Raw genomic sequence first — 57,671 nt, 5'->3', positions numbered from 1 at the left:
ATCTGGAGGAGTAGATTCTTCGGTAGCAGCCATGTTATTGCATAAAGCCATTGGCGAAAATCTATATTGTATCTTCGTAAACAACGGTTTATTACGTAAAAACGAATTTACAGACGTATTAGAGCAATACAAAGGTATGGGCTTAAACGTTAAAGGTGTAGATGCTTCGGCACGCTTTTTGGATGCACTAGCAGGAAAGAGCGATCCAGAAGAAAAACGTAAAGCAATAGGAAATGCTTTTATTGAGGTTTTCGATCAAGAAGCAAATTTAATTGAAGACGTAACCTATCTTGCACAAGGCACAATCTATCCAGATATTATAGAAAGTGTAAGTGCAACAGGAGGACCAAGCGCAACAATTAAAAGTCATCATAATGTAGGAGGATTACCAGATTTTATGAAACTTAAAATTGTAGAGCCACTTAAAGCCTTATTTAAAGATGAGGTACGTAGAGTAGGGGCTTCAATGGATATGGATCCAACGCTTTTAGGGCGTCATCCTTTTCCTGGACCAGGTTTGGCAATTAGAATTTTAGGAGATGTTACTCCAGAAAAAGTGCGTATTTTACAAGAAGTTGATGCTGTTTTTATTAACGGATTAAGAGACGCTGGTTTATACGATAAAGTATGGCAAGCAGGCGCAATTTTATTGCCAGTAAACAGTGTTGGTGTAATGGGAGATGAGCGTACATACGAAAAATGTGTAGCACTTAGAGCCGTAGAAAGTACCGATGGTATGACGGCAGACTGGGTAAATTTACCATACGAGTTTTTACAAAAAACAAGTAACGATATAATAAATAAGGTAAAAGGCGTTAATAGAGTAGTTTACGACATTAGTAGTAAGCCGCCAGCAACTATTGAGTGGGAATAAAACACCTTGTAAAAAGGAGCCACTTTAAATAGTAAGAAATAAAGTATATTAAAATGCTGTAGTTAATAATTACAGCATTTTTTAAGACATAAAATTAGTATTAAGAAGTTGGGCGTTACCACAAGGGTCGCGTTTTCCATTGTATCTTTTTTTTTAGCTGAACTTATTTTAGTGTCTTTTAAACTAATATTTTTTTCATTTTAAGAAAGAATATTAATTTAAGAGAAAAAAAAGGATGCCATTACAACCGCTAACGCAGCTTTGAACGTATAATAAACATATGAAGAAAATAATTTACATACTTAGTCTATTAGTAATATTTAGTTGTGCTACAGCAAATGCACAAAAATATAATACGCATAGAGTTAAATCGGGAGAAACAGTAGAATCAATAGCAAAAGAATATAAGGTGTCTACATCAGATATTTATAAACTTAATCCAGATTCGAGAGAGAAACTAAGTCTAAATTCAATTTTAATCATTCCTAAAACTGGCACAGTTTCAACATCTACTGCAACAACTACAACAATACCAGAAAAGGAGAAAGTAGTTGAGAAGACTTTCGATAAATATACTAAGCACAAAACAAGACGAAAAGAAACCTTATTTAGTATCTCTCAAAAGTATGATATAGAAATTGAGGATCTAAAAAAGCATAACAATTTTTTGTATGCTAATAACCTTAAAAAAGGAGATAGATTACAGATTCCAGTATATAAAAAGGTTATTAATTATGTAGATGTTAGTTCAAATTTAAATACAAAATACACAGTACAACCAAAGGATGGTAAATGGCGAATAGCTTACAAATATGGTATTACTGTAGAAGAGTTAGAGGCATTAAACCCTAATATGTCTGGGATGTTAAAGTCTGGACAAATTATAAATGTACCTAACTTAGAAACTGAAGCGGTTAAAGTTGTAGACGAAAAATATAGCTATTATAAGGTTTTACCAAAAGAAGGGTTTTACAGATTAAAAGTGAAATTAGGTCTAGAGCAGGCAGAATTAGAAGGCTTAAATCCAGAATTAGCGACTACAGGTCTAAAAGAAGGAATGATATTAAAAGTCCCATTCGATAAGTCTGTAGATAAAATAGAAAGTAGTTTTGCAAAAGGCGGTGTTATAGATAATACCGATGAAATAATAAAACTATCTAACAACGTATCAGATTTAAATGTAAAAAACATAGCAGTTATGTTACCATTTACACTTAATAAAATAAATGCAGATTCTATTTACGATACAAAACGTAAAATTAAAAACGATAGAACTTTAGGAATCACTTTAGATTTTTACACCGGTGTTTTAGTAGCATTCGATTCTCTTAAAAAATTAGGTGTTAACCTTAAAATAGATGTTTACGATACACAAAACAGATTAAGCGAAGTTAATGCTATTATAAGTCGTAACGATTTTTCTGAAACTCATGCAGTTATTGGCCCGTTATTGGCTAATAATTTTAATGCAGCAGCAAACGGTTTAGAACGCCATAGTGTACCAGTAGTTTCTCCTATTATGAGTAATGTAAATGTTGGACGTAACGTGTTTCAATCAAGGCCAGATACTAACGATCTAAAAACAAAAATTGTAGATTATTTTAAAAGAGATTCGTTAGCTAAAATTGTAGTGATTTCAGATAGAAAAAGCCAAGCGACAAGCAACATGCTAAAAGGAAAATTTGCTAATGCAAAATTAGTAAGTTCTCGTTTAGATAAGAAAACTAAAAAAGATGCTTATTTTATTATAGAGCAAGATTTAATAAATGTTATTAAACCAGGAAATAACGTTGTGTTCTTAGAAACAAATAATGCAGGTTTTGTATCTAATGTAGCAAGTATTCTTAATGGCTTACAAGTTAAAGGAACTACAATTACTTTAACAACAACAAATCAAAATAAAGCTTTCGAAGACGAAGAAGTTTCAAACTACCATTTGTCTAATCTTCATTTTACATATCCTTCAATTTCAAAAATATTAAATTCGGAATCTAGTAATTCGTTTGTGAAAAAATACGAGAAAGAATATAATATTTCACCAAATAAATATGCTATTCGTGGTTTCGATTTAACAATGGATGTAGCGTTACGTTTAGTAACGTCTCCAGATTTATATCAATCTGTAGAAGATACTCCAATGACGTCTTACATCGAAAATAAATTCGCCTATAAAAAGAAGTTGTTTGGAGGTCATTATAACGAAAGTGTTTATATCGTAAATTATAACGATTTGGTTATTGAAGAAGTAAAGCAATAAGCTAAGCTGTTCTTTCGTTTTAGTAGATTATAATTATATTTATGACAAAGCTTTTTATAATCGTTACTTTTTTATTGTGCGTTAAAAGTAATGCACAAGAATTTATATGGGATGAAAACCGTCAACTTAAATGGGAAGACTTTAAAGGAGAACCAGACGGAAATTCTAATGCAGCAGCAGTAACAGCATCTGGGATTACCTTTAGCTACTCTATAGAGAAAAGTAGTGTTCATGGTGTAATAGGATTTAAAACTAAAGCTTTAACACATTTTTATCCCGAACATTCTTGGCGTAAAAAAGATGTAGTCAATAATCACATTTTAAAGCACGAGCAGTTTCACTTTAATATAACTGAGCTAAATGTTAGATGTTTTAGAGAGCAAATTTCTAAATTAAAAGCGTCTTCTAAAATTGCTAAGCAACTGGATGCTTTATTAAAGCAAGCGAATATTGATTTAGAAAAAATGCAAAGACTTTACGATGCAGAAAGTAACTACTCCATTAATAAAGCAGAACAGCAAAAATGGGTAGATTTTGTAAATAAAGAATTAAAACGATTAGAAAAATATAAATCTAAATAATGCAACTTCAACCAGATAAACAGTTTCTAATTAAATTAGCACACACTAAAATGCCTTTTGGAAAATATGAAGGCAGATACTTAATAGATTTACCAGAACACTATGTGGTTTGGTATCACAACAAAGGTTTTCCAAAAGGAAAATTGGGCGAAATGCTAGAAACTGTTTATATGTTGAAGTTAAACGGTTTGGAAGGACTTATTAAGAATATACAAAAGAACTTTGATAAGATTTAGTAGGTATTTAAACGTAAAGATTTTTAATTCCTATTGATAGAGGAATTTTGCAACGTGTTTAGCTTTTTTTATTCTTTAAAAAATACCTTCATCTTCATAATGACTTATTTTTTACTGATGATATCAATACTAAACCACTCAAATGTTCTATGCTTGATGTCTTACGAAGTTAAAACATTTCAATAAAAATTCAAGTGTAAAAACACTCATAAAACAAGTTAGTTATACACGAATAAATTCATCTAAAAATAAAACTTTAAAGACTAATAACTTTCCATAAAATATCGTAAATTTGCTCGCGTTTAACAACGCACTATGGCAACAACAACTAAATACATATTTGTAACAGGAGGAGTGACTTCTTCACTTGGAAAAGGTATCATCGCAGCATCTTTAGCGAAGCTTCTTCAAGCACAAGGTTACAGAACTACAATTCAAAAATTAGATCCTTATATAAATGTGGATCCTGGAACTCTAAATCCGTACGAGCATGGTGAATGCTACGTTACAGACGATGGAGCAGAAACAGATTTAGATCTTGGTCACTACGAACGTTTTTTAAACGTACCTACAAGCCAGGCTAATAATGTAACTACAGGTCGTATCTATCAAAGTGTTATTCAAAAAGAACGACGTGGCGAATTTTTGGGTAAAACAGTACAGGTAATTCCGCATATTACAGACGAGATAAAACGAAGAATTCAAATTCTTGGACGTTCTGGAGATTACGATATTGTAATTACAGAAATAGGAGGAACTGTTGGTGATATCGAGTCGTTACCATACATAGAGAGTGTAAGACAATTAAAATGGGAATTAGGTGAGAATAATGCATTAGCAATACACCTAACTTTAATTCCATATTTAGCTGCAGCTGGAGAATTAAAAACAAAGCCAACACAACATAGTGTAAAAACACTAATGGAAAGTGGTGTGCAAGCAGATATTTTAGTGTGTAGAACAGAACACGAATTATCGCAAGATATTCGTCATAAGCTAGCACGTTTCTGTAATGTAACACCAGATTCTGTAATACAATCTATAGATGCATCTACTATTTACGATGTACCTAATTTAATGTTAGAAGAAGGTTTAAATACCGTAGTTCTAAGAAAATTAGGTTTAGAAAGTAATACGCCAGATTTAACAGATTGGAACGCTTTTATAGAGCGTCATAAAAACCCAAAATCTGAAGTTACTATTGGTTTAATTGGTAAATACGTAGAACTTCAAGATTGTTATAAATCTATATTAGAAGCCTTTATTCATGCAGGAGCAGAGAATGAGGTGAAAGTAAATGTAGAATCTATACATTCCGAATATTTAAACGGAGACAATGCAAAGGCAATGTTGTCTCATTTAGATGGTGTTTTAGTAGCGCCAGGATTTGGAGAACGTGGTATAGAGGGTAAAATTGATGCTGTAAAGTATGTGCGAGAGCATAATATTCCGTTTTTAGGAATTTGTTTAGGTATGCAAATGGCAGTTATCGAGTTTGCTCGTAATGTTCTAGGTTTAAAGGATGCGAACTCTACAGAAATGGACGAGAATACAGCTAATCCTGTTATTAATTTAATGGAAGAGCAAAAGACCATTATAGATAAAGGTGGTACTATGCGTTTAGGTGCTTGGGATTGTAAATTAACAGACGATAGTATTGTTAGAAAAGTTTATAATGCAGAAACAATAAAGGAACGTCACAGACACCGTTATGAGTTTAATAGCGATTACAAAGCGCAAATTGAAGCAAAAGGTATGATTGCTACAGGTTTAAATCCTGATACAAGTCTTGTAGAGATAGTGGAGATACCTACGCATCCTTGGTTTGTTGGTGTACAATACCACCCAGAATATAAGAGTACAGTGTCTAACCCACATCCACTTTTTGTAGCATTTGTAGCAGCAGCTTTAAAGCATAAGAAAAGTAAATAAGATGTCAGTTTGGCATAAATAAAATAACGGATTACTTTTTGAAGAGTAATTTTATGAAAACATAAAACCTGTTTGTTTTTTAACATTCAGGTTTTTATATGAGAATACTAACTAGATTACCACTCGAAACTTCGAGATAGCAGAAATAATATGGAAGAAAAAAAATTAGACGTAAAATCGATAATAGGTTTCGTACTTATATTTGGGATTTTATTATTTATGATGTGGCAAAATCAGCCAACACCAGAAGAAATCGCTGCAGATAAAGCCAAGCAAGAGCAAATTGATGCAGATAAAAAAGCAAAAGAAGCTGTTATTACTCAAGACGATACATTAGTAACAACGGCAGACGATTTTACTAATATTAACCCAAACGATTCTTTACAACAAGTTGCGCTTAATAATAAATTAGGAGTATTTGCTTATGCTGCAAGTTTACCTTCGCAAGATGCAAAAGTAGATAATGGTGTACTTGAATTAACATTTTCTAAAAGAGGTGGTCACTTATCAGAAGTAAAGCTTAGTAAATTTGTAGATTTCGATTCTATTCCAATTTATTTAGTAAAAGATAATAACGCAAGTTTCAATATTAATTTAGGAACTTCAGATAGTCGTATTTTTAATACTAGAGATTTACCATTCCAATCTAAAGTAACTAAAAACGGAGAAAATACTTTGGTTTCTATGAAGCTTAAAGTTTCTGAAACTAAGTTTTTAGAATATTTATATGTAATCAAACCAAACGATTACATGATAGATTTTACTATTAAATCTCAAGGTTTAAATAATGTAATTAATGGTTCTCAAGAGGTAAAACTAGATTGGACTCAAACAAGTAAACGTCACGATCAAAGTATAAGTTACGAAAACCGTTACACACGTTTAACTTACCAACATGATGGTGGGAATATAGATAAGCTTTCTCAAGCTGGTGAGGATGACGAAACTGTTGAAGATGTAGATTGGTTCTCTTTTAGACAGCATTTCTTTAGTTCTATATTAGTGGCTAATGATAAACCTATAAAATCGGTAGCACTAACATCTAAAGATTTAGTAGAAGATGAAAAAATAGATACTTTATTCACTAAAAAGTACGGTGCTAAAACTGTTTTAGCTTTAAGTGGAAATGAGTTGAATGAAAACTACGGATTGTTTTACGGTCCTACAGAGAGTACAATTTTAAGTAGTTATGATAAGAATTTAGAAGAGAGTATTCCTCTTGGTTGGGGACTTTTTGGTTGGATAAACGAATTTTTATTTATACCGTTATTTGGTTTCTTAAGTTCATATTTACCATTTGGTATTGCAATTATAGTAATGACAGTGCTTATTAAATTAGCGATGTCTTTTGTACAATACAAGCAGTATTTGTCTCAAATGAAAATGAAGATTCTGAAACCAGAATTGGAAGCCATTAAAGAGAAGCACAAAGACAATAAAATGAAAGCTCAGCAGGAAACTATGGCCTTGCAGAATAAAGCAGGCGCGAGTCCCTTAGCTGGTTGTTTACCAGCACTAATTCAAATGCCTGTATTCTATGCTTTATTTATGTTTTTTCCAACAGCTTTCGCTTTAAGACAGAAAAAATTTCTTTGGGCAGACGATTTATCGTCTTACGACATTATAGCAAAATTACCAATAGATATTCCTATCTATGGAGATCATATTAGTTTGTTTCCAATTTTAGCAGCAATTGCAATTTTCTTTTATATGAAGATGACAACTGGACAACAACAAATGTCAGCACCACAACAAGAAGGTATGCCTGATATGGCTAAAATGATGAAATACATGATTTATTTTGCACCAATTATGATGATGGTGTTCTTTAATAAATATGCTTCTGGATTGAGTTTATATTACTTTATTTCTAACTTAATTAGTATTGGTATTTTATTAGTAATCAAAAATTATATTTTAGATGAAGATAAAATTCATGCTAAAATACAAGTACAGAAAGCGAAGCCTAAAAAGGAAAGTAAATTTCAGAAGAAAATGAAAGATATGATGGAGCAGGCAGAGCAACAAAAGCAAACGCAAAAGCGTAATAAAAAATAAAAAAGATTAATTTTTTATAAAGCTGCCATTCATTAATAAAGTTTGGCAGCTTTTTTGTTTAATACAATTCGGTAATAGTTTTACCGTTAATAATACATTGATTTTGTCATTCCTGCGCAGGTAGAAATTCACAATAAAATTAAAAAAAATATGAACAAACTAATAATTGTAATTCTAGTCTTAGTCTCGAGTATCTCTTTTGCTCAAGACATCAATAAAAAGGATGCCGATGGTAACCGTCATGGTAAATGGAGTAAAAACTTTGAAGGTACAAAAGTGTTGCGTTACGAAGGTGAGTTTAACCACGGACAAGAAGTTGGTACTTTTAAGTTTTATAAAAACATAAACGGACAATCTGTGCTAACAGCAACAAGAGCCTTTAATGAAAATAGTGATTTAGCTGATGTAAAGTTTTTCTCTTCAACTAAAAACTTAATTAGCGAAGGTAAAATGCGTGGTAAAACCTATGTTGGTAAATGGCTTTATTACCATAACAAATCTAAAGTTGTAATGACGGAGGAGTTGTACGATAATAAAGGTAAGCTTGAAGGTTTAAAGAAAACCTTTTATTTAAGTGGACAATTAGCACAGCAAGAAAATTTTGTATCGGGAATTGTAGAAGGAGAATCGCGTTGGTTTTCAGAATCTGGAAAAATATTAAAAATCTTTAATTATCAAAACGGAGAATTACACGGCCCTGCTAAGATATATAATTCTAAAGGTCTTATAGAAATGGAAGGTGTTTATCAAAAAGACAGACGACACGGTATTTGGAAGTTTTACAAAGATGGTAAACTTGATAAAGAAAAAGATTTTACAAGACGTAGTAAGAACCCTTACAAGAAGAAAAGTTAGTTTTCGATAGGCAATCTTAAGTAAGTACTTTTGTTGCTATCAAAATTTCCGCTGAGAATCTCTGCGAACCTTAGAGAATGTCTGTAGAATAATTTAAAAACATTTATCTTTATCATCTGTAAAAATGATATTGTAATACATTAATAAGATTACCGCTGAAGTTTATCTTGAGCGCAGTCGAAAGGCGAAATTAAAGATGAAAAAAAGAGTAATCGTAGGACTTTCTGGAGGAGTAGACTCTAGCGTTGCAGCTTATTTATTAAAAGAACAAGGCTATGAAGTTATTGGTCTTTTTATGAAAAACTGGCATGACGATTCTGTAACCATTTCAGATGAATGTCCATGGTTAGACGATAGTAACGACGCTATGTTGGTTGCCGAAAAATTAGGAATCCCTTTTCAAACAGTAGATTTAAGCGAGCAATACAAAGAACGTATTGTTGATTATATGTTTAATGAATATGAAAAAGGACGTACACCAAATCCAGATGTACTTTGTAATAGGGAAATAAAGTTTGATGTCTTCATGAAAATTGCTTTAGATCTCGGAGCAGATTATGTAGCAACAGGACATTATTGCAGAAAAGGTGTTGTAGAGAAGGATGGAGAAGAAATCTTCCAGTTATTAGCAGGACAAGATAATAATAAGGATCAGTCTTATTTCTTATGTCAGTTATCTCAAGAGCAATTAGCAAAAGCATTATTTCCTATTGGAGAGCTTCAAAAACCTGAAGTACGTGAAATTGCTGCAAAAGCAGATTTAATTACAGCAGATAAAAAAGATTCTCAAGGTTTATGTTTTATTGGTAAAGTACGTTTGCCAGATTTCCTTCAGCAGCAGCTAAAACCTAAAGAAGGTGTTATAGTAGAAATCCCTAAGAATAACGAGCATTATAATGAGGCTCCAAAGTCTTTCAGTTCTAAAATAGAAGAACTAGAATACCTGTCTAGAAAAGCAAAGTATACTGTTGCAGATGGAGAAATAGTCGGTAAGCATCAAGGTGCTCATTATTTTACTAAAGGTCAGCGAAAAGGCTTATCTGTTGGTGGTAAAGTAGAACCTTTGTTTGTAATCGATACCGATGTAAAAGAGAATGTAATTTACACAGGACAAGGTAAAGGACATCCGGGATTATACAAAAAAGCATTATTTGTTTCTAATGACGAGTTACATTGGGTGAGACCAGATTTAACTTTAAAAACAGGAGAAACTTTAAGTGTTTTAGCAAGAATTAGATACAGACAACCTTTAGATAATGCAACATTACATAAAGTGGAATCTGGTTTATATGTAGAGTTCGAAAACTTTCAATCTGCAATTACCGAAGGTCAATTTGTAGCTTGGTATTTAAAAGATGAATTGGTTGGTTCTGGAGTAATTTCTTAATATAAAATCATGCAAAATAAAATAACAAAACTCTTCAATATAAAACACCCAATTATTCAAGCAGGAATGATTTGGAATAGTGGTTGGAAACTAGCATCTGCAGCAAGTAATTCTGGAATTCTTGGTCTTATTGGCGCAGGAAGTATGTATCCAGATGTGTTAAGAGAACACATTCAGAAATGTAAAAAAGCAACCAATAAACCTTTTGGTGTTAATGTACCAATGCTATATCCTAATGTTCCTGAGATTATGGACATTATTGTAGAAGAAGGTGTGAAGGTGGTATTTACTTCCGCAGGAAACCCTAAAACATGGACCAAGTGGTTACAAGATAGAGGTATTACTGTTGTACATGTTGTAAGTAGTGTAAAGTTTGCTTTAAAAGCACAAGACGCAGGAGTAGATGCTATTGTTGCCGAAGGTTTTGAAGCCGGTGGACACAATGGTCGAGACGAAACAACAACGCTTACCTTAATACCAATGGTAAAAGAGCAATTGCAAATTCCGTTAATTGCAGCAGGTGGTATTGCTACAGGAAAAGCAATGTTAGCTTGTATGGTTTTAGGAGCAGATGGCGTACAGGTTGGAAGCCGTTTTGTTGCTAGCGAAGAGTCAAGCGCTCACCAAGCCTTTAAGCAAGTTGTTGTAGATGCTAAAGAAGGTGATACACAATTAACATTAAAAGAATTAGCACCTGTACGTTTAGTTAAAAATAAGTTTTTTAACGAGTTGCAAGAACTTTATAAAACAGCGCCAACACCAGAGCAACTAAAAGAGTTGTTAGGTAGAGCGAGAGCAAAGCGTGGTATGTTTGAAGGTGATTTGGAAGATGGCGAATTAGAAATCGGACAAATTGCAGGATTAATACATACTATTAAACCGGTAGCAGAAATAGTAGAAGAAATGATTTTAGAGTTTGAAGAAGCAAAGGTTAATGCTGTTAATTTGTAAGCTCTTAATTTTGTAGAGACTATTTTACTGAGTAATCACATTACTATAAAACTTCCTAATTAAAGGACGAAAATTATGAAAGAGAATAAAATGCTAAGTTATATTGAAAATGTATTAACGAATATGCCAACCGATTGGTTGCGCTTAACAACACACAGATTAGATATCTACGATGAGTCTTTGGCAAAAACTGAGTTTTTAGAGCAGTTCGAAGGTTTGTTTAACGATAATAATGCTGAAACATCAGCTTTAAGTAATTTACCAACAGCTTACGATTATATTAGATTAGGGCATCCATTATCTTGTGTATTAGAATGGGCTATTGCTAATTTAAACGGTTTAGAGTCTAATAGTGTAATCAGTTTTTCATCTCAAACAGTTCCTGTTTTATCTATTTTAAGAAAAAACCTTTTAGAGCATAAAAACACGCAAATTATTTACACTGGAGATTTGCCAACGTATTTTAATGCTGAAATTTTAAAGTCTGTTTACGGTTATAAATTCGAACTTAAAAAAGTTGAAAGCATAGATGAAGTTACCAAGTTTAATGGTAGCACAATTTATATTTCTGAAGAAAACCAAATTGGTACTATTACTCTTAATCCAAATGTTGATTTTTTCATCAGCCTTTATCCAAAACTTGGAAGTGTATTAGTAGTCAATGGAGCACAGAACGAAAATTACATTTCGGATATTCAACATGTAAGAAGAAGAGAAACTATTGCAATAACGCCTGCTAATGCACTTATAGCTTTAAAAGCATTAGTTGCGAAATCTTCTGTCGAGAATAAAAATAATGATAAAGTGGCAAACAAAACGTTAGTTTTAGATGCTATAAAACAAGTTACAGGTACGGTTACAAAACCACTTGTAGCATCAAGCGGATTGTCTATACAGTATGCTATTTTAATGGGTTTAATACACGATGCATTAGAAAACCATAAAGGGAAAGCTATAAAAATTGTAGTGCCACCTAACTGTTATGGTGGTACAAATGACCAAGCAAGACGTGTTGCTGCTTGTGTTGATAATGTTGAGATAGTAGATTTATTAGTGGATGGAGATAACGATATGGTACAAAGTATCGATACTGTTTTAGCTAAAATAGCTCAAGAAGATGCGATACCTTATATTATTGCAGAGATACCAACAAACCCAAGAGTTGAGGTTCCAGATCTTATAAAACTAAAAGCAGTTTTAAGTGAAGAGCGTAAAACACCTTCTGGTGAGATTGCTATTGATCCTGTGTTTATTTTAGATCAAACATTTTGTCCAAATGTTCACTTTTTAGGTGAAGACGATATCCTTTCTTCAGTAAGAACCATTTCATTTGCAAGTGGCTCTAAGTTTCCAAGTGGTGGGAAATGTACTGCTGGTTACTGTGTTGGTAACAAAAGGACGATTGCATTAATGGAAAAAATAGAATTACATTTAGAACTTTGCGATAATGAAGCTACAGATTTGCAATATGAAATATTAGCAAAGCAATTGCCTTCAATGAATCAAAGAATTGTAGATGCTTATAAGAATACACGTGAGTTTGTAAACTTTATTCATGATGCTTTGCCAGGTGCAAAAATTAATTTTGTATCTGAAACATTAGCCGAGCAAGGCTTTACACCTTCAGTTTTTTCATTAGATCTTCCTACAAAAGGAAATACAGATGAAGAAAGAGAAACTTATAAAAGAGCATTGAATTTAAAGTTAATCAATTTAATGATTACAGAAATCCCTAACGAAAGTAAGTTTTGTGTAAGTTATGGTCAACTAAAAGGATGCTATTGGACTATCCCAGCAACTTCTACTCAAGGTACAACTAAGGAAGGTGATAAGGATTATATTGTTCGTGCATCTTTGTCTTCAAATTTAGATTTAGAGCTTCATAAAAAAGTCTTCTTAAAATTTGTAGAAAGCATTTAATCTTATAAATATTTAGATACATTTAGTGGTGGTATTTTACTGAAAGGTAGCTTATCACCATTATTGTTCTATAACCTTTTAAAGTACTGTCTTTAGGTCTAATTTGGTTGTTTCTTTAAATATAAATATTCTTTTGTGTTGCTATAATTTTTAGATATAAAATTCTAAAAAATAAAATATGCAAACCAAAACTAAGCATTACTTTTGCCAAATGATATTGAGTAATTACACTAAAGAGTTTAAATACAACTGGCAACTAGCAGCACCTGTAATGTTAGGTATGCTTGGGCACACTTTTGTTAGTTTTATAGACAACATTATGGTTGGGCAATTGGGTACAGCAGAATTGGCCGCAGTATCATTAGGTAATAGTTTTATGTTTATTGCCATGTCCATAGGTATCGGTTTTAGTACGGCAATTACACCAATAGTAGCAGAATCTGATACCGCTAAAGATTTCGCAAGCGGAAAATCGGCATTAAAGCACGGTATTTTTTTATGTTCGGTTTTAGGTGTTTTATTATTCTTATTAGTACTTCTAGCAAAACCATTAATGTATTTAATGAAACAACCTATTGAGGTTGTAGAATTGGCTATTCCATATTTAAATTTAGTAGCATTCTCTTTAATTCCGCTTATTATATTTCAAGCATTTAAACAATTTAGTGATGGTTTGTCTATGACAAAGTATCCAATGTATGCTACCATTATAGGTAACTTAATAAACGTATTATTAAACTATTTATTAATTTTCGGGAAATTTGGTTTTCCAGAAATGGGAATGGTTGGTGCAGCTTACGGAACTTTAGTATCACGTTTTGTTATGCTTTGGTATTTATGGTATTTACTTAAGAAAAAAGAAAAGTCGAAAGCATTTGTTACCAACATAAAACTATTTGTTTTAGATAAGTTGATGCTTCGTAAAATTATAAGTTTAGGGACGCCAAGTGCTATGCAAATGTTTTTTGAAGTTGCTATTTTTACTGCCGCTATTTGGCTAAGTGGGTTATTAGGTAAAAATCCTCAAGCGGCAAATCAAATTGCCTTAAACCTAAGTTCTATGACGTTTATGGTGGCTATGGGATTAAGTGTCGCGTCTATGATTAGAGTGGGTAACCAAAAAGGATTAAAACAGTACTTCGAGTTACGTCGTATTGCTTTTTCATTATTTCTTTTAGGAGCTATTTTCGCGACTGGTTTTGCAATATTATTTGCATTATTTCATGATTACTTACCACGAATTTATGTCGATTTTGATGATGTTGTAAATTTCGACGATAACATGGAAGTAGTTTCAATAGCATCTCAATTATTATTGGCAGCAGCAATTTTTCAAATTAGTGATAGTATTCAAGTCGTCGTTTTAGGCGCTTTACGTGGTTTACAAGATGTAAAAATTCCAACTATAATGACATTTGTCGCCTATTGGTTAATAGGTTTTCCAATAAGTTGGTTTCTTGGTAAAGAGGACGCTTATGGTAGTTATGGTATTTGGTTAGGTTTATTAGCTGGTTTAACTAGTGCTTCAATTTTATTATACATAAGGTTTAACTATCTTACAAAAAAGTTGATAGCAACTGAAAATAAAAAGAGTTAAAAGTATTAATTGTCATTCCTGCGTAGGCAGGAATCCACAGTAAAAGAATAGTAATAAAATTAGATTCCTGCCTTCGCAGGAATGACAGAATAAATATAAAATACATTCCTGTTTACATAGGAATAACAAAAAAAGTTAATTTTGTCTAACTTGGCAAAAACAAACAATTAAAGAGACATTACAAATGACACTTCCAAAATTTATATTAGGTGATAATACCGATTTACCAAATGCTATTTTTGTAATCCATACAGAATTTCCAATGTTTATTATAAACCTTGAAGACGATGAGGTGGAATGGCTAGAAGACTTCGATCAGCATGACCAAAAAGAGCTTGAAATGGAAACTGAAAACATGATTGCAGAAGCCACTGCTTTTTACGATAGAGAAGTAGCGCGTTACGACGAATAAGCTTATTGTAATTTAAAGTTACATTTTTTTAGACGCAGTAGTTTTTTTACAAAACAAAAATTAAAGTAAATGTTAGAGCAATTAATAGAATTTGATCACGAACTATTTTTATACTTAAACGGATTAGGAACCGAAACATGGGATAGTTTATGGCTTGTAATTACCAATAAATTTACTTTTGCTCCATTTTATGCGGTCTTATTATTTTTAATTTTTAAAAAATTCGGACTAAAAGGCATGTTAATAATGATCTTAGTTATTGTGTTAATGGTGACTTTTACAGATCAAATTACCAACCAATTTAAGTCTGGGTTTAAACGATTTCGACCTTGCGGACAAGAAGGTGTTATGGAGTACATGCGTTTTATAGCAGTGCGTTGTGGTAAGTACGGTTATTTTTCTGGACACGCTTCTAATACCATGGCAGCAGCTATATTTACAGGTTTATTACTAAGACCATTCTATAAAAATCTAATATTTATTTTAGTTACTTGGAGTCTTATTGTAGCCTATAGTAGAATTTACGTTGGTGTACATTATCCTTTAGATATTGCTTCAGGATTATTATTCGGTACGTTTTCAGGATTTATTTTCTATAAGTTAGCTAAGTATGTTTTAAAGAGAGCTTCTATTTCTTAGTTAGAATATAAAACACACTTTTTAAGCGCGGATTGTTTTGGTTAGAGTTGCTGCCAAAACGATTTAAATCGTAAGTAGCCATTTCTTTTACCTCATAATTAGCTCGTATTTCGGCTTCATTTTCAGCACTCATTTCATACACAAGTATTCCAAATTTATTTTCCTTCGGAAACGTATAACGGTCATTTTTATACTCAATTTCAGGAATACTGTTTCCATAATCCCAAATGGTTTCTGGAGCGATATAATTAACGGCATATAAGTTAATATTACGCTGTTGGTTTTCTTCATTTAGATTAGAAACACTGCTATAATCTTCATTTTCAAAAGCATTAGAAAGTGGTAATGCTAAAACAAAAACGGATGCAAAAAAGAGTACTGTAAGTAGAAATACGTTTTTTATGTTTTTTGCTTTCAGCTGAAGTAAAATAAATATTCCAATAGCAAACAATACAATTGAAGGGATTATAAATCGTAATAAATGGCTTTGTAATTCAGTATTAAAAAGCATGAACATTACAATAGGAAAAGCAATACCAATAACACCAATTAGCCCAAAATTAAAATAAACAGGAAACGTCTCGCGCTTGTCTTTTAGTACTTTAAATTTTCGGATTAAATACTCTATATAAAAACCAATATTAAAAGCCAACGGAATTAAAACAGGTACTAAATAACGCGATTTTTTCATTGGTACTAAAGACAATAAAACCACTGCTGTAAGCGTCCAAATTAAACTAAATTGATAAGCTTTATAATGGCTTACACGTTTTTTTAAATAAGGATATAATAACGAAATAAAAGCGGGTATAGTCCAAATTCCTGTCTGTACAAAGAAACTCCAGTAATAATAAAACGGTCTAACGTTATAGTTTTTCCAAGTACCGGTTTCTTTGGCAACAGTACTGTTTAAAACGTTGGGATCTTTTAATTTAACATACAAATACCAAGAACCGCCAATAATTAATCCTAATACAATGGCACTTAAAAGCTGTGGTAGTTTTTGTTTAATTGCCTTGTATTTAAAACTAAAACCATAGGCAATTAAAAACGGAAGTAATAAAGCATATATAGAAATAGGTCCTTTTGCTAATATAGAAAGGCCTAAACAAATTCCTGCAAAAAGCACATGTTTCCAACGGCTAACATCTTGTTTAAAAATTTTATAGAAATAGTAAATAGACACAAGCATAAAAGCGTGTGTGAAAATATCTGAAGGTGCTTCAAAAGTAATCCCAATAACATAAAAAGAAGTGATTAAAACCAAAGCATTAATCATACTATGTGTTCTGCTTTTTAAAATAGTTCTTGAAAAATAATACATATAACTACCGGTAAGCATTACCATTAAAACGGCTGGTAATCGCATACCAAAAAGACTTTTAGCTCCAAATAATATACCACCCAAAGCCGAAAACCAAGCTGGTAAAGGAGGTTTTTGGTAACGCGCAACGTTATTCATTGTGGTAAGTAACCAATGATCGTTGTTAAGCATTTCGCGAGCTGTAATAAAGTTTCTCGCTTCCATAATAGAAATCTGTAAAGCATCTAAATTTGGAAGTAACATAACCGCTACAAACAAACATATAAATAGTATGGGATAGTTTTTAAGCGCTTTAAACATTTTGATTTTTTAGAATAATTAAATTTCTAACGTAAATTACGGTCCCTAAAATATGACCTACAAAAAGTACAGGATCTTTTCTAAAGATAGCATAAGTTAAAATTAAAAGCGAACCTATTAAACTTAGAGCCCAAAAGCCAAAAGGGAGAGACGAACTTTTTTGTTTTTCAGAATACAACCACTGGTAAACAAAACGCAATGTAAAAATAGTTTGAGAGACAATACCTAAAGTTAGTAGCCAATACGGGATGTCTTCATTTTTAAAGAAAACGTTTACATCTATTCTGTTATTATTAAAATAGAAAACAGTAATAAATAATGGCATAAATAGTAAGACGTAGCGTAAAACTACTGGTATTTTCTCCCACTGTTTTTGCAGTTGTAAATTTCTAATGTATATAAAATAGGTGAGTGCTTGACCAAGCATAATAGCAAAATCGTTGCGTAAATAACCGTAAATAAATAGGAGGAAAGACGCTATTAAACTTAAGGTCCAAAATAAAGTAGGTGTTACTACACGCTTTGTTTTTTCACTTGTAATCCATTGGATAATTAATCGCGACGAAAATAAAATTTGAGCTAAAAAACCAACACTATATATTATCCAATCGCTCATTAACTCTTTTTAGCTACGGTATAATTAATATACTTTTTCTTCATCCATAGGTAAGCAAAACAATCCATTAAAGGACCAATTAACCTATTCCAAACACCAAATTTAGCTTCTCCTGCAACGCGTGGGAAATGCTGCACAGGAATTTGTTTAATAGTACCGTTTTGCAATAATATCATGGCAGGCAAAAATCGGTGTAAACCTCTAAACATTGGAATACGTTTTGCAAAATCTGTTTTTATAACTTTTAATGGGCAACCGGTATCGTCCATACCATCATGTGTAAAACTCCTTCTAATACCGTTGGCAATTGTAGAACTCATGTTTTTTACAAAACTATCTTTTCTGTTTGCTCGAACTCCGGTAACTAAATCGTGTGTTCCCATATGTTCTAAAAGTAAATTAAAATCGCTTGGTGCCGTTTGCAAATCGCTATCTATGTAACCTACTAATTCTGTATCGGTATAATCGAAACCAGCTTTAACAGCAGCACTTAAGCCACAGTTTTCTTTAAAGGCAATAAAAGTAAATTCTGGATTTCTATTACAAATGTTTTCAATTAGTGTCTGACTTTTGTCTTTAGAGCCATCGTTAACAAACAAAATTTTGGTAGTTTTTGTTGCTGTTTTCGTGTAAGCTAAAAGCTCTTTTTCAACACGTAAAAGGTTATCCTCTTCGTTATAAACAGGTACAACGATGGTAAATTGGTAAATCATAAACAATATAATAATGTTACAAATGTATCGTTTTTTTAAGAATAGAAAATGAGTATCAAATAAAATATGTTACTTTGTAATTGTAGAATATAATATATGAAAATATTAGTAACCGGAGCAGCTGGATTTATTGGCTCTCACGCATGCGAAAGCTTAAAAAATTTAGGACACGATGTTATTGGCTTAGATAATTTTAATGCCTATTACAATGTTGCGTTAAAGCAATTAAATGAGAAGGCACTTAATGCCAAAGGAATTAATATTATTAATCAGGATTTAAGAGATAACGCTTTCGCGGAAATGCTCCCTAACGATATTCACTACATCTTTCATTTTGCAGCACAACCAGGACTTTCTACTTCATCTACATTTCAAGATTATTTTTCAAATAATATTATAGGTACAAATAACCTAATAGATTATGCCTTAACATTACCCAATTTAAAACTATTGGTTAATATTGGAACCTCTTCAATTTACGGATTAGAAGCTACTTTTCCTGAAACTACAGTGCCTAAACCAGCATCTTATTATGGTGTTACTAAATTAACGGCAGAGCAATTAGTGCTTCAAAAAAGTAGAGAAAATGTATTACAATCGTGTTCACTACGTTTGTATTCTGTAATAGGCCCAAGAGAGCGACCAGAAAAAATGTACACTAAATTAATTGCTTGCGCTTTTAATAATACCCAGTTTCCTTTGTATAATGGTAGTGCCTCACATTTAAGAAGTTTTACTTATGTTGGAGATATAGTAGATGGTATTATAAGTGTTATTGGTAACGAAGCTAAAGTTAATGGAGAGATTATTAATCTTGGTACCGAAGTTGAACATACTACACAAGAAGGTATCGAAGCGGTAGAAACTATTATTGGTAAGTCCATAAAAATAAACCATGTCGAAGCTAGAGCAGGAGATCAATTGCGTACTAAAGCCAATATTGATAAGGCTAGAGCGCTTTTAAATTACAATCCTAAAACTACATTGTTGGAAGGTGTGAAAGCTCAAGTGGAATGGTATAAGGCTAATTTTTTGTAGAAGCTTTAGGTGTAAGAGGTAACAAGAATTTTATTAACACCTCTTTAGAAAAAATAGAAAAGTAAAAAGCACAGTTTAAAGCTGTGCTTTTTTATGGATTTTGGAAAGGTTCGTTTAATATTTCATTGATAAAAAATCGTTTCAATGTTTTTTATCAGATGTTAAACGAAGTTAGTTGTTTTTTCGGACAAAGTCAAGTAAAACAAAAGCATTGCAAAGCGAAAAATTTAGTATAATCTATGCATAACAAAAATCACTATTATTTATCAATAACCAATTTTGATAACGCTTCAGGATAACCTCTATCTACTGCAAATTTTCCTGCTAAAGCATCAATGTCTGTTTTCGAAATACTTTTTAATAAAGTAGTAGGTAATTCCTTTATTAGTTCGACCACAATATCTTCCTCTACAATTTTCTCTATAATTTGGTTTGCAACCGTTAATGCAGAAGAGGCTTTAATAATTTCGCTACGTGCATAAAATTTACTTGGAAAATGAACTTCTCCAACTCTTAAATTAGGGTCGTCACCAAAAATTTGTTGTGCACCATATAATGGAGGTCCACCAACAGTTGCACTTGTAAATGAAGGTACAAATTTACCAACAAAAGCAATGGCGTTTTCAGTTCTTGTATTTATGTCTTCTTGACTCCAAGCACGAGATAGTTTTTGTTTAATTTCAGAATTAAACTCCGGCTGGGCATCATCGGTTTTAGATTGTACCATACCATCATTAAATAACGTAATATCGTTAGTCATACCGTGAATTTGGTAATAATCATCGCGGTAAGGTGTAAGCTGTGCCATGCCATGTGGTGTGCCACGTTCTCCATGAAAAATTAACTCTGGAATTAATCCAGAAATAGGCTGCCATTTTGAAACATAAGCAGCTTTAAACTCAATTAAACGTTCGGATTTTAAATGCAAAGAATTATCTATTTCTCCTGTTTTAAACCCAGAAGAATTAACTAAGTATTTAACCTTGTAAATGTTGTCTTTAGTATGTATTTCCCAATTATGATCTATTTTTTTAGATCTAACATCTTTAATATCTGTAACAAAAGTATTTGTTTTTAAAGTACATTCTTTAGAGCTGTTTAAGGCTAATTGTGCTTGTGCTCCTAATCTAAAAAAATTCCATCCGTATTCTTGTACTAAAATTACAGGCGTTTTTAAAAGGTTATAGTCTATTAATTTAATAGCGTTGCACATCCATTCATCTGCCGTATTTGGTACAGCGGTTGTAGGTTGTTCTGCTAAAACTTGTAAATCTGCTTTATTATAAAGTTTATAATAGTGTTCTGGAGCACCAAGAATTTCATTTTCTGGATCTTCAGCAATTAATGTTTTATAATAATCCACCAACATATCTAGTCGGTTTTCAATTTGAGAAACGGCGTATTTTTCAGTTTTAGGAATACTTATAAATGTAGGTCTTTCATCAATAGACTGTGGAAATAGTCGCGCCATTTCTATCGATTGTTTTAAGAGGATTCTACATTGCTCGTCGGAAATATCTGGATACAAATTTCCTCCAGCATGTAAATGGCAAAATGGCGGACCATTTACCACGCTTTCTTCTTTTTCAAATAAAATATTATCTATTCCATATTCAGATAGCTTCAAGGCGATTACAACTCCCGAAACACCACCTCCTATAATACCTACATCGTGTTTAATAGTCATACTAAAAAAGGGCTTCTAAATCTGTGAAATTATCAACTACCGTAGTAGGATTGTAATCGGCAATATTTTCGTTGTAATTATAACCATAACTTACTCCAATACTTTCCATATTTGCGTTTTGCGCTGCAAGAATATCATTTTTAGAGTCGCCAACCATAATGCAGTTTGCAATAGCGACTTCTTGTGTTTTTGCTAAATGTAAAAGCGGCGCTGCATCTGGTTTTTTAGTAGTTAAAGAGTCTTCTCCAATCCAAGATTTAAAAAGATGTTTTATCTCTAATTTTTCTAAAATGGGAGCAATAAAACTGTACGGTTTATTCGTGCAAATCACCATTTTATAACCTTTTTTATCTAGTTTGGTTAAGGTGTCAAAAACACCAGGATACATAAAAGTTTTATCGCAAGTTACTGCTGTATACGCCGAAAAATAGACTGTAAATGCTTCTTCTAAAAAGGCATCTGTAAGTTCTTTTTCTGGCATTGCTTTTTTTAAAGCACGTTTTACAAGTGGCATTGCGCCGTTACCAATAAAAGGAGTGACTTCTTCTATTGTTAATGATGATGCATTATAATGTAATAGCATTTTATTAACAGCCAAAGTTAAATCGGGAATGCTATTAATAAGCGTGCCGTCAAAATCGAATATAATCAGTTTTTTACTTGTAAAATCCACAGGTATTTATTTTTAAACAAAGATGCGGAAGTTTTTATTAAATAGTAAGAAATTACTATATTTTTAGTGAAGGTTATTGTTACTGTAACCGTGTTTTAAATTGAAAAAAGATTTTTTTTTAATTGCAACCTCTAGGTTTATCACTTTGATGAAGTGCAACCTCTGAATGTAAAAATTTTGCAGCTTTAGCAGAATCTATAACTTTAGAAGCACTGCGTTTTAGCATTTCTGTTTCAAAATTAGTTAATACACTTTTGCGTATTCCTGCTGTTTGCCATTGCGATAATGGTCGGCATTCTTTTGTAATAAGTCTAGCAAGAGCTAAAGCATCTAATAAAGCTTGGTTTGCACCTTGACCTTTAAACGGACTCATAGGATGGGCAGCATCGCCAATAAGTGTTACTTGTTTGCCTTGTTCTAATACTTCTTGTTTAAGCAATTGGCGGTCGTAAACTGGATAGCCTGAAATTTCAGATTCTAATGTTGCTGCTAAAATTTGAGGAATAGGAGTGTGCCATTGTGTTCTATTACAGGCTTCTTCTTTTAGTGCTTTTGGTCCTTGAGCGCTTAATGCTTTAGCTTCCTTTTCTAACATAGGAAAACTAAGTTGCCACATTATTGCGTTAGAGGAGTAAGGCATCATATAAATACGTTCGTTGCCATTGGCAGTTTGAAAAACGGTTTCAGAATCTAACAACGGACTTTCGACACCTTCTAATGCCGCTAAAGGACAAATGCCTAATATTACAATGCAATCTAAGTAACGTAAAGGTGTTTTATCTTCTCCAATAAGTAGGTTTCTTACAGTGCTTCTAATACCATCTGCACCAACTACAAGGTCTGCTTTTGTGTTTTTTATTTCTCCGTTAACATTAAAAATTAAATTAACGCCTTCATTTTTTGAAGCTTTAAAATCTATTAATTGGTGTTGCCATTGCACAGCGTTATGTTCGCCAAGTTGCTCAAGTAATGCTAAGCGTAAAGATTGCCTTGCAATGTGAATATTTGAAGGTTTCGAATTTGTTTTGGCTTCTTCGGGCATCCATTTTCGCATTCCCCATTCACCAATTACTTTGCCGCTGGTAGTATGTACAATATGTTTTGTAGAAACGATGCCTTCTTTTAAGGATAAAATACCGAATCCTTTAATGGCTTTACTCGCTTGCTGCAAAGTTAAACCGTAGCCTTGAGATCTAGAATCGAAGCTTTTATCTCTCTCGTAAAGTGTAAAAGGAATACCACGATGTAAACAAGCTACAGCCAAAGCAACACCGCCAATACCACCACCAATAATAGCAATGTGTGGATAGTTTTCGTTATCCGGATTTGGATGCTTTACAGAAGGAATTAATCCAGAACCAGAACATTTTAAACAAGAATATAACGGACGCTTAGGAGAAACAGGTGCAATGCCTTGTGCGTTCGTTTTTTTATAATTTTCAAGTGCAACCTGGTAGCGCAATTTTACTTTCTTGCTTAGCTTTCGGCTTTTCGTACCATGACCTTTACATTCTTTACAAATGGTCCAGTTAGTCATTTCGTTCTCTGCCTTTTTCACTGTTTTTTACTTCTTATTAATATGAAAAAAATCAACTGTAATTGATGGTTGCTTTTTTATAATATTTTGTTGTTAAATACTAATAATAGAGACCAATAAGAGGTTCTAGTTTTTTTGAAATCTGTAATTTATTTTTTATTTTTACATAACAAAAATATTAAATTTTATAATTATGAAAAAGACTGTATTATTTACGTTTTTAATGTTCTTATTGTCGATATCAATTTATGCTCAAAGCAATAGTTCTAATGTTGCCATTGGCGATGTTTTTGTTATTGGCGAAGCTAACGATAATTACAATCACATAAATTTCCCAAAGGCTAATTTTATTATTAAAAAAGGAGGCATTGCTAGCTATAAGAATATTGTAGGAGAAAAAGTTGAAGTTACTTCTGTTAAAGAGAATAAAGATGGAGAGTTGGTTGCGACAATTAAATTAGTATCTAAAAAGAAGTTTTTTAATAGTCATAAATATGTAACTGTAGCTTTTGATAAAGCAATTGACACTAAAGAGTTGATGAAAATTTAACAGGCCTTAAAAACTTCAACTAATATTTAAAAGAAGTAATATTCCTGTCATTCCGAGCAAAGCGAAGAATCTACTATTTTAAGTATTAGTTTAATCTTGATTTATTAGTATTTATGTCATTCAGAGCAAAGCGAAGAATCTAAACTATTCTAATTACTGTTACCTAATCCTAATAAATATTCAGCAGCCACAAAAGGTGTAGTTTCATTAGCTTCAATAAGCTCCAATTGTTTTTTAAGCGCAATTTTAATTTCAGTATTATTAAAGAATTCACTTTTAAGTTGATCTTCAATAGTTTGTATTAACCAGAATTTGTTCTGCTCGTTTCGTTTAGAATAGAAGTAATTATTTTCGGTAGTTAGTTTTAAATATTCCATAATCATGTTATAGACTTCTTCAATACCTTGGCTTTCTATGGCACTACAGGTTATTACTTTTGGTTGCCATTTAGATGCTTTTATTGGGTACAAATGCAATGCGCGATTAAACTCAACTTTAGCTAATTTAGCGCGTTTAGCATTGTCGCCATCGGCTTTATTAATTGCAATAGCATCTGCCATTTCTATAATACCACGTTTTATACCTTGAAGTTCGTCTCCAGCACCAGCGAGTTTCAGTAATAAAAAGAAATCTACCATACTATGCACAGCAGTTTCACTTTGGCCAACACCAACGGTTTCAATAATAATAGTATCGAATCCTGCAGCTTCACATAAAATAATAGATTCGCGTGTTTTTCTAGCAACACCACCAAGAGAAGTGCCAGAAGGACTTGGTCTAATAAAAGCATTTTTATCTTTTACTAAATCTTCCATTCTAGTTTTATCGCCCAAAATACTGCCTTTAGTAAGCGAGCTACTTGGGTCTACTGCTAATACAGCAACCTTTTTACCAATACTAGTTAAGTAGCTGCCAAAAGCTTCTATAAAAGTACTTTTTCCAACACCAGGAACACCAGTAATTCCAATACGTATAGACTTATTAGCATGAGGTAAGCACGCTTTTATAATAGAATTGGCTTGCTCTAAGTGTTTCGTGTTTTTACTTTCTACTAAAGTAATAGATTGACTTAAGGCCGTAATGTTTCCGTTTAAAATAGACTTTACTAAAGTATTAGTAGTCTTTTTTTGTCTTCGGCGTTCTTTAATTTTAGCAATAGCATTATCACTCGTTATTTCTGGATTAGAAATACCATCGTTTTCTTTTAATGCTGATTTTTTTTGATTTGCCACGACTAAATGAAATGAAAAGTAAATGTAATAAAAACGTCTCGACTGCGCTCAACAAGACAAAATTATTATTTTAAAAATTCAAGAAATACAACAATTAAACACCTATTTAAAATACAAGAATAAGCAACTGAATACTGCCTACTTCAACGGCACCACAACTTTAGCAACATCCCAAGCCATAGTTAAAGATAGGTTATCTGTAGAATTATCGAAAGCGATAGTAAATTTCTCTACAGGTTTGTCTAATTTTTGAACAGGAACAGAGAAACTAGCAACATCGAATTCTGGAATACGCATAGGTTTCATAGTTTCGTCAACGCCCCATTTATATTGTTTAGCATTAAACATTATATTCCAAGAGGTGTCGTTAGGGATAGTCCAAAGTGTATATTTTCCAGCCGGAAGCGAATCTTTTCCAACTTTTAAAGCTTTGTTAGTTTCAAAAGTAGTTGCTTCGTTTGCTCCAGTTCTCCATACCTCGTTAAAAGGTACTAATGCGCCAAAAACTTCACGATTACGTTTAGATGGCCTGTTGTAGAAAATTCTTAATCTTAAATCGTTTAAGTTAAAAGCGACTGTGTCTTTAGGACTCTTACGCTCTTCAAAAATACCAGTTTTAGTAAAATAGAAATAACCAACAATAGCAAAAATAATAACAAGTAAAAAAACGATAAACCGTTTCATAGGGAAATTTATTAGGATTAATTCAAGGTGGTAAAGATACTTTAAAAGCTAAGGATGGTCAATATCTTAACGCGATTTTAATATTTTTTGTTGCTATCTTTAAAAAAAATGAAACTTTTTTGCAACATCTTAAGTTTTGACTCGTCTTTAGTGTGAGTTCCAAAATAAACTAACCAAAAACCATTAAGTGAGAGTCGTTCAATTAAATATTATTGAATTGTGTAAACAAAACAATCGCAAGGCACAATTGCAATTATACAACCAGTATTGTGATGGTATGTATTGTATTGCAAAACGTTTTGTAAATCACACCGCAGAGGCAGAAGATGTAGTACAAGAATCTTTTATAAAAGCATTTTCGAAACTGCATCAATTTAAAGGCGATGTTACTTTTGGAGCTTGGTTAAAACGAATTGTTATTAATAAGAGTATCGATTATCTCAAACTAAAAAAGCAGCGTTTGGTTGAGTTAGAAGACGTTCATTTAAAAGTGGTAGATACTAATGAGAATAACAGTTGGTTGGTGGACGATACAACAACTCTGGACGAAATTAAGGCAGCAATTAATAACCTGCCAGACAAGTACAAATATGTGTTAATGTTGTTTTTAGTAGAAGGTTACGACCATGAGGAGATTTCCGAAATATTAAACATAACACAAGTCGCATCACGAACACAATTGTCTAGAGGAAAAGTGAAATTAAAAGAATTACTAAAACATAAGAGTTATGGCGAAAGATATTAGAGACCTTTTTGAAGCAGACAACAAACTGTCTACAGAGCGCATGCCATCTGGTCACGAAGTACGTTTTCTAAACAAACTAGAAACGGCTTTGCCAGAAAAGAAAAAACAAGAATTTAATTGGCTGTCTATTGCAGCAAGTGTTGTTGTGTTTTTAGGTTTATGTTTTGGAGGTTTTCAATTTTTTAATACCGAAAACACCCAAGGTATAACAGTTACAGATGTAGCACCTATTGAAACAAAAACACTTGGAGATATTTCTCCAAACTTAAAAAAGGTTGAAGATTATTATCTCGCTAATATTAATATAGAACTGTCTAAAGTAAAACTGACACCAGAAAATAAGGATCTGTTTGATGGTTATGTAAAACGATTAGACGAGCTTAAAGCAGAATACAAACGTCTAAATATAGAGCTTACAAACGAAGGTCCAGACGAGTTAACTGTAGATGCGCTTATTAGTAATTTAAAATTAAGATTAAACTTAATGTATCGTTTAAAAGAACAATTAAAGGACTTGAATACGGTAAATGCTAATCAATTTTAAAGTTGAAAATGAATTCAACAAATCAAAAAAATAAAAACATGAAACATATATATATCAGCATGCTTTGTTTATTTGTAACCTGTAGTGTCTTAGCGCAAAACAGATTGACAAAAACAAAGGAAACAGTAAAAGCAAATAAACAGTCTACAATTTATTTAGATGCCAGCCACACCAACGTTGAGGTAGATACTTGGAATAAAGATTATGTAGAGATTGAAGCTTATATTGAAAGTAAAAAGTTAAATAAAGAAGATCTTAAATTGGCTTTGAAATCTTGGGATTTAGACATCGAAACTGAAGGTAATGCAATAACAATTCGCTCTAAAGGCTCGCAAGGACTTTGGACAGAGGATATGAGTGTTAATATTTTAAACGAAGAATCTATTGAAGCTTTATCTAATATGGATTTTAATTTAAACTTAGGTCCTTTATTAGAAGGTTTAAGTAGCTTAGAATCTTTAAAAGATTTGCCTGAAGCATTAAACGTATTACGTATTCCAAAATCTCCAAATGGTAATTATAATATGGATTTCGATTTTGACAAATATCAAGAAGAAGGCGAAACATATTTAAATTCTTGGAGCAAAAAGTACAGAAAGGAATATGGTGAAGAATATGAAAATGAAATGCGTCAATGGGCTAAAAGTATCAAGCAATCTGACTTAGACCAATTTGAAAAAGGCATGGAGAATTGGGGAGAAAACCTTGGAAAAGATATTGAAAAAGCTATCGAAGAAGGTTTTGGTAAAGATTTCGAAAAGAAAATGGAGAAATGGGGAGAAGACTTTGGTAAACAGTTTGAAGAAAAACTAGCACCTGCAATGGAAAAATGGGGAGAGGAATTTGGTAAGGCTTTCGAAGAAAAGATGGAAGAAGCGTTTGGAGATTCGAAATCTAAAAACCTTTTTGAGAATTCTAATAAAACACATGAGTTAATAAAAACCATAAAGATAAAAATGCCTAAAAAAGCCAAATTAAAGCTTGATGTTAGGCATGGAGAACTTAAAATGGCATCTGTAATTAGTAATCCAGACATTACTATATCTCACGGTAAATTTTTAGCTAATAGTATTGATGGAAGCAACGCTTCCATCAATATTTCATATTCTAACGCATCTATTCAATCGTGGAATGAAGGTACTTTAAAGCTAAATTATGCTTCTAAAACTGTTATTCAATCGGCTAAAGATTTAATACTTAATGCAGTGTCTTCTAATATTGATATCGAGAATTTAAGTGGAAACTCTGTTATAGATGGTAGTTTTGGAGATTTATATGTACAGAATATTACAGAAGATTTTAATAATCTTAATATTGTTTTAGAGAATAGCGATGCTCTTTTAAACTTACCAAAAGCAATAAACTATAACTTGTATTTTAAAGGTAATCAATCGAAATTTAATAAGGAAAAAACCAATAGTAAAACAATAAAGCATAATCCAAACAATGAAGCTTCTAATAAAACCATTGTAATTAATGCAAAGTATAGCAACGTTATTGCTGAATAAATTTTATTTTTGAGTTCAATATTAATGATCGTTTTTACGTATTAAATATGAATTCAAAAGACTTCAAAACACGCTTGGCAGCTTTAGCTACACAAAATATATGTGTAATTGATGCTTCCATTTCTAAAAGGGACTACACACCAATCGATTTATCTGAAGCTAATACAGACTTACAAAACTTCGATATTTCATCTTCTAAAGATTGGGACATCTATATTACCAATTACCTTAATAAAAGAAACAAAAAAGTAGCCTTTGGTGGTTATCTTGAAAAACGTGGTATTTATAATCGAAGCGATTATTTTAATAATCCTAATCCTGAAACCGAACGTAATATTCATATAGGTTTAGATTTATGGATAGCTTCAGGAACATCTGTTTTAGCAGCTTTTAATGGCGAAATACATAGCTTTAATGATAATACTAATTATGGAGATTATGGTCCAACTATAATCTTAAAACATGAGTTAGATGGCTTTGTGTTCTATACTCTTTATGGGCATTTGTCTCGTGAGTCTTTAAATAACTTAAAAGTAGGAGAGCAGATTAAACAAGGAGAAACTATTGCTTATTTAGGAAAAGCTGAGGTGAATGGCGATTATGCACCACATTTACATTTTCAAATTATTATAGATATACAAGATAAAGTTGGTGATTATCCAGGAGTTTGTTCTTTAAAAAAAATAGAGTTTTATATTGAAAACACTGTTAATCCTGAACCTGTGTTAGGGTTGTGAATTTAATATTTTTTTAGAGAGATTGGTTTTACTCATTAGCCTCTAGAAATTCGGCAAGTTTGTTTTCTTTTTTAGCCTTAATAAGTTGCTTTATTTTTTTTGTTGATCGGACTTTGTTTTTAGAGTTCTCAACGTAAGTCGTTATAATTTTCCAGATTCCAAGTCTTGTTTCATAATCGTAACTATTAGTAGCATTGTTTTCGATACAATATTTTACTTGCGCTGCCATAGAAATTATTGCAAGTTCAATTTTATCATCAAAAATTTCTTTTAAAGTACCTGTTCCAAAATTATAATTATTTGTTTCACTCATCCATTCAGACAGAAAATAACCAGCGTCCATTCTTACTTCTTTGTTATTATTTATAGGTGCTTCTAATAACAAATTAGCAACAGACAAAACATCCTGTTTTGCGGCATTAATTTGTTCCTCAGAATTGAATTCATAATTTTCAAAATCGAATGTTGTTAATTGACTAAATGCATGATTCGAGTTGAAAAATATAATTGCTATAATTGATGTTTTTAAGAATGTATTCATTGATTTTATGTTTTTCTACAATATTTCTTAGCGTAAGTTAAACGAATTCATTTGATTTTTTTAGAAAGTTGAAGAACTATCTCAAGTGGTCTAGTAATTATCTTAATATTTTCCTATTTCCTTTCAAGGCAATTAAGGCAAAAGTTGGGCCTATAGCTAAAATAACAAAAACAGTATTCGAATTCGTATAGTCTGTAAGCATGCTAATAAATTGAATACTAATTATTGTTATTAAAAAGCCAAGACAATTAACAATTGTAAGTGCTGTTCCTTTTATTTCGGCTTCAACATTTGTTACTACTAGTGTCGATAGAAGTGGTGAATCTGCAATAACAACCATACCCCAAAAAATAAGAAAAGCAATAAATAAGCTTTCATATTGCATTGAAAATACTATTGGAGAAATTAAGCAGCATAAACAGGATAAAAGTAAAGCTATGAACGCTGTTTTTTTTACACCTATTCTTATAGATACAAAGCCACTTATTACACAAGCTAATCCACCTATGCCAATTATAATAAACGATAGCATGGGAATATTAAATGTAGCCGAAGTATTGAATTCGCTATATCGTTTTAGCATAAAAGGAACGAATGCCCAAAAAGTGTACAGTTCCCACATGTGTCCAAAATAACCAAAGGCCGAAGCTCTAAATGTTCTGTTTTTAAAAACGCTAAAAAAGGCTAATAAGTCTGTTTTATGGCTCACCTTACGGTATGGACCATTAGGTACTAAAATTAGCATTAATAAACCGCCAAGTAGTGCAAGAATAGATGTTGTAATTAATACAGATTCCCAAGGATATTTATTTGTTATTTCTTTTAATAAATGAGGTAAAGCAGTGCCTAATACCAAAGCTCCAACTAAAAAACTAAGCGATTTACCAAGTCCTTTTTCGTAATAATCGGCAGCTATTTTCATGCCTACAGGGTAAATGCCAGCAAGAAAAAATCCAGTTAGAAAGCGCAGTAGAAGTAAACTTGTTAATGTGTTGCTTTCCCATATTATACCCAAATTAAATAGCGAACCCAATAGTGCGCTTATAAAGAATACTTTTGAAGGCGAAAAGCGATCTGCAATAGTTAATATAGCAAATAGGAGTGTGCCAATAATAAAACCAAATTGTACAGCAGAAGTTAAATGACCTAAAGCTGTTGTTTTAAGATTGAAGTTTATAATAAGATCGTTTATTACTCCGTTTCCAGCAAACCAGAGTGATGTGCAACAAAACTGAGAGATTACAATTATAGGAAGTATTAACTTAGGATGTTTCAATTAATAATGAGATTCAATTTCGTGTGCTTTTATATTAATTAAAAACATAACGATTGGCCAGAGATTTTCCGAAGAAAAAACCAGCAATAACAAATATACCATCGGCTAGTCTAAACCAAAGCTCTTTTGGAAGCATAAAAATATTAAAGAAAGTAGCTAATAACATTATTACTCCTACAATATACGCAGGAATCATACTTGTTTTAGATATATATCCAGCAACAAACATACCTGCAATAGGTCCTATAAAATGTGCTACAATCACAAATATTTTAGCGCCTACAGGAATGTTAGCCATATTGTTTTTTAACCATTCCATATCCATAGCATTGGCGCTTTCTGGTAATGGGAAAAATGATTGTCCAAGAACATTTTCAAATAAATAAACAGAAGCACTAGCGACTATTAAACCTACAATTGTTGCGAGTATATTTCTAAGCATGATTTAAAGTTTTTAAACTCAATTATGAATTGGTTATATAAATAAAATTACAAAATAAATAATGAACGTAATTTTAACCGTTATCTTTTTTGCTAAAAATAACGATGTCTTGGTATTCAACTTTAGTTGTGTCTTTTAATTTATCTTTCCAAAAGCCATCAATAATACTATCAATTTTCAAGTTATGCTGGTCAAGCATTGTTTCTAGCATTGTTTTATGAATGGCAATGTTTCCAGAGGTTACAGTTTCGTTCATTAAACGATAACCTTCAAATTTTACTGGGAAGTTGAAGAGTTCTCTGTTGGAGATGTAGTCTTCGTTTTCATTGTTATATAAAAAAAATGTAGATAAACACTTTCCGTTAGGTTTTAACGTTTTGTGTATTTCTGCAAAATAGTTTGATATTTCTTTAATCTGCATATGTGTAAATACAGAAAAAGTAAATATTTTATCAAAGCTGTTTACTTCATATGGAAATTGAAACTCTTCTGCTTTCCCTACATTGTTATTGTATAAATCGTTAAATAAAGGAATGTATTTAAAGTTGAAGTTTGGAAAATCTTTGTTTATTTTAGAGTTACACCAGTTTACGCCTTTTTCTACTACATCAAAACCATCGTAACTTCCTTTTTTATTAAGGTATTTTGATAATGCTATTGCTGTACGACCAATACCACTTCCAATATCTAAAACAGAATCGGTAGGTTTTAAATTGATATAAGTAGTTAAGAGTTGTAGTTGCTGTTCACCTTGTTTTAAAAACTTTTCAGCTCCAGAAGGAGAACCTGTATATATAGAGCCTCTAGAAGGAACGTATTTATTAGTTTTTCCTGTGAGTTTATCCCATAAATCAATTGGGAAATAATAAAGTTTTCTAACTATATACTTTTGCTTGGTAGGTAAATTATACCAGAATTTTCTTAAAGTGTTGCTTTTGCGCATAAAAGTATTAGTGATTGCTTTTGTAATTTAGGGCTTGTTTAAGGCTTCCAAAAATAAGATATTATTGTTTAATTGAAAACTTACATCGAACTATAAAAAAAGATATTCTAACTTAAAATGAACAACGTATTTTATTGTGAAAAATTATATTAAAATTAACAAACCAAAAAAAAATCCTGAAGCATATGCCTCAGGATTTTTTATATTTTAATGTTATTTTATTTTACTCAACAATAACCCATTCACCTTTAGCTACTAAAGGTTCGGCTTGCTTGTATTTAACGGTTTTACTTTCACCATTCATTACATTTTTAATAGTCACTTTATCATTACGTCCAATTTTTGGTTGATCGCGAACAATAGTTTCTACTACTTGTCTTTGTGGTTGTGTTTCTCCTGCTTGTCTGTTTTGAACAGAACGCTCATCTAGATTAGGAATTTCGTCTTTTTGAGTTTGTAAATTATCTTTCTTTTTTATGTCTCTAGCTTCACTAATTGTACTTGTGTTTTCAGTAGGTAATTCACCTTTAAATAAGAAAGAAATAACATCTTTATTTACTTGGTCAATCATAACTTTAAACAATTCGAAAGCTTCAAACTTATAGATTAATAATGGATCTTTTTGTTCGTGTACCGCTAACTGTACAGACTGCTTTAACTCATCCATTTTACGTAAATGTGTTTTCCAAGCATCGTCAATAATAGCAAGTGTAATGTTTTTCTCGAAATCGGTAACTAATTCTTTACCTTGAGATTCGTATGCCTTTTCAAGATCTGTAACAACTTGTAATGTTTTTACACCATCTGTAAATGGTACTACAATACGTTTGTACTTATCTCTTTGGTTTTCGTATACATCTTTAATTACTGGGAAAGCAACCTCTGCATTGCGTTCCATTTTAGCTTTATAATGATCGAAAGCAGCAGTATAAATACGTTTTGCTAATTCTGTAGCAGAAAGTTTATTAAACTCACTTTCTGTAATTGGAGATGCCATTGAGAAGTAACGAATTAATTCGAATTCGAAATTCTTAAAATCATTAGCACCTTTGTTTGTTTCAGCAATACCTTCCGAAGTATCGAAAATCATGTTTGCTAAATCCACACGTAAACGTTCACCATTTAAGGCATTAAAACGACGTTTGTAAACTACCTCACGTTGAGAGTTCATAACATCATCATATTCTAATAAACGCTTTCTAACACCAAAGTTATTTTCCTCTACTTTTTTCTGTGCACGTTCAATAGACTTAGAAATCATAGAATGCTGAATCACTTCACCTTCTTGTAATCCCATTTTATCCATCATTTTGGCAATACGTTCACTACCAAATAATCGCATTAAATTATCTTCAAGAGATACATAGAATTGAGAACTACCTGGATCTCCTTGACGACCCGCACGACCTCTTAACTGTCTATCGACACGACGAGAATCATGACGTTCTGTACCAATAATAGCTAGTCCGCCAGCAGCTTTTACTTCGTCGCTTAATTTAATATCTGTACCACGACCTGCCATGTTTGTAGCAATAGTTACTTGTCCTGGGTTACCAGCTTGTGCTACAATATCTGCTTCTTTTTTATGTTGCTTTGCGTTTAAGACGTTGTGGTCTATTTTACGAATGCTTAACATCTTTCCTAAAAGTTCAGAAATTTCAACGTTAGTTGTACCAATTAATACTGGACGACCTTGTTCTGCTAGACTTGTTACTTCGTCTATTACAGCATTGTATTTTTCACGTTTTGTTTTAAAAACTAAATCTTCTTTATCTTTTCTTGCAATTGGTCTGTTTGTAGGAATTTCGACAACATCTAATTTGTAGATTTCCCAAAGTTCTCCTGCTTCTGTTACGGCAGTACCTGTCATACCAGAAAGCTTACGGTACATTCTAAAGTAATTTTGAAGTGTTACAGTTGCAAAAGTTTGCGTAGCATCTTCAATTTTTACATTTTCTTTAGCTTCAATCGCTTGATGTAAACCATCGCTATAACGACGACCATCCATAATACGACCAGTTTGCTCATCTACAATCATGACTTTATTTTCCATAACAACATATTGGTTGTCTTTTTCGAATAAAGCATATGCTTTTAATAGTTGATTTAATGTATGAATACGTTCAGATTTTATACCGAAGTCTCTAAATAAATCTTCTTTTAGGTTTGCTTCTTCTTCAGAAGGTAATCCTTGAGCTTCAATTTTAGCAACAGCAATTCCAATTTCTGGTAGTACAAAGAAATCTGGATTATCTTTACCAGAGATGTATTCTACACCTTTATCTGTTAATTCAATTTGATTGTTCTTTTCTTCAATAACGTAGTATAAAGCTTCATCAACCTTTGGCATCTCACGATTGTTGTCTGCCATGTATTGGTTTTCAGTTTTCTGAAGAATTTGCTTAACACCTTCTTCACTTAAAAACTTAATTAACGCTTTGTTTTTTGGGATACCTCTATAAACTCTTAATAACTGGAAACCACCTTCTTTAGTGTCTCCATCTGCAATTAGTTTTTTTGCTTCTACTAAAGTTTGTGTTAATAGCTTACGTTGTACAGAAACGATGTCTTCAACCTTAGGTTTTAAAGCATCGAATTCGTGCTCATTTCCTTTAGGTATTGGTCCAGAAATAATTAATGGTGTTCTAGCATCATCTACTAATACAGAATCTACCTCATCGACAATAGCGAAGTGGTGACGGCGTTGTACTAAATCGTCTGGCGAATTTGCCATATTATCACGTAGATAATCGAAACCAAACTCGTTGTTTGTACCGTAAGTAATATCAGAATTATAAGCTTTTCTACGACCATCACTATTCGGTCTGTGGTAATCGATACAATCAATAGTCATACCGTGGAATTGGAATATTGGTGCCATCCAAGCCATATCACGTTTTGCTAAGTAATCGTTTACGGTTACTAAGTGCACACCTTTTTCTGCTAATGCATTTAAGTACACAGGTAACGTTGCTACTAAGGTTTTACCTTCACCAGTTTGCATTTCTGCAATTTTACCTTGGTGCATGGCAATACCACCTATAAGTTGCACGTCGTAATGGATCATGTCCCAAGTAATTGGTTTTCCAACGGCATCCCAAGAGTTAGCCCAAGTTGCTTTATCACCGTCTAAAGTAACATAGTCTCCCATTCCAGAAATTTCTCTATCAAAAGCACTAGCAGTAACTGTAATTTCTGTATTGTTTGTAAAACGTTTTGCAGTTTCTTTTACCACAGCAAAAGCTTCAGGTAATATATCGTTTAAAGTTTGTTCAACTGCTTCGTAAGATTCGTCTTCGATTTTATCAATTTCTTGATAAATGTCTTCACGTCTGTCTATATCCTCGGTAGCATCAGCTTCGGTTTTAAGTTTGTCTTTACGCTCATTAAAAGGCTTTCGCGTTTCGGCAATAATAGCTTTAAACTCAAAAGTCTTAGCTCTTAACTCATCATGAGATAAAGATTCTAGAGCAGCTTCAAAGGTTTTAATTTTATCTACTAAAGGTGATATGGCTTGCACATCTTGTTTGGATTTGTCTCCAACAAATAGTTTTAGTACGGAATCTAAAAAACTCATAGTTTTATATTTTATATTTCGATTGTAATGTATTAGTATTATAAAGCATTACAGTTGTTATTATAGTTAGTTGTAACTAGTTTTTAGGCTTAGTTAAATTGCTTTTGTATTTGGTGTTTTAAATAGCCAAATTTTAAGGGCTTAAATATACGTTTTTAGCTGTGGTTGGCTAAATTTTAAAGCACAAAAAAAGTCCCAAATTGAGACTTTTTCTTTTCTTTTTATTGTTTAAATGTAGCATTGCTACATTTAAAAATACTAGTTACGCAGTGTTGCATGATAACTAGTACTCGTCCTCGTTCCAGAGGTAGTCTTCGTCTGTTGGGTAATCTGGCCAGATTTCTTCAATTGAGTCGTACGAATCTCCTTCGTCTTCAATTGCTTGTAAATTTTCAGTAACTTCTAAAGGTGCTCCTGTTCTAATCGCGTAATCGATAAGTTCGTCTTTAGTAGCAGGCCAAGGTGCATCACTTAAATGAGATGCTAATTCTAATGTCCAATACATTTCTTAATAGATTTATTTTTTGCAAAAATAAATTTTTAGTATTAATAGGCAAGAAAAAAGTGAATTATTTTTCAGTAATAAAAAAGAACGTCATTTTTCACTGAAACTATTTGATACTAAATATCTTGCAGTGTTATTTAATAGCAGATTTTTAATATTGTTTTTCTGTTTGGCTCTGGATACCATATTTTCCTTAAAATTATTCTAATAAAAACGACCTTTTTTACTCTCTACTTCAATATAAAAAGAAACCTTAACACAGGCTATGCTTTATTTTTCTATTTTGTATAAAATAAAAAATCATCATTTTATTTTATCTTAATTTTAAAGAAGACATGGTATTAATGTTTTTCAGGAATCCATTTTACTTCGTCTGCTTGTAAGTCATGAGACAACTTTCGTGCCAATACAAAAAGGTAGTCAGAAAGACGGTTTAAGTACATTAAGGCTTCGGGTAAAAATGGTTCTAATTCGTTTAATGCACTTGCTAAACGTTCGGCTCTTCTACATACACAGCGTGCTATGTGACAGAATGACACTGTTTGGTGTCCGCCAGGCAGTACAAAATGCGTCATAGGAGGTAAGTCCTCATTCATAGCATCCATTTCGTGTTCTAATAGCTCTATGTCTTCGCTAGTAATTTTATTAATATTTAAACGTTCTTTTCCGTTTTTTAATATTAATTTCTCAGGATCTGTTGCTAAAACAGCACCAACAGTAAAGAGTTTGTTTTGAATAATAGCTAAAACGTTTTTGTATTGCTGATTTATATCTTGATCGCGAATGAGCCCAATATGCGAGTTAAGTTCGTCTACTGTACCATAACTATCTATGCGAATATGGTGTTTTGGTACACGAGTACCACCAAATAGAGCGGTTGTGCCTTTGTCTCCTGTTTTTGTATATACTTTCATGTGTGTTTTATATTTTTTAATTGGTCACATGTTACTTCCATTTAGAAATCTTTTTAGTTTAAAGATTCTGTTCTGAAAGGTCCATGTTTACGAAGTTAAAAGTTATATGCTAAACCCTAAACCTTTTTAGATAAAATTATTTGTTTTAACTCTTCTTCAAAATACTAGAAATGCTTTAAAGCTAGTTTATTTCTTAGAATTAAACTTTTTGTTGTTCAAGAAAACCAATATTAATCCAATAATAACTGGAATAAGAAGCCAAGGAATATCCATAGATATAGTTTAAATAAAAAAATGAAAACACAACTATTTACGATTCATTTTTTTTCTGAATTTTGTTTTATTGTTTCTTAATTGTCGTTTACGATTAATAACAGAAACAAATGCTTTTGCTAGCAGTAATAATCCAAATAATGCGAGAATAGGTACTAGCATACTTATATTCTTATTGTAAAATGTTCTTTTTCTTGTTCTCTTCTAAAAAAGACAAAGCCTAAAAAGAAGGTGTCTATTGTAACTGTTACTTGAGGATGTTTTTTAATTGTTTCCCAAGCTTCAGTCATTTCTTTAGACCAATAAATATCATCAAATATAAAAACCGAATCGTTAGTTGCTGTTGATAATAAGGTTTCAAAATAATCTAAAGTAGCTTGTTTTTGGTGATTACCATCAAAATAGATTAAATCGTATTTGTTTGAAGCTAAAGGTTTAATAACGTTGTTAAAATCTCCTGTAAGTATTTCTGTGTTTTTTATGTTGAATTGCCCAAGTGTGCGTTTCGTGTACTCCGAAACGTTTGGGCAGCCTTCTATAGAAGTCATTTTAATTTCTGGATTCGCAACAGCCATAGCATGAGTTGCAATACCTAAAGAAGTACCTAATTCTAAAATAGTATTAATTTGAAGGTAATTTACAAGACGGAATAATAATTTAGATTCTTTTTTTGAAGCACCTACTTTCTGTGCCATTTTAGAAACCGAACGTAGGTTCGTTTTAAAAACACGGCTACCAGAACCTAGATCTATTACATCTATAGTGTCTTTGCTTTTTTTAAGAACTTTGCGATATAGTTTTATTTGTTTGTATGATTTGTGTTTAGATCTATCATAAAAACATTTAGTAATTAGGTTGTACACAAAAGGAGAATGAACTCCATGTTGATTTGTGGAACGTTTTAAAAAATTTATGTAAGCTATTATTTGATGTAACATTTTTAATGACTCTTTCTCATTAGATGAAGATAAACTTCAACGGCAATCTTTTTTTTGTACTCTCCTTTTGTTAAAGAGAAGAGTACTTAATTTATTATTCTTTGAATTAATATATTGTTTTGCGTCCAGGTTTTTACTTAGTAATATCAAACTGAACATTGCTCACTTTATAGTAAATTATCCTTCCAATTTCTCTGTTAATTCTAACCAGCGCATTTCCTTCTCTTCAATACTATCAATAATGGCTTGAAGCTTATTAGAAAGTTTATTAATTTCATCTGTAGAAAGTTCTGGATCTAAGAATTTTTTCTCTAATTCTATTTTATCAAATTCTAAAGTTTTTATTTTACTCTCGATGTTCTTGTATTCTTTTTGCTCGTTATAAGATAACTTTACATTATTGTTCTTTTTCCAGTTCTTCTTTTCTTTTTTCTCAGCTTCAGAGACTTCAGAAATAACAGGTTTACTATCTTCATAGGCTCTAAAATCGCTATAGTTACCTGGAAAATCTTCAACAACACCTTGACCTCTAAAAATAAATAAGTGATCTACTATTTTATCCATAAAATAACGGTCGTGAGAAACTACTAGTAAACAACCTGGGAAATCTAATAAGAAACTTTCTAATACATTTAGAGTTACAATATCTAAATCGTTAGTAGGCTCATCGAGAATTAAAAAGTTAGGGTTTTGTATTAAAACGGTACATAGGTATAATCGTTTACGCTCTCCACCACTTAGTTTTTCGACAAAATCATATTGTTTTTTTCTATCGAAAAGAAAACGCTCTAATAATTGTTGAGCACTAATTTGACGTCCTTTTTTTAATGGAATATAATCACCAAATTCACGAACAATATCTATAACCTTTTGGTTTGGTTTAGGAGTAATACCACCTTGTGTATAGTAACCAAATTTTACAGTTTCACCAATAATTATTTTTCCAGAATCTGGTTGAGCGGTTTGCGTTAGAATATTTAAAAACGTCGATTTTCCCGTTCCATTTTTTCCAATAATTCCAGCACGTTCACCTTTTTGGAACATATAGTCTAAACCATCTAAAATAACTTTGTCTTTATAAGACTTAGATACTTTTTTAAGTTCAACAATTTTGCTGCCCAAACGCTCCATGTTTAATTCTAACTGAATCTCATGGTCATTTCTACGTTGGCTTGCTTTGTGTTTTATTTCGGTAAAATCGTCTATTCTCGATTTAGACTTGGTTGTACGTGCTTTTGGTTGGCGACGCATCCAAGTTAATTCTTTTTTAAAGAGTTGTTTTGCTTTACCAACTTCTACACTTTGTTGCTCTATTCTCGCTTCCTTTTTTTCTAAGTAATACGAGTAGTTTCCTTTGTAAGAAAACATTTCGCCTTGATCTAGTTCTATAATTTCATTACAAACACGCTCTAAAAAGTAACGATCGTGAGTTACCATAAATAAGGTCATGTTTTCTTTTGCAAAAAACTCTTCTAACCATTCTATCATTTCTAAATCCAAATGGTTTGTTGGCTCATCTAGAATTAAAAGATCAGGCTTATTAATTAAAGCATTGGCTAAAGAGAGGCGTTTTCTTTGCCCACCAGACATGCTGCTTACTTTTTGTTGTAAATCTTCAAGCTTTAATTTAAAGAGTATTTGCTTATATTGTGTTTCAAAATCCCAAGCATTTTGGATATCCATCTGCTCGAATGCTATTTGATAAGCTTCTGCATCTTCAGGATTTAAAAGTGCTTTTTCATAGTTTTTAATAACATCAAGAATAGGATTGTCACTATTAAATATGGTGTCTTCAACGCTTAAATCGCTATTTAAATACGGTTCTTGAGGTAAAAAAGAGACTTTAATATCTTTTCTAAAAATAACATTTCCAGAATCTGGCTCGTCAGTTTTTTCAAGGATATTTAAAATGGATGTTTTTCCAGTACCATTTTTGGCAACAAATGCTACTTTTTGTCCTTTATGGATACTAAAAGAGATGTTTTCAAAGAGTGTAAGTTCTCCGTAGGATTTCGATATACTTTCAACAGTTAAATAAGTCAATGGCTATTTTTGGTACAAATAACGCATAAAAAACTAAAAAATCTGATAAAAATTTATTTCTTCATAAATTTAAAGAAGAATTTTTAACGTCTCTATCATTTATCGCTTTTGAATGAAAACAGACAAAAAACCAAAAAATCCGATAAAAGTTTTATTATTCACGATGGAAAGCTATATTTGTGAAAATCAAAACAAAAAAAATGAATAAATTTTTAGCGGCTATTTGCTTGCTATTCAGTATTTTATGTTCTTCTTGTATTACTAGCAAAGATGTCGTTTATCTTCAAGATAAAGGTACTGTTGTTAATGATTCTTTGTTATTAAAAGAATTAGGTAAACCATATCGTGTTCAAATTAACGATGTGTTGAGTATAGATATAAAGGCTATAGATTCTGAACTTAAGAAGCTTATTGAGGTTTTTCAGCCTACAGAAAGTGCAGGATCTGAAGGTCAACAAGCACTGTATTTTAATGGGTTTACTGTCGATTTACATGGTGATATAGAGTTCCCTATTTTGGGTAAAATTAATGTTTTAGGTTATACAACAGATGAAATTGTTACAAAAGTAAAACAATCGTTACTTGATAATTATTTAAAAGATATCTCTCAAATATTTGTAACAGTTAAACTTTCTGGGCTGCGTTATACAGTAACAGGAGAGGTTAAAAGTACTGGTATTAAAACATTGTTTGTAGATCGTGTAAATATAATAGAAGCATTAGCAAATGCTGGAGATATTAGTCAAACAGGAGATAGGACAGACGTTATGGTAATTCGTCAATATCCACAAGGACAGAAAATACATCATATTGATTTAACAGATTTGTCTGCTATGCAATCGCCTTACTATTATATACAGCCAAACGATATTATTTTAGTTAAGCCTCTAAAACGAAAAGCCTTAGGAGCAGGACAAACAGCTACACAAACAATTACTACAGTTGCATCAATAATATCTGTAATTGTGTCCACTTATTTTTTAGCAAGAAACCTGTAAGTTATTATTTATGAATGATGAATTCGAACTTTTAGAATCACAGTCGCAATCACCTTTTGATCTAAAAGCCTTCATGTTTAGGGCGTTAAGTTATTGGAAATGGTTTTTGCTATGTATTGGCTTAGGTATATTTATAGTATACCAACAAAATATTAGAACCCAACAAACTTATAGGTTAAGTACTCAAGTTTCTATCGAGGACGATAAAAATCCTTTATTTAGTGCGAATACAAGTTTAACCTTTAATTGGGGAGGCGTATCTGGAAAAGTAAAAACAATTATAACAACATTAAAATCGAGATCTAACCATGAAAAAGTTGTCGATAATTTAAATTTTTACATTACTTATCTAAAACAATCACGCTTTAGAAAAGACGACATATATAAAGCAGCACCTTTTGAGGTCGTTTTAAAACCCGATACTTACCAATTATTAAATACACCATTACGAATTACTTTTCTTGGTAATAACGAATATGAATTACAAGCAAATTTTGAAGAACCAAAAATAGCCTCAACTCAAAACTTCACAACTAAAGAGCATTTACAAATAGATATAAATAGTGGTGAATTTAAACAGCGTTTTACAATTGGCGATAACATAAAAACGAAATACATTAACGGTGTTATTAATTTAAGGGAAGATAGAGAGGTTAAACCTGGAGATGAGTATTTTCTTAGGTTCGATAATTTTGATGCTGTAGTTAACCGTTATAGAGGAAGTCTTAAAATAGATAATCCACTAAATTCTGCAATACTTAATTTAAGTATTACAGATGTAAATACTTCTAAGATTGTAGACTATTTAAATGAAACGGTAAGTGTTTTAAGTCAAGTCCAACTCGATAGAAAAAATCTATTTGTAACTAATACAATAGCCTTTATAGATAAACAATTGAAAAGAGTAAGTGATGAATTGATTATCGATGAAGACTCTTTAAATAATTACAGACAAAAAAACAAGATTTTTAATTTAGACACAGAAAGCGTTAAAATAAACGAGATACTAGCTGGTTTTGAATTAGATAAAGATAATATTAATAAGAAAGTAGATTATTATAGAGATTTAAAAACGTATTTAGAAACTAGTGATGATTTTACCAATTTACCAGCACCTGCAATAGCCGGAATAGATGATGATAATATTTTATCTAATATCTCTAAGATAAATGTGCTTTCTGTACAAAAATCTAAGTACGAAGCTACTGTAAGAAGTGATGCTCCTGTTTTTAATGATATAGACAATCAAATAAATAGTATAAAAAGAGTTTTATTAGAAGGTATTAGTTCTGCAAATAATGGTATAAGTAGAGAATTAAGGTTTATTAATTCTAAAATAGCAGAAAGTAATAATAAAATTAGAAAACTTCCTAAAGACCAACAACAATTACTTTCAATATCAAGAAGATCTACAATTAATGAAAAAAGCTACAATGTGTTTTTAGCAAAACGTAGTGAAGCTGAGATTATAAAATCGGCTAGTGTAAGTGATATACTAGTAATTGATATAGCAAAAGATACTGGAGCAATACCTGTAGATTTAAAATTAAGCGCTCGTTATATTTTTGCTTTTCTTGGAGGTTTTTTAGTGCCATTACTAATAGCATTTCTTATTACTTTTTTCGATAATAAATTACATAATCCACAAGGTTTAGAAAAGTTATCTAAAATTCCTTTGTTAGGTGTAATTGGTAAAAACACAACTAAAAATAATTTAGCAGTACACTTGAAGCCCAAGTCTACAGTTGCTGAAGCTTTTAGAGGTTTAAGGTCTAGTTTACAATACATGTATAAAAAACAGGCAACCAAAGGTTCTAAAACAATAATGGTAACTTCTTCTGTAAGTGGAGAAGGTAAAACCTTTTGTTCTATTAATATAGCAACCGTTTTTGCGCTTAGTGGTAAAAAAACAGTTTTAGTAGGTTTAGATTTGCGTAAGCCAAAAATATTTGATGATTTTGAGATTAAAAATGATATTGGATCTGTAAATTATCTTATTGGCCAAAAAAACTTAACAGAAATTACACAGCAAACTAATATTGAAAATTTAGATTTAATAGTATCTGGTCCTATACCACCAAATCCATCAGAGTTGTTAATGAGTGATACTATGGATCAATTAATAAAAGAGCTAAAAGAGAAGTACGATTACGTTATACTAGATACACCACCCATAGGTCTAGTAGCAGATGCTATTGAGCTAGTAGAGTATGTAGATGCTACATTATATGTTGTAAGACAAAATTATACTAAAAAAGGTATGCTAAACTTAATAAACGACAAGTTTAAACGTAAAGAGTTAAGTAATATTAGTTTTATTTATAACTTTTATGACCAAAAAGGTAAATATGGTTATGGTTACGGTTATGGCTACGGTTATGGTTACGGTTATGGAACTTATGGTAATGGATACCATGAAAATGAAGATAAAAAAACTGGGTTATTAAGTAAGATATCTAATGTCTTCAAATCTAAAAAATAATATTGAATACTAAAAGAGCATCACAAGACTGGTTATATACCATTTCTCCTAAGCGAAAATTAATAGACCTAAATTTTAAAGAAATTTGGCGCTATCGAGACTTATTGTTTTTGTTTGTTAAACGAGATATTATTACTGTTTATAAACAAACCATATTAGGGCCTCTTTGGTTTTTTATTCAACCATTATTTACTTCAATAATATTTACATTAATATTTAACAAATTAGCAGCAATCCCTACAGGAGAAGGTGTGCCAGCGTTTTTATTTAATTTAGCAGGTATTACATCCTGGAATTATTTTAGTACGTGCTTAACAGGAACAAGTAATACTTTTAAAGCAAATCAAGGTGTTTTTGGTAAAGTATACTTTCCTAGAGTTATAACACCATTATCTGTAGTGTTTTCAAATCTTTTAAAGTTTGGTATTCAGTTATTAGTGCTTGTAGTTTTCTATATTTATTATGTGTTTTTTACAGATGAAGCAGAAAATGCTGCACCACAAACGGTAATACTATTACTACCTTTTCTAATACTATTTATGGGATTGTTCGGTTTAGGTTTAGGAATGATTTTGTCATCTCTAACAACCAAATATCGTGACTTAACGTTTTTAGTAAGTTTTGGTGTGCAATTACTTATGTATGGCTCTGCAGTAATGTATCCATTGTCTTATTTTAAAACACGCTTGCCAGAATACTCTTGGATTGTAGAATACAACCCAATGACTACAATTATAGAACTGTTTAGATATATGACTTTAGGTGTTGGAAATTTCTCTTTTTACAATTTTTTATACGCTGGAGTTATAAGTATAATATTGTTTTTATTAGGATTAATAATTTTTAATAAAACCGAAAAATCTTTTATAGATACAGTTTAAGTATGAGCGAGAATAAAAATGTTTTAATTTGTATAGGTACAAGACCTGAAGCTATTAAAATGGCACCAGTTTATTTCGAGTTTTTAAAATCGGGTTACAATACAAAATTGTGTGTAACCGCTCAGCATAGAGATTTGCTAGATCAAGTACTGCATTTTTTTAAAATGACTCCAGACTTCGATTTAGATTTAATGACACCAAACCAAACATTAAATAAACTAAGTTCAAGAATTTTAGAAGATATAGATAAAGTATTTATAGAACATAAAATCGACCTTGTTTTAGTTCATGGAGACACTACAACATCTAGTATTATTGCCTTAGCTGCTTTTAATAGAAAAATTAAGGTAGCACATGTAGAAGCAGGATTAAGAACCTATAACAAGTACTCACCATTTCCAGAAGAGATGAATAGGCAGTTAACAGGTAGACTTGCAGATTTTCATTTTGCTCCAAGTGAAACTGCTAAGCAAAACCTTAAAAAAGAAGGTGTTGCGTTAAATAGTATTTTGGTTACTGGAAACACAGTAATAGATGCCTTAAAAGTTACAAGTGGTATTCTAGATAAAGGTTTTAATAATACAGTAATTCAAAATTTAAAAGAAAAAGTAAATTTTAATAAAAAAATAATTCTTGTTACAGGACACAGAAGAGAAAATTTTGGTGAAGGTTTCGAGTCTATTTGTAATGCATTAGTCGAAATTTCTAAAGATGAAAATGTAGAACTTATATTTCCTGTACACTTGAACCCAAATGTTCAAGAAGTAGTTTATAACAGACTCTCTAATTTACCAAATGTACATTTAGTTGCGCCTTTAGATTATCCTACATTTATATGGATAATGAAAAAGGCACACCTTATTATATCAGACTCTGGAGGAGTTCAAGAAGAAGCTCCAACTTTTGGAGTACCAGTTTTAGTAACCAGGACAGTTACAGAACGTCAAGAAGGCGTAGCAGCAGGTTGCTCTTTTTTAGTAGGTACAAATCAAGAAAAGATTGTTAATAAAGCAAAAGAGATTTTATCTCATACTAAAGAAAATAATAATAACTTAAATCCTTATGGAGATGGTAACGCTTCCAAAAAGATTGTAGATTTTTTTAAAAATAGAACATGGTAGAAGATAAGGATATCATATTAAAAGCTACAAATATTTCTAAACAATACCGTTTAGGCTTAGTTGGTACAGGTACTATTTCTCACGATTTAAACCGTTGGTGGAGTAGAATTCGTGGTAAAGAAGATCCTTATTTAAAAGTAGGCGAGAGTAACGATCGCAGTACTAAAGGAAAATCTGAATACGTATGGGCTTTACAAGACATTAATTTTGAAGTAAAGCGTGGCGAAGTTTTAGGAATTATTGGTAAAAATGGAGCAGGAAAATCTACCTTATTAAAAATACTATCTAAAGTAACAGGACCTACTACAGGAGAAATAAAAACTAGAGGACGTATAGCCTCTTTATTAGAAGTTGGTACAGGTTTTCATGGAGAAATGACAGGTCGTGAAAATGTGTTCTTAAATGGTGCCATTTTAGGCATGACCAAAAAAGAAATCGCCTCTAAAATAGATGAAATTATTGAGTTTTCTGGTTGCCAACGCTATATAGACACACCTGTAAAAAGGTATAGTTCTGGGATGACAGTGCGTTTAGCTTTTGCAGTAGCAGCTTTTTTAGAACCAGAAATTTTAGTTATTGATGAGGTTTTGGCTGTTGGTGATGCAGAATTTCAAAAAAAAGCCATTGGTAAAATGCAAGACATTTCGCAAGGTCAAGGTCGTACCGTTATTTTTGTGAGCCATAATATGGCAGTAATTAAGAGTTTGTGTACACGATGTATTGTTTTAGAGCATGGTTGTATAAATTATGTTGGTAATCAAGATGCCGCTGTCAATTATTATTTGACTTCTGAAATATCAAAATCTAATATTGATTTAGAAAAAAGAGAAGATAGAAATGGTAATCAAAACATAAAGTTTACTAATGTTAGATTTTACAACAAAAATAAACTTGAGGCTACAGAGATTATCTCTGGTGAATATTTGAAGATTAAATTTGATATAAAAAAGAAGAAGGAAATTGATTACAGCAAACTAATTGTTGCAATTAGTGTTTTAGACAGAGATTTAAATATAGCACTATCTTATATTAGTGATGAAATGGGTTTTAATTTTGAAGAATTAGAGAATAGTAACTATTTTGAACTTGAAATACCTAATCTCTATCTTAGAGCAGGAGATTATAGCTTAAGATTATTTTCTAGTTATATAGATACGCAGCAAAGTAACTTTTTAGATGTTGTAGAGAATGTTTCAAACCTGACTATTCTTCAAGGCGACATATGGAAATCAGGTAAGCTTAATAGGGCGGGTTCGTCAATGATTTTACCTGGAAATTTTAATATTTCGTAATATGAAAACTCTTATTTTAGGTTTAGGTCAATCTAATTTTTTAGATCAATTGTATGGTAATGTAAAAAAAATAGAACCAGATAGTCAATTTTATTTAAGTAATTATTTTAATATTTCAAAGCCTGAAAGCGCTGATTTTCCTAATATATATGTCGACAATTTAGATTTAAAATCAATTAAAATTAGTAGGTCAAATCTTTACATTTATGCCATTAAATTTATATTTTCTCTATTAGCAATTCAAGTTATATATTTTGAATTAAAACAAAAAAAATCTTATAAAGAGATTAAGCAAGTGATTATCAAATTTATTCTGTCTAAGTATGTGTATACCATGCATATAGAACCTATGGGTTTCGATATATATCATTTTCATTATTGTATTCCAAAATTTTTAATGTATTCCTTTTTTATGCCAAAAAAGGCAAAAATAATTATGAGTTTTTGGGGATCAGACTTAATGAGAAGACAAAATAATTATAATTCCTTTTATGTTAATAAAGCATTAAAAAGAGCGAAAATTATAACAGTCCAAACGCCAGAGTTGGCAGAAAAGGTGAGAAAAAAATATGGAAATGAAGTAGCTAATAAAATTGAATCCCTTCGATTTACAATTAGTACCGATATTTACAATAATATTAATGCACTGTTATTAGATAAATCTAAACGTGAAGCATTTAAAGAGAAATATTTATTTAATACAGATAAAATTGTTGTTGCATTAGGTCATAATGCCCACAAAGAGAATAATCATATAAAAATGATTGATGCTATAAAAAAAATGCCAAAAGAATATTTAGACAAATGTGTCTTTTTAATTCATTTGGGTTATGGGATTAAAGAAGAATACATTATTGAATTAAAGAGAGCAATAAATGAAAATAATAACATTTCGTTTATTCTTTTAAAAGATTATTTAGATCCAGAAAATATAGCATTATTAAGAATATGTACTAATATTTTAATTCAAGCACCAGTAAGCGATGCACTTAGTGGCGCAATGGTAGAAATTATGTACGCAGGCAATACTGTTATAGCAGGAGATTGGTTACCATATAATATTTTAAAAAGAAATAATATTAAATATTATACTTTTAATACTTTTAATGTCTTGCATGAAACTATAAAAATAGCTTTAGATAAGCTAGAAAGTAACCGTTTTGAGTTTGCTAATAACAAAATTGAAATTGAAAGATTTTTATTTCCAGAAACAACTACAAAAGAATGGATAAAATTATTTAAAACAGTTTAAGTTTTTGCAAATGAAATTAAAGGAAAACCAAAATATTCTAATAAATGTTCTAACACGAACATCTAATCGTCCTTTTGGTTTCTCAAATTGCCATAACTCTGTTGTAAATCAAACCTATAAGCATGTTAAGCATATTGTGTCTTACGACAACGAAAAAGATTTAGATTACCTTAATTTATATAATGTAGAAAAAGTTAAAGTAAATAAGGATATTTCTATTACTAAACACAAAGAAGGTTATATATATGCACCTTACAATTTATATTGTAATGCATTATTAAATAAAGTAACCGAAGGTTGGGTTGTGTTTTTAGACGATGACGATAACTTATTGCATAATAAAGTTTTAGAAGATATTGTGTCTCAAATTAGAAAAGGAAATGAAGACACTCTGTTTATTTGGCAAATGAGATATCCAAATGGAAGAATTTTACCAAGTAAAGCACATTTTAAGAGTAAAGAAATTAAAATTAATGGCATTGGTTCTTGTTGTATGGTTTTTCATTCTAAGTATAAAAACGAAGTGCAATGGGATGAGTGGAAAGGTTCCGATTTTAGGTTTATAGAAGCATTATCTAAAGTTGTACCTAATAAGAAATGGATAGAAAAAGTATATACCCAAATTAATAATTTTGGCGATTTTGGTAAACAAAATGATATTTCAAAATCTATAACTAATAATAGAATTTATAATAAAAACATACTCTGGTATTTTTTGCCAAAATACCATCAAACTATTTTTGGTATTAAGGTTTTTAGGAAAGAAACATACTCTAGTTTTTTTAAAAGAGTTAAAAATAAAATTGGACTTTAATAAATATGAGAATTAATAATTTCGATTTTTTAAGGTTTGTATTTGCGACATTAGTTTTGGTATCGCATTCTTATCCTTTGTCTATTAATAATGGAGAAACAGAATGGTTACTTAAAATAACAAATAATCAAATAAGTTGGTCGTCAATTGGTCTAGCAGGATTTTTTAGTATTAGTGGTTATTTAATTTATCAGAGTTTACAACGCAGTAAAAGTCTTATAGATTATTTCTGGAAACGTATTTTAAGATTGTTTCCTGCCTTAATAGTCGTACTCTTATTAACTGTGTTTTTAGCGCCTTTTGTTTACGAAAGCAATGTTCCATATTATAAAAATGGTTCTGCTTACTACTATTTTTTCAGAAATATTTCTCTTTATAATTTACAATATAGTATAACTGGTGTTTTTGAGAACAATCCATATCCAAAGGCTATTAATGGTTCATTGTGGACTATTTGTTATGAATTTACTATGTATAGTTTACTCGCCTTTTTTTATTTTGTTAAAACAAAAACGAATCTTATTAAGGTGTCTACTTTGGTAGTTTTTATAGCAATGTATGTTGGTTATAATTTTTTTATGGATAATTTAGGAGGTATTAGTGTTTTAGGAATGTATGGTAGTTCCTTTTTAAAATTATGTACTTATTTTGTGTTTGGTAGTGTTTTAGCAATGTTTAAAATTGAAAATTTAAAATATAAAAACATTGTTTTTTGGTCAACATTAGTGCTTGTTTTAGTCGCTGTATGGTTTGATTTTTATAAGCTTGTAACTCACTTTACGCTTCCAATTATTATTTTACTTTTTGGTTTAAAACCATTAGCATACTTAAAGAATTTTGGTAAATATGGAGATGCATCTTATGGTATTTATATTTATGGATTTCCTATACAACAAACCTTAATGTATTATTTTGATTTTGGGATAATGGCTTTAATGTTTTATTCCATTTTGCTATCTTTCATTTTCGGATATTTATCATGGCATTTAATAGAAAAAAAGGCATTAATATATAAGAAACTATTTCAACCTAAAACTTTAGAATGCTAGCAATCGTAATACCATATTACAAATTATCTTCTTTCGAAGCCACTTTAAAATCTTTGGCACTGCAAAGCGACCAACGCTTTAAAGTTTATATTGGTAACGATGCGAGTACAGAAAATCCAGAAACACTTTTAGATACTTATAAGTCGCAATTAGATATTGTATATCATAAATTTAGTACAAACCTTGGTGGTACTTCTTTAGTAAAACAATGGGATAGATGCATTAATTTAATTGCAGACGAAACATGGCTCATGATTTTAGGAGACGACGATTATTTGGGAGAACATGTAGTAAAGACTTTTTACGAGCAATACAATAGTTTTAAAACTAAGGCTAACGTGGTTAGGTTTGCATCGCAAATGGTGTTTGATACTACAAATACTAAGTCTAAAGTTTATACACATCCAGTTTGGGAAGATGCGATCACGTCTCACATGAGAAAATACGATGGCGCTTCTAGAAGCTCATTATCCGAGCATATTTTTAAAACAGAATCTTATAAAAAACAAGGTTTTGTAAATTATCCTTTAGCTTGGTTTAGTGATGATAAAGCATGGATAGATTTTAGCGAAAACAAACCTATTTATACCATAAACGATAGTATGGTTTATATTAGAGTTTCTAATGAAAGTATTTCTGGTAAAAAAAGTAATATTGGCTTAAAACAAGAATCTGCAATTCAATTTTATAGAAATGTAATTGATGAGAAGTCTCAGGAATATCCTAAAGCTTTAAGACTTAGATTATTTCTTATTTATGAAATAATTATTAAGCGTAAAAGAAAATTAGTAAAACAAGAATGGCAGTTTTTATTTAAAAAATATGTTCAGAACTTTAGTCTTATTCCATTTTTAAAATTAATAAGGAGAATTTTAGTTTCTAAAAAGTAATATGTCAACAATAAAAAAGATAACACATAGTGTTTGGGTATTTTTAAAAAGCGTGCAGCGCTTTTTAAGGAACACTTTTGTCTTTATTAGATGGCGCATTAAGTTTACAGTTAATGGTGTTTTAAATCCTATTTTTAATACAACAGTAAAAGCGCAAAACAAAGATTATAAAAGTATTCCTATTGTTATTATTAGTTTTAATCAATTAGAATATTTAAAAAAACTAATTACTTTTTTACAAGAACGTCATTTTAAAAACATAGTAATAATAGATAACGTGTCTACTTATAAACCACTTTTGGACTATTATAAAACAATAGAAAATACGGTTGATGTTTTTAGAAACACTAAAAATGAAGGCCATCGTGTGTTCTGGAAAAACAAAGAGATTAGTAAAAAGTACGGAAAAGGTTATTATGTGGTAACAGATTCTGATATTGTACCAAATACAAATTGTCCAGAAGATTTTTTATTAAAATTTAAAGCCATTTTAGAGCAAGATAAAAAGCTGTCTAAAGTTGGCTTTAGTTTGCAAATAGATAATATTCCAGATACTAATTTACATAAAGAGAAGATTGTAAAGTGGGAAAAACGCTTTTGGGAACACACAAATAAAGACGGTCATTTTATAGCAGAAATAGATACCACATTTGCTTTATACAGACCATTAAATCAATTTGAATACAACTATTTTTATAAGTCTTTAAGATTAAAGTCACCTTTTATAGCAATGCATGGCGGTTGGTATATAGACCATAGTAATTTAAATAACGAACAAGAATACTACATGAAAACAGCAAGCAAATCTGCATCATGGCGAGTAGATAATGCAGGAGAATTAGTAGGAGAACATTATAAATAATAGTATTTTAAATTTAAGTTAATGAACGTAAGTGTAATTTTTGTAAACTATAACACATCGCAACTTACTCAAGATGCGATACAATCTGTTTACCAAAAAACAAAAGGTATAACCGTAGAGGTTATTGTGGTAGATAATGCTTCGGTAGATAACTCTGTAGAAGCTATAAAAACTGCTTTTCCAGAAGTTACACTTATTGCTAATAAAAAAAATGTAGGTTTTGGTCGTGCTAATAATATTGGTATGCAAGTGGCTAAAGGCGATTATTTCTTTCTGCTAAATACAGATGCTTATTTAATTAATAATGCTATCGAAATTCTTTTCAACTTTATGGAAGAAAAGGAAAACGCATCTGTTGGTATTGCTGGTGGACATATGTTTAGAGAAAATGGGAATAATTGTATATCATCTGCAAATTTTCCTAATTATAAACTATTTGTAAAAGGTAGTTTTTGGAAGCATTTTTACAAAAAAACCTTTTATATAAACGAAGTACCAAAAGCTGTACAACCAAGAGAAAGTAACCCTTACCAAGTAGATTATGTTTCTGGTGCAGACTTTTTTATAAGACGTTCTGTTATTGATGAAATTGGCGGATTTAATAAACGTTTTTTTCTGTATTATGAAGAAACCGAATTATGCTTAAGATTAACACGAAAAATAAAAGATTCTAAAATTATGATTGTACCAAATGCACATGTAGTTCATATTGGTCAAGGATCAGACACAGCAGGTGTTAAAAGTAGAAAGTTTAAAATGATTTTTCTAAAAAGTAAGGCAACTTATTTTTCTATTCAAAATGGTATAATGGCTGGTCTTTTTGTTTACATAACAGGTCTTATTAATATTTATTATCATAAACAATAGAATAAACAGACATGAAGTTTAAAGTAATTTTATTGAAATTATTGAAGTATACTCCGTTTTCATCGCTTAAAGTTATGATTATGAGAACGGTTTTTGGTTATAAAATTGGTAAAAACGTCTCTATAGGCAAAGCTTATATAAATTGTAAAAACGTAACTATTGGTGATAATGTAAAAATAGCAAGCAATAATAATTTTATATGCAAAACCTTAATAATAGGAGATAATACCATGTTCCATTCTAAAAATAATATTGTTGGCAATGGTGTTTTTAAAATTGGAGACAATTCTAGAGTCATAAATAATCATTATTTCGATGTTTGGAATAATATTACAATAGGTAACAATACATGGATTGCAGGAAAAAATTCTGAATTTTGGACACATGGTTCTATACATACACAAACAGGAAAGAATTTAGATATAGAAATTGGAGACGATATTTATATAGGCTCTTCTTGTAAATTTGCGCCAGGTGTTAAGTTATCTTCTATAAATATTATAGGCTTAGGTAGTGTTGTAAATAATAGTTTTAAAGACTCTAAAACTATTATAACAGGTAATCCAGCAGTTGTGGTTAAAAATAATATAGACTGGAGAACCAATTGGTAATTTTATGTTAGAAAATAAAAAAATATTAGTTGTTGTAGAGTCTATAGATATTAATGCTACAAGTGGAGCAAAGGCTAATGTTGCGTTAATAAACACATTGCTTTTATGTAAAGAACAAGTTACTGTGCTTCATTACACTCGAAAAACTATTAATATGCCTTTGGCTAATTGTGTTGCTATTAAAGAAAGAAAACTAAGTTTAAATTATTTATTAAGTAGATCGCAACGCATATTTCAACGAAAGACGAAAATTAATATATCTAAATTTTTAGAAAATATTTTTGGGCATTCTTTTACTTTTTTTAACGACTCGAAAAGCATTCAAAAGGCAATAAAAAAATACTATACTAATCACGATTTAATTATAACATTAAGTCAAGGCGCTAGTTTTAGACCACATAATGCCATGCTTAAATTACCAGAATTACATAGTAAATGGTTGGCTTATGTTCATGACCCTTATCCTTTTCATTTATACCCAGAACCTTATAATTGGACAGAAGCAGGTTACAAACAAAAAGAATACTTTTTTAGAAAAGTTTCTGAGCGTGCAAAGTATTCAGCCTTTCCAAGCCAGTTGTTAAAAGAATGGATGGGACAATTTTTTCCTAATTTTATAGAAACAGGACTGGTAATACCACATCAACAATTAAAAGTAGATGTTTTAGAAGAACTAGGCGTGTATAATGCGTTTGTAGATGATGATAAATTTACACTGTTACACGCAGGAAATTTAATGAAACAACGCTCACCATTCTTTTTAATAAAAGCCTATAGAACGTTTTTAGAATTAAACCCAAAAGCGAAAGATAATTCGGTATTATTACTAATAGGTCCAGCAAGTTATCATCAAAAAGAAATAGAAATTGAGCAGCAAACACTCTCGCAATTACAATTACATTTAAAAAATGTACCATTTAATGTCGTAAACACTTTACAGCATAGAGCAACTGTTAATATTATTTTAGAATCAAAATCTAAAATCAGCCCATTTTTACCTGGTAAGTTTCCACATTGTGTATTTGCAAATAAACCTATATTAGCTTTAAGCCCTAAACGAAGTGAAACTAGGCATTTGTTGGGCGATGCTTATCCATTTGTTTCGGAAGTTGATGATGTTGCATTAATAGCGTCAAAGATAGAAACGCTTTATTTAAATTGGGTGCAAAAAAAAGAGGGAAGTTTAAACCGTCCAGATCTTGAGCATTATTTAAGTACAGATTATGTAAAAACAGTTTTAAATAAAATAGACCACAATAATTAATGAAAGTATCCATTTTAATAATATCTAAAAATCGAAAAGCAGATTTGCATTTCACCTTAAATAGGTTGAATACTTTAATCGATAAGTCTATTCATGAAGTTTTAGTACTATTAGATGGATGTGAAGACGATTCTAATATGCTTGTTAAACAATTACCTTGGGTAAATTGGACTGTGTTAAATAAAAGTATAGGAGCATCTGCTGCACGAGAAATATTATATAAAAAATCTCAAGGTGATATATTAATAGGCTTTGATGATGATGCACATCCTTTGCAAAATAATTTTATTGAAATTGTTGAAGACCAATTTAATAAAGATGAAAGTATTGGTGTTATAGCTTTTCAAGAAATAAAAGGTATTTATAAAAATGATAGTGAAGCATTAGCCTCTAAACCTAAAAAACAATTGCATTATTTATGTAAAGAATTTGTAGGTTGTGGTTTTGCTATAAAAAAAAGCACCTATTTTAATACCAGAGGTTTTCCAGTTTGGGTAGATATTTATGGAGAAGAGTCTTGTGTATCCATAGAAGTTATTGCCAATGGTGAGAAAATTTTATATACAAATAACATTTCGGTTAATCATCGTGTAGACATGGCAGCACGAAAAAAAGCAGGGAATAATTATTTTAGATTTGAAAAGCAATTAAAGAATACCTTATTTTATTATCTAGTATATTATAAATACCCAGCAATTAAGATTTTAAAATTAATATATCATAACTTTTTTAAGTACGCGATTAAGGATTTTAGTTTTTTTAAAGGTTTTGTATTTGCTATATCTCAAGCGATATTTAAATTCCCAAATGTTTTAAAATACAGAAAACCAATAGCAACAAAATTTATAGAATTAAAAGACAAATTACCGTCACCAATATTTTATTAAAACAATTGTAATTTGAAGTAAAATTTAAAAATAAATAATGAAAAAAATTTTAAAAAAAATATTAGAAAGATTTGGATATAGAATTGTAAAGAATAGTGATTATAGTATTCAAAATGAAAATCCCTTTTTAGCTACAAAAGACTTTTTTAATACAATAACACCTGTTGTTTTTGATATTGGTATGAATCATGGTCAAACCATTAAAAAAATTAAAACCGATATTCCAAATGCTATTATTCATGGTTTTGAGGCTAGTAAATATTGTTTTGAAATAATTAAAAAAAATATAAAAACCCAAAAAGGTATTAACCTAAATAATCTAGCTGTTGGAGATGAGGTTACTAAATTAGAATTTAATGAATATTCTTGGGATGCCATGAATTCCTTTTTAGAACGTGCTTATGGTAGCGCAAAAATTGTAGATAAATATTTAGTAGACGTTATAACAATAGATAAGTATTGTGAACAAAACGCAATTAAAAATATCCACTTATTAAAAAGTGATACTGAAGGTTTTGAACTAAAAGTTTTAAAAGGAGCAAAACAGATGATGAATAATAATGCAATTAAATTTATTCACATTGAGTTATTTTTCGATTTAAATTTTATTGGACAATCAAGTGTTGGAGAGATTTTTAGTTATTTAGAGAAAAATAATTTTGTTCTGGCAAAGTTTTACGATTTTAGTAACACAAAAGAAGGACTAGCATCAAAATCTGATGCCTTATTTATAAATTTAAAATTTGATGACGCATTGTAAACAACATATTTTTATTGATATAAGAGTCGTGATTTTTGCTGTTTTATTTTAAATAGCTAACCTTAATTTAAAATAGAAAAAACTAAAATGAGAATCGAACAACTTACTTTTACTAGGTTTGTCGCAGCACTTTTAATTGTTGTTTTTCACTTTGGAAGTGGAGATTCATATTTTAATAGTGAATACATTCAATTTTTATTTAAACAAGCCAATGTTGGAGTAAGTTACTTTTTTATACTTTCTGGATTTGTAATGATTATAGCATATCATAAAAAAAATAAAATAAATTTTATTGATTACATGATAAGTAGATTTGCTAGAATTTATCCAATGTATCTTATTGCTATATTGTTGTTGTTAGTGCTTTCTATAATCTCAAATAAAGTTAATTATTTAGATGTGTTTTTAAATATATTCATGGTACAAGCATGGATACCTGGTAAAGCATTAGCTTTTAATATTCCAGCTTGGTCACTTTCTGTAGAGTTGTTTTTTTATCTATTGTTTCCATTCTTATTCAATAGGTTTTATTCTAAAATTAGTTATAATAAATTAATTATACCAATACTTTTATTTTGGCTTATAAGCCAATTGCTATTTCA

52 protein-coding genes (2 of these 52 running past the window's edge) are annotated in these 57,671 nt (G+C 30.9%); 35 read left to right on the top strand and 17 right to left on the bottom strand.

Features of this window, described 5'->3' with window-relative positions; translation table 11 throughout:
• The 13 genes from guaA to ASC41_RS04420 form a co-directional block, all read left to right on the top strand.
• Positions 1-874, top strand: the 3' portion of a protein-coding gene (gene guaA, locus ASC41_RS04480; RefSeq protein ID WP_055435439.1) for a glutamine-hydrolyzing GMP synthase. It extends 659 nt beyond the left edge of the window; only the last 874 of its 1,533 coding nucleotides appear in the window; the start codon falls outside the window, past its left edge; it ends in the stop codon at positions 872-874.
• 280 nt (positions 875-1,154) lie between these two features.
• Positions 1,155-3,131, top strand: a complete 1,977-nt coding sequence (locus ASC41_RS04475) for an amino acid ABC transporter substrate-binding protein (protein ID WP_055435438.1) — start codon at positions 1,155-1,157, stop codon at positions 3,129-3,131.
• A 41-nt stretch (positions 3,132-3,172) separates the two neighbouring features.
• Positions 3,173-3,712, top strand: a complete 540-nt coding sequence (locus ASC41_RS04470; RefSeq protein WP_055435437.1) for a DUF922 domain-containing protein — start codon at positions 3,173-3,175, stop codon at positions 3,710-3,712.
• The gene (locus ASC41_RS04465) at positions 3,712-3,948 is read left to right on the top strand and encodes a DUF3820 family protein (protein WP_055435436.1); all 237 of its coding nucleotides are present in this window, start codon (positions 3,712-3,714) and stop codon (positions 3,946-3,948) included. Before ASC41_RS04470 ends, ASC41_RS04465 begins: the two co-directional genes overlap by 1 nt.
• A gap of 315 nt (positions 3,949-4,263) precedes the next feature.
• On the top strand, positions 4,264-5,880 hold the full coding sequence (locus ASC41_RS04460; protein WP_055435435.1) for a CTP synthase: 1,617 nt from the start codon (positions 4,264-4,266) through the stop codon (positions 5,878-5,880).
• Positions 5,881-6,030: 150 nt separating this feature from the next.
• Positions 6,031-7,938 carry a membrane protein insertase YidC gene (yidC, locus tag ASC41_RS04455; protein WP_055435434.1) on the top strand — a complete coding sequence of 636 codons (1,908 nt, stop codon included), beginning with the start codon at positions 6,031-6,033 and terminating at the stop codon, positions 7,936-7,938.
• 150 nt (positions 7,939-8,088) lie between these two features.
• Positions 8,089-8,793: a toxin-antitoxin system YwqK family antitoxin gene (locus tag ASC41_RS04450; RefSeq protein WP_055435433.1), complete on the top strand. Its 705-nt coding sequence runs from the start codon at positions 8,089-8,091 to the stop codon at positions 8,791-8,793.
• A 148-nt stretch (positions 8,794-8,941) separates the two neighbouring features.
• Entirely contained in the window at positions 8,942-10,180 is a 1,239-nt protein-coding gene (gene mnmA / locus ASC41_RS04445; RefSeq protein ID WP_262494951.1) for a tRNA 2-thiouridine(34) synthase MnmA, read from the top strand.
• Positions 10,181-10,189: 9 nt separating this feature from the next.
• Positions 10,190-11,131 carry an NAD(P)H-dependent flavin oxidoreductase gene (locus ASC41_RS04440; RefSeq protein ID WP_055435431.1) on the top strand — a complete coding sequence of 314 codons (942 nt, stop codon included), beginning with the start codon at positions 10,190-10,192 and terminating at the stop codon, positions 11,129-11,131.
• A gap of 75 nt (positions 11,132-11,206) precedes the next feature.
• Positions 11,207-13,051, top strand: a complete 1,845-nt coding sequence (locus tag ASC41_RS04435; RefSeq protein ID WP_055435430.1) for a PLP-dependent aminotransferase family protein — start codon at positions 11,207-11,209, stop codon at positions 13,049-13,051.
• Between the two features lie 211 nt (positions 13,052-13,262).
• A complete protein-coding gene (locus ASC41_RS04430; RefSeq protein WP_193786891.1) occupies positions 13,263-14,648 on the top strand; it encodes an MATE family efflux transporter in 1,386 nt (461 codons plus the stop codon).
• Between the two features lie 184 nt (positions 14,649-14,832).
• Entirely contained in the window at positions 14,833-15,060 is a 228-nt protein-coding gene (locus tag ASC41_RS04425) for a hypothetical protein (protein ID WP_055435428.1), read from the top strand.
• Between the two features lie 69 nt (positions 15,061-15,129).
• Positions 15,130-15,699 (top strand): phosphatase PAP2 family protein, encoded by a 570-nt coding sequence (locus tag ASC41_RS04420; RefSeq protein WP_055435427.1) that lies wholly within the window; start codon positions 15,130-15,132, stop codon positions 15,697-15,699.
• Here the strand turns inward: ASC41_RS04420 and ASC41_RS04415 are convergent.
• From ASC41_RS04415 to ASC41_RS04405, 3 genes are read right to left on the bottom strand one after another with little or no spacing between them, the layout of a single operon-like run.
• Positions 15,689-17,323, bottom strand: coding sequence for an ArnT family glycosyltransferase (locus tag ASC41_RS04415; protein ID WP_055435426.1), 1,635 nt, complete (start codon positions 17,321-17,323; stop codon positions 15,689-15,691). The genes ASC41_RS04420 and ASC41_RS04415 overlap by 11 nt on opposite strands.
• The gene (locus tag ASC41_RS04410) at positions 17,316-17,939 is read right to left on the bottom strand and encodes a lipid-A-disaccharide synthase N-terminal domain-containing protein (protein WP_055435425.1); all 624 of its coding nucleotides are present in this window, start codon (positions 17,937-17,939) and stop codon (positions 17,316-17,318) included. Before ASC41_RS04410 ends, ASC41_RS04415 begins: the two co-directional genes overlap by 8 nt.
• Positions 17,939-18,652, bottom strand: a complete 714-nt coding sequence (locus tag ASC41_RS04405; RefSeq protein WP_055435424.1) for a glycosyltransferase — start codon at positions 18,650-18,652, stop codon at positions 17,939-17,941. Before ASC41_RS04405 ends, ASC41_RS04410 begins: the two co-directional genes overlap by 1 nt.
• A gap of 96 nt (positions 18,653-18,748) precedes the next feature.
• Here ASC41_RS04405 and ASC41_RS04400 point away from each other — a divergent pair, with 96 nt between their 5' ends.
• Positions 18,749-19,690, top strand: a complete 942-nt coding sequence (locus tag ASC41_RS04400; RefSeq protein ID WP_055435423.1) for an NAD-dependent epimerase/dehydratase family protein — start codon at positions 18,749-18,751, stop codon at positions 19,688-19,690.
• Positions 19,691-19,949: 259 nt separating this feature from the next.
• Here ASC41_RS04400 and ASC41_RS04395 read toward each other — a convergent pair whose 3' ends face one another.
• The 3 genes from ASC41_RS04395 to ASC41_RS04385 all read right to left on the bottom strand — a co-directional run bounded on the left by ASC41_RS04395 (position 19,950) and on the right by ASC41_RS04385 (position 23,608).
• Positions 19,950-21,377, bottom strand: coding sequence for an FAD-dependent oxidoreductase (locus ASC41_RS04395; RefSeq protein WP_055435422.1), 1,428 nt, complete (start codon positions 21,375-21,377; stop codon positions 19,950-19,952).
• A 1-nt stretch (position 21,378) separates the two neighbouring features.
• Positions 21,379-22,050, bottom strand: coding sequence for a phosphoglycolate phosphatase (locus tag ASC41_RS04390; RefSeq protein WP_055435421.1), 672 nt, complete (start codon positions 22,048-22,050; stop codon positions 21,379-21,381).
• 118 nt (positions 22,051-22,168) lie between these two features.
• Complete coding sequence (locus ASC41_RS04385; protein ID WP_055435420.1) at positions 22,169-23,608, bottom strand: FAD-dependent oxidoreductase; 1,440 nt, start codon at positions 23,606-23,608, stop codon at positions 22,169-22,171.
• A 172-nt stretch (positions 23,609-23,780) separates the two neighbouring features.
• On the opposite strand from ASC41_RS04385, the gene ASC41_RS04380 reads away from it, so the two are divergent.
• Positions 23,781-24,137, top strand: coding sequence for a hypothetical protein (locus tag ASC41_RS04380; protein ID WP_055435419.1), 357 nt, complete (start codon positions 23,781-23,783; stop codon positions 24,135-24,137).
• Between the two features lie 149 nt (positions 24,138-24,286).
• Here the strand turns inward: ASC41_RS04380 and meaB are convergent, their stop codons facing one another.
• Positions 24,287-25,369 carry a methylmalonyl Co-A mutase-associated GTPase MeaB gene (gene meaB, locus ASC41_RS04375; RefSeq protein WP_055435418.1) on the bottom strand — a complete coding sequence of 361 codons (1,083 nt, stop codon included), beginning with the start codon at positions 25,367-25,369 and terminating at the stop codon, positions 24,287-24,289.
• A 138-nt stretch (positions 25,370-25,507) separates the two neighbouring features.
• Positions 25,508-26,053 carry a DUF2911 domain-containing protein gene (locus tag ASC41_RS04370; RefSeq protein WP_055435417.1) on the bottom strand — a complete coding sequence of 182 codons (546 nt, stop codon included), beginning with the start codon at positions 26,051-26,053 and terminating at the stop codon, positions 25,508-25,510.
• A 247-nt stretch (positions 26,054-26,300) separates the two neighbouring features.
• Between ASC41_RS04370 and ASC41_RS04365 the strand changes: the two genes are divergently transcribed.
• Genes ASC41_RS04365 through ASC41_RS04350 form a run of 4 tightly spaced genes read left to right on the top strand, consistent with a single transcriptional unit; the run spans position 26,301 to position 29,587 of the window.
• Positions 26,301-26,798: an RNA polymerase sigma factor gene (locus ASC41_RS04365; RefSeq protein WP_241489629.1), complete on the top strand. Its 498-nt coding sequence runs from the start codon at positions 26,301-26,303 to the stop codon at positions 26,796-26,798.
• Positions 26,782-27,342, top strand: coding sequence for a hypothetical protein (locus tag ASC41_RS04360; RefSeq protein ID WP_055435415.1), 561 nt, complete (start codon positions 26,782-26,784; stop codon positions 27,340-27,342). The genes ASC41_RS04365 and ASC41_RS04360 overlap by 17 nt, the downstream gene beginning before the upstream one ends.
• Before the next feature lie 38 nt (positions 27,343-27,380).
• Complete coding sequence (locus ASC41_RS04355; RefSeq protein ID WP_152971413.1) at positions 27,381-28,850, top strand: hypothetical protein; 1,470 nt, start codon at positions 27,381-27,383, stop codon at positions 28,848-28,850.
• A 47-nt stretch (positions 28,851-28,897) separates the two neighbouring features.
• On the top strand, positions 28,898-29,587 hold the full coding sequence (locus ASC41_RS04350; RefSeq protein ID WP_055435413.1) for a peptidoglycan DD-metalloendopeptidase family protein: 690 nt from the start codon (positions 28,898-28,900) through the stop codon (positions 29,585-29,587).
• A 28-nt stretch (positions 29,588-29,615) separates the two neighbouring features.
• Here ASC41_RS04350 and ASC41_RS04345 read toward each other — a convergent pair whose 3' ends face one another.
• From ASC41_RS04345 to ASC41_RS04305, 9 genes are all read right to left on the bottom strand, one after another.
• Positions 29,616-30,128 (bottom strand): hypothetical protein, encoded by a 513-nt coding sequence (locus ASC41_RS04345; RefSeq protein WP_055435412.1) that lies wholly within the window; start codon positions 30,126-30,128, stop codon positions 29,616-29,618.
• Between the two features lie 97 nt (positions 30,129-30,225).
• The gene (locus ASC41_RS04340) at positions 30,226-31,404 is read right to left on the bottom strand and encodes an MFS transporter (RefSeq protein ID WP_055435411.1); all 1,179 of its coding nucleotides are present in this window, start codon (positions 31,402-31,404) and stop codon (positions 30,226-30,228) included.
• A 34-nt stretch (positions 31,405-31,438) separates the two neighbouring features.
• Complete coding sequence (locus ASC41_RS04335; RefSeq protein WP_055435410.1) at positions 31,439-31,846, bottom strand: hypothetical protein; 408 nt, start codon at positions 31,844-31,846, stop codon at positions 31,439-31,441.
• Between the two features lie 73 nt (positions 31,847-31,919).
• On the bottom strand, positions 31,920-32,789 hold the full coding sequence (locus tag ASC41_RS04330) for a class I SAM-dependent methyltransferase (RefSeq protein WP_083477137.1): 870 nt from the start codon (positions 32,787-32,789) through the stop codon (positions 31,920-31,922).
• A 223-nt stretch (positions 32,790-33,012) separates the two neighbouring features.
• The gene (gene secA, locus ASC41_RS04325) at positions 33,013-36,366 is read right to left on the bottom strand and encodes a preprotein translocase subunit SecA (protein ID WP_055435409.1); all 3,354 of its coding nucleotides are present in this window, start codon (positions 36,364-36,366) and stop codon (positions 33,013-33,015) included.
• Positions 36,367-36,649: 283 nt separating this feature from the next.
• Complete coding sequence (locus ASC41_RS04320) at positions 36,650-36,871, bottom strand: DUF2795 domain-containing protein (protein ID WP_034057512.1); 222 nt, start codon at positions 36,869-36,871, stop codon at positions 36,650-36,652.
• A 341-nt stretch (positions 36,872-37,212) separates the two neighbouring features.
• Entirely contained in the window at positions 37,213-37,785 is a 573-nt protein-coding gene (locus ASC41_RS04315; protein WP_055435408.1) for a cob(I)yrinic acid a,c-diamide adenosyltransferase, read from the bottom strand.
• Positions 37,786-38,222: 437 nt separating this feature from the next.
• Positions 38,223-38,996 carry an O-methyltransferase gene (locus tag ASC41_RS04310; RefSeq protein ID WP_055435407.1) on the bottom strand — a complete coding sequence of 258 codons (774 nt, stop codon included), beginning with the start codon at positions 38,994-38,996 and terminating at the stop codon, positions 38,223-38,225.
• Between the two features lie 177 nt (positions 38,997-39,173).
• Positions 39,174-41,039 carry an ABC-F family ATP-binding cassette domain-containing protein gene (locus ASC41_RS04305; protein ID WP_055435406.1) on the bottom strand — a complete coding sequence of 622 codons (1,866 nt, stop codon included), beginning with the start codon at positions 41,037-41,039 and terminating at the stop codon, positions 39,174-39,176.
• Positions 41,040-41,239: 200 nt separating this feature from the next.
• Between ASC41_RS04305 and ASC41_RS04300 the strand changes: the two genes are divergently transcribed.
• The 16 genes from ASC41_RS04300 to ASC41_RS16580 all read left to right on the top strand — a co-directional run.
• Entirely contained in the window at positions 41,240-42,037 is a 798-nt protein-coding gene (locus ASC41_RS04300) for a polysaccharide biosynthesis/export family protein (RefSeq protein ID WP_055435405.1), read from the top strand.
• 10 nt (positions 42,038-42,047) lie between these two features.
• A complete protein-coding gene (locus ASC41_RS04295) occupies positions 42,048-44,519 on the top strand; it encodes an exopolysaccharide transport family protein (RefSeq protein WP_055435404.1) in 2,472 nt (823 codons plus the stop codon).
• Positions 44,520-44,521: 2 nt separating this feature from the next.
• The gene (locus ASC41_RS04290) at positions 44,522-45,400 is read left to right on the top strand and encodes an ABC transporter permease (RefSeq protein ID WP_055435403.1); all 879 of its coding nucleotides are present in this window, start codon (positions 44,522-44,524) and stop codon (positions 45,398-45,400) included.
• Between the two features lie 2 nt (positions 45,401-45,402).
• On the top strand, positions 45,403-46,521 hold the full coding sequence (gene wecB / locus ASC41_RS04285; RefSeq protein ID WP_055435402.1) for a non-hydrolyzing UDP-N-acetylglucosamine 2-epimerase: 1,119 nt from the start codon (positions 45,403-45,405) through the stop codon (positions 46,519-46,521).
• Positions 46,515-47,813: an ABC transporter ATP-binding protein gene (locus ASC41_RS04280; protein WP_055435401.1), complete on the top strand. Its 1,299-nt coding sequence runs from the start codon at positions 46,515-46,517 to the stop codon at positions 47,811-47,813. The genes wecB and ASC41_RS04280 overlap by 7 nt, the downstream gene beginning before the upstream one ends.
• A gap of 1 nt (position 47,814) precedes the next feature.
• On the top strand, positions 47,815-49,065 hold the full coding sequence (locus ASC41_RS04275) for a glycosyltransferase family protein (protein WP_055435400.1): 1,251 nt from the start codon (positions 47,815-47,817) through the stop codon (positions 49,063-49,065).
• A gap of 10 nt (positions 49,066-49,075) precedes the next feature.
• Complete coding sequence (locus ASC41_RS04270; RefSeq protein WP_055435399.1) at positions 49,076-49,879, top strand: glycosyltransferase; 804 nt, start codon at positions 49,076-49,078, stop codon at positions 49,877-49,879.
• Positions 49,880-49,884: 5 nt separating this feature from the next.
• Positions 49,885-50,928, top strand: a complete 1,044-nt coding sequence (locus tag ASC41_RS04265; protein WP_055435398.1) for an acyltransferase family protein — start codon at positions 49,885-49,887, stop codon at positions 50,926-50,928.
• Entirely contained in the window at positions 50,922-51,818 is an 897-nt protein-coding gene (locus ASC41_RS04260) for a glycosyltransferase family 2 protein (RefSeq protein WP_055435397.1), read from the top strand. Before ASC41_RS04265 ends, ASC41_RS04260 begins: the two co-directional genes overlap by 7 nt.
• 1 nt (position 51,819) lies before the next feature.
• On the top strand, positions 51,820-52,680 hold the full coding sequence (locus ASC41_RS04255) for a glycosyltransferase (RefSeq protein ID WP_055435396.1): 861 nt from the start codon (positions 51,820-51,822) through the stop codon (positions 52,678-52,680).
• 21 nt (positions 52,681-52,701) lie between these two features.
• Positions 52,702-53,547, top strand: a complete 846-nt coding sequence (locus ASC41_RS04250) for a glycosyltransferase family 2 protein (protein ID WP_055435395.1) — start codon at positions 52,702-52,704, stop codon at positions 53,545-53,547.
• Between the two features lie 11 nt (positions 53,548-53,558).
• On the top strand, positions 53,559-54,158 hold the full coding sequence (locus ASC41_RS04245) for an acyltransferase (RefSeq protein ID WP_152971412.1): 600 nt from the start codon (positions 53,559-53,561) through the stop codon (positions 54,156-54,158).
• Positions 54,159-54,162: 4 nt separating this feature from the next.
• A complete protein-coding gene (locus ASC41_RS04240; protein WP_055435393.1) occupies positions 54,163-55,422 on the top strand; it encodes a glycosyltransferase family protein in 1,260 nt (419 codons plus the stop codon).
• Positions 55,422-56,309: a glycosyltransferase family 2 protein gene (locus ASC41_RS04235; protein ID WP_083477136.1), complete on the top strand. Its 888-nt coding sequence runs from the start codon at positions 55,422-55,424 to the stop codon at positions 56,307-56,309. The genes ASC41_RS04240 and ASC41_RS04235 overlap by 1 nt, the downstream gene beginning before the upstream one ends.
• Before the next feature lie 37 nt (positions 56,310-56,346).
• Positions 56,347-57,069 (top strand): FkbM family methyltransferase, encoded by a 723-nt coding sequence (locus tag ASC41_RS04230; protein WP_055435391.1) that lies wholly within the window; start codon positions 56,347-56,349, stop codon positions 57,067-57,069.
• Positions 57,070-57,156: 87 nt separating this feature from the next.
• Positions 57,157-57,671, top strand: partial view of an acyltransferase family protein gene (locus ASC41_RS16580; protein WP_083477135.1) — the start only. It continues 556 nt past the right edge of the window; 515 of the gene's 1,071 nt are visible here — the first part of the coding sequence; its start codon is at positions 57,157-57,159; its stop codon lies beyond the right edge, outside the window.

The sequence above is a fragment of the Lacinutrix algicola genome, assembly GCF_001418085.1.
Lineage (GTDB): Bacteria > Bacteroidota > Bacteroidia > Flavobacteriales > Flavobacteriaceae > Lacinutrix > Lacinutrix algicola.
Note: the sequence above shows the minus strand (reverse complement) of the source record. Positions and strands in the feature narration are given on the sequence as shown.

Bases quoted from the DNA above. Each gene is read 5' to 3' on its own strand.
- ASC41_RS04230 (WP_055435391.1), top strand. From the start codon at position 56,347: ATGAAAAAAATTTTAAAAAAAATATTAGAAAGATTTGGATATAGAATT.
- ASC41_RS04370 (WP_055435417.1), bottom strand. From the start codon at position 26,053: ATGAAACGGTTTATCGTTTTTTTACTTGTTATTATTTTTGCTATTGTT.
- ASC41_RS04395 (WP_055435422.1), bottom strand. From the start codon at position 21,377: ATGACTATTAAACACGATGTAGGTATTATAGGAGGTGGTGTTTCGGGA.
- ASC41_RS04240 (WP_055435393.1), top strand. From the start codon at position 54,163: ATGTTAGAAAATAAAAAAATATTAGTTGTTGTAGAGTCTATAGATATT.
- ASC41_RS04355 (WP_152971413.1), top strand. From the start codon at position 27,381: ATGAAACATATATATATCAGCATGCTTTGTTTATTTGTAACCTGTAGT.
- ASC41_RS04300 (WP_055435405.1), top strand. From the start codon at position 41,240: ATGAATAAATTTTTAGCGGCTATTTGCTTGCTATTCAGTATTTTATGT.
- ASC41_RS04245 (WP_152971412.1), top strand. From the start codon at position 53,559: ATGAAGTTTAAAGTAATTTTATTGAAATTATTGAAGTATACTCCGTTT.
- ASC41_RS04465 (WP_055435436.1), top strand. From the start codon at position 3,712: ATGCAACTTCAACCAGATAAACAGTTTCTAATTAAATTAGCACACACT.
- ASC41_RS04430 (WP_193786891.1), top strand. From the start codon at position 13,263: ATGATATTGAGTAATTACACTAAAGAGTTTAAATACAACTGGCAACTA.
- ASC41_RS04450 (WP_055435433.1), top strand. From the start codon at position 8,089: ATGAACAAACTAATAATTGTAATTCTAGTCTTAGTCTCGAGTATCTCT.
- ASC41_RS04410 (WP_055435425.1), bottom strand. From the start codon at position 17,939: ATGAGCGATTGGATAATATATAGTGTTGGTTTTTTAGCTCAAATTTTA.
- ASC41_RS04280 (WP_055435401.1), top strand. From the start codon at position 46,515: ATGGTAGAAGATAAGGATATCATATTAAAAGCTACAAATATTTCTAAA.
- ASC41_RS04405 (WP_055435424.1), bottom strand. From the start codon at position 18,652: ATGATTTACCAATTTACCATCGTTGTACCTGTTTATAACGAAGAGGAT.
- ASC41_RS04350 (WP_055435413.1), top strand. From the start codon at position 28,898: ATGAATTCAAAAGACTTCAAAACACGCTTGGCAGCTTTAGCTACACAA.
- ASC41_RS04275 (WP_055435400.1), top strand. From the start codon at position 47,815: ATGAAAACTCTTATTTTAGGTTTAGGTCAATCTAATTTTTTAGATCAA.
- ASC41_RS04335 (WP_055435410.1), bottom strand. From the start codon at position 31,846: ATGCTTAGAAATATACTCGCAACAATTGTAGGTTTAATAGTCGCTAGT.
- ASC41_RS04415 (WP_055435426.1), bottom strand. From the start codon at position 17,323: ATGTTTAAAGCGCTTAAAAACTATCCCATACTATTTATATGTTTGTTT.
- ASC41_RS04295 (WP_055435404.1), top strand. From the start codon at position 42,048: ATGAATGATGAATTCGAACTTTTAGAATCACAGTCGCAATCACCTTTT.
- ASC41_RS04250 (WP_055435395.1), top strand. From the start codon at position 52,702: ATGAACGTAAGTGTAATTTTTGTAAACTATAACACATCGCAACTTACT.
- ASC41_RS04435 (WP_055435430.1), top strand. From the start codon at position 11,207: ATGAAAGAGAATAAAATGCTAAGTTATATTGAAAATGTATTAACGAAT.
- ASC41_RS04420 (WP_055435427.1), top strand. From the start codon at position 15,130: ATGTTAGAGCAATTAATAGAATTTGATCACGAACTATTTTTATACTTA.
- ASC41_RS04345 (WP_055435412.1), bottom strand. From the start codon at position 30,128: ATGAATACATTCTTAAAAACATCAATTATAGCAATTATATTTTTCAAC.
- ASC41_RS04235 (WP_083477136.1), top strand. From the start codon at position 55,422: ATGAAAGTATCCATTTTAATAATATCTAAAAATCGAAAAGCAGATTTG.
- ASC41_RS04360 (WP_055435415.1), top strand. From the start codon at position 26,782: ATGGCGAAAGATATTAGAGACCTTTTTGAAGCAGACAACAAACTGTCT.
- ASC41_RS04475 (WP_055435438.1), top strand. From the start codon at position 1,155: ATGAAGAAAATAATTTACATACTTAGTCTATTAGTAATATTTAGTTGT.
- ASC41_RS04320 (WP_034057512.1), bottom strand. From the start codon at position 36,871: ATGTATTGGACATTAGAATTAGCATCTCATTTAAGTGATGCACCTTGG.
- wecB (WP_055435402.1), top strand. From the start codon at position 45,403: ATGAGCGAGAATAAAAATGTTTTAATTTGTATAGGTACAAGACCTGAA.
- ASC41_RS04330 (WP_083477137.1), bottom strand. From the start codon at position 32,789: ATGCGCAAAAGCAACACTTTAAGAAAATTCTGGTATAATTTACCTACC.
- ASC41_RS04440 (WP_055435431.1), top strand. From the start codon at position 10,190: ATGCAAAATAAAATAACAAAACTCTTCAATATAAAACACCCAATTATT.
- ASC41_RS04260 (WP_055435397.1), top strand. From the start codon at position 50,922: ATGCTAGCAATCGTAATACCATATTACAAATTATCTTCTTTCGAAGCC.
- ASC41_RS04310 (WP_055435407.1), bottom strand. From the start codon at position 38,996: ATGTTACATCAAATAATAGCTTACATAAATTTTTTAAAACGTTCCACA.
- yidC (WP_055435434.1), top strand. From the start codon at position 6,031: ATGGAAGAAAAAAAATTAGACGTAAAATCGATAATAGGTTTCGTACTT.
- ASC41_RS04400 (WP_055435423.1), top strand. From the start codon at position 18,749: ATGAAAATATTAGTAACCGGAGCAGCTGGATTTATTGGCTCTCACGCA.
- ASC41_RS04460 (WP_055435435.1), top strand. From the start codon at position 4,264: ATGGCAACAACAACTAAATACATATTTGTAACAGGAGGAGTGACTTCT.
- ASC41_RS04315 (WP_055435408.1), bottom strand. From the start codon at position 37,785: ATGAAAGTATATACAAAAACAGGAGACAAAGGCACAACCGCTCTATTT.
- ASC41_RS04255 (WP_055435396.1), top strand. From the start codon at position 51,820: ATGTCAACAATAAAAAAGATAACACATAGTGTTTGGGTATTTTTAAAA.
- ASC41_RS04425 (WP_055435428.1), top strand. From the start codon at position 14,833: ATGACACTTCCAAAATTTATATTAGGTGATAATACCGATTTACCAAAT.
- ASC41_RS04270 (WP_055435399.1), top strand. From the start codon at position 49,076: ATGAAATTAAAGGAAAACCAAAATATTCTAATAAATGTTCTAACACGA.
- secA (WP_055435409.1), bottom strand. From the start codon at position 36,366: ATGAGTTTTTTAGATTCCGTACTAAAACTATTTGTTGGAGACAAATCC.
- ASC41_RS04265 (WP_055435398.1), top strand. From the start codon at position 49,885: ATGAGAATTAATAATTTCGATTTTTTAAGGTTTGTATTTGCGACATTA.
- ASC41_RS04380 (WP_055435419.1), top strand. From the start codon at position 23,781: ATGAAAAAGACTGTATTATTTACGTTTTTAATGTTCTTATTGTCGATA.
- ASC41_RS04470 (WP_055435437.1), top strand. From the start codon at position 3,173: ATGACAAAGCTTTTTATAATCGTTACTTTTTTATTGTGCGTTAAAAGT.